Annotated in this window: 55 protein-coding genes (1 of these 55 running past the window's edge); 45 read left to right on the top strand and 10 right to left on the bottom strand. The window is 28.6% G+C overall.

Annotation, left to right across the window (positions count from 1 at the left end):
* A protein-coding gene (locus FNZ64_RS14290) for an EAL domain-containing protein (RefSeq protein ID WP_142415685.1) crosses the window boundary here: on the top strand, positions 1–2744 show its 3' portion. 103 nt of this gene lie to the left of the window's left edge; the window shows 2744 of its 2847 coding nt (coding positions 104–2847); its start codon lies off the left edge, out of view; its stop codon occupies positions 2742–2744.
* A 139-nt stretch (positions 2745–2883) separates the two neighbouring features.
* Here the strand turns inward: FNZ64_RS14290 and FNZ64_RS14285 are convergent, their stop codons facing one another.
* The 3 genes from FNZ64_RS14285 to FNZ64_RS14275 are packed head-to-tail and all read right to left on the bottom strand — an operon-like array spanning position 2884 to position 6422.
* Entirely contained in the window at positions 2884–4002 is a 1119-nt protein-coding gene (locus tag FNZ64_RS14285; RefSeq protein WP_142415684.1) for a DegT/DnrJ/EryC1/StrS family aminotransferase, read from the bottom strand.
* A gap of 25 nt (positions 4003–4027) precedes the next feature.
* Positions 4028–5209, bottom strand: coding sequence for a DegT/DnrJ/EryC1/StrS family aminotransferase (locus FNZ64_RS14280; protein ID WP_142415683.1), 1182 nt, complete (start codon positions 5207–5209; stop codon positions 4028–4030).
* Positions 5210–5225: 16 nt separating this feature from the next.
* Entirely contained in the window at positions 5226–6422 is a 1197-nt protein-coding gene (locus tag FNZ64_RS14275; protein ID WP_142415682.1) for a MerR family transcriptional regulator, read from the bottom strand.
* Between the two features lie 170 nt (positions 6423–6592).
* On the opposite strand from FNZ64_RS14275, the gene FNZ64_RS14270 reads away from it, so the two are divergent.
* The 4 genes from FNZ64_RS14270 (at position 6593) to FNZ64_RS14250 (ending at position 12594) form a co-directional block, all read left to right on the top strand.
* Positions 6593–7228: a response regulator transcription factor gene (locus FNZ64_RS14270; RefSeq protein ID WP_142415681.1), complete on the top strand. Its 636-nt coding sequence runs from the start codon at positions 6593–6595 to the stop codon at positions 7226–7228.
* A 720-nt stretch (positions 7229–7948) separates the two neighbouring features.
* The gene (locus FNZ64_RS14265; RefSeq protein WP_243129296.1) at positions 7949–9328 is read left to right on the top strand and encodes an RNA-guided endonuclease TnpB family protein; all 1380 of its coding nucleotides are present in this window, start codon (positions 7949–7951) and stop codon (positions 9326–9328) included.
* A gap of 325 nt (positions 9329–9653) precedes the next feature.
* On the top strand, positions 9654–11069 hold the full coding sequence (locus FNZ64_RS14255) for a HAMP domain-containing sensor histidine kinase (RefSeq protein ID WP_142415679.1): 1416 nt from the start codon (positions 9654–9656) through the stop codon (positions 11067–11069).
* A 22-nt stretch (positions 11070–11091) separates the two neighbouring features.
* Complete coding sequence (locus FNZ64_RS14250) at positions 11092–12594, top strand: hypothetical protein (protein ID WP_142415678.1); 1503 nt, start codon at positions 11092–11094, stop codon at positions 12592–12594.
* A gap of 30 nt (positions 12595–12624) precedes the next feature.
* Here FNZ64_RS14250 and FNZ64_RS14245 read toward each other — a convergent pair whose 3' ends face one another.
* Both FNZ64_RS14245 and FNZ64_RS14240 read right to left on the bottom strand, forming a co-directional pair.
* A complete protein-coding gene (locus FNZ64_RS14245) occupies positions 12625–13440 on the bottom strand; it encodes an N-acetylmuramoyl-L-alanine amidase family protein (RefSeq protein ID WP_142415677.1) in 816 nt (271 codons plus the stop codon).
* 86 nt (positions 13441–13526) lie between these two features.
* On the bottom strand, positions 13527–14270 hold the full coding sequence (locus tag FNZ64_RS14240) for a lytic transglycosylase domain-containing protein (RefSeq protein ID WP_142415676.1): 744 nt from the start codon (positions 14268–14270) through the stop codon (positions 13527–13529).
* 500 nt (positions 14271–14770) lie between these two features.
* Here FNZ64_RS14240 and pyrB point away from each other — a divergent pair, with 500 nt between their 5' ends.
* The 7 genes from pyrB to pyrE all read left to right on the top strand — a co-directional run bounded on the left by pyrB (position 14771) and on the right by pyrE (position 20574).
* Positions 14771–15697 carry an aspartate carbamoyltransferase gene (gene pyrB, locus FNZ64_RS14235; RefSeq protein WP_142415675.1) on the top strand — a complete coding sequence of 309 codons (927 nt, stop codon included), beginning with the start codon at positions 14771–14773 and terminating at the stop codon, positions 15695–15697.
* A complete protein-coding gene (locus FNZ64_RS14230; RefSeq protein ID WP_142415674.1) occupies positions 15697–16119 on the top strand; it encodes an aspartate carbamoyltransferase regulatory subunit in 423 nt (140 codons plus the stop codon). Before pyrB ends, FNZ64_RS14230 begins: the two co-directional genes overlap by 1 nt.
* Before the next feature lie 66 nt (positions 16120–16185).
* Positions 16186–17367: a dihydroorotase gene (locus FNZ64_RS14225; protein WP_142415673.1), complete on the top strand. Its 1182-nt coding sequence runs from the start codon at positions 16186–16188 to the stop codon at positions 17365–17367.
* A gap of 23 nt (positions 17368–17390) precedes the next feature.
* Positions 17391–18254 (top strand): orotidine-5'-phosphate decarboxylase, encoded by an 864-nt coding sequence (pyrF, locus tag FNZ64_RS14220; protein ID WP_142415672.1) that lies wholly within the window; start codon positions 17391–17393, stop codon positions 18252–18254.
* Between the two features lie 115 nt (positions 18255–18369).
* Positions 18370–19104 (top strand): dihydroorotate dehydrogenase electron transfer subunit, encoded by a 735-nt coding sequence (locus FNZ64_RS14215; RefSeq protein ID WP_142415671.1) that lies wholly within the window; start codon positions 18370–18372, stop codon positions 19102–19104.
* Positions 19097–19993 (top strand): dihydroorotate dehydrogenase, encoded by an 897-nt coding sequence (locus FNZ64_RS14210; protein ID WP_142415670.1) that lies wholly within the window; start codon positions 19097–19099, stop codon positions 19991–19993. The genes FNZ64_RS14215 and FNZ64_RS14210 overlap by 8 nt, the downstream gene beginning before the upstream one ends.
* Positions 19994–20004: 11 nt before the next feature.
* A complete protein-coding gene (pyrE, locus tag FNZ64_RS14205) occupies positions 20005–20574 on the top strand; it encodes an orotate phosphoribosyltransferase (RefSeq protein WP_279233287.1) in 570 nt (189 codons plus the stop codon).
* Between the two features lie 133 nt (positions 20575–20707).
* Here pyrE and pflA read toward each other — a convergent pair whose 3' ends face one another.
* Positions 20708–21436, bottom strand: coding sequence for a pyruvate formate-lyase-activating protein (gene pflA, locus FNZ64_RS14200; RefSeq protein ID WP_142415668.1), 729 nt, complete (start codon positions 21434–21436; stop codon positions 20708–20710).
* A 71-nt stretch (positions 21437–21507) separates the two neighbouring features.
* Positions 21508–23754, bottom strand: a complete 2247-nt coding sequence (gene pflB / locus FNZ64_RS14195; protein WP_142415667.1) for a formate C-acetyltransferase — start codon at positions 23752–23754, stop codon at positions 21508–21510.
* Between the two features lie 552 nt (positions 23755–24306).
* Here pflB and FNZ64_RS14190 point away from each other — a divergent pair.
* From FNZ64_RS14190 to FNZ64_RS14140, 11 genes are all read left to right on the top strand, one after another.
* Positions 24307–25140 carry a hypothetical protein gene (locus FNZ64_RS14190; RefSeq protein ID WP_142415666.1) on the top strand — a complete coding sequence of 278 codons (834 nt, stop codon included), beginning with the start codon at positions 24307–24309 and terminating at the stop codon, positions 25138–25140.
* 11 nt (positions 25141–25151) lie between these two features.
* Entirely contained in the window at positions 25152–25931 is a 780-nt protein-coding gene (locus tag FNZ64_RS14185; RefSeq protein WP_142415665.1) for a sugar phosphate isomerase/epimerase family protein, read from the top strand.
* A 191-nt stretch (positions 25932–26122) separates the two neighbouring features.
* Complete coding sequence (gene tig / locus FNZ64_RS14180; protein WP_142415664.1) at positions 26123–27415, top strand: trigger factor; 1293 nt, start codon at positions 26123–26125, stop codon at positions 27413–27415.
* 166 nt (positions 27416–27581) lie between these two features.
* Positions 27582–28166 (top strand): ATP-dependent Clp endopeptidase proteolytic subunit ClpP, encoded by a 585-nt coding sequence (clpP, locus tag FNZ64_RS14175; RefSeq protein WP_142415663.1) that lies wholly within the window; start codon positions 27582–27584, stop codon positions 28164–28166.
* 19 nt (positions 28167–28185) lie between these two features.
* Positions 28186–29478, top strand: a complete 1293-nt coding sequence (clpX, locus tag FNZ64_RS14170) for an ATP-dependent Clp protease ATP-binding subunit ClpX (protein WP_142415662.1) — start codon at positions 28186–28188, stop codon at positions 29476–29478.
* A gap of 647 nt (positions 29479–30125) precedes the next feature.
* Positions 30126–32459, top strand: a complete 2334-nt coding sequence (gene lon, locus FNZ64_RS14165) for an endopeptidase La (protein WP_142415733.1) — start codon at positions 30126–30128, stop codon at positions 32457–32459.
* Positions 32449–33042: a ribosome biogenesis GTP-binding protein YihA/YsxC gene (gene yihA / locus FNZ64_RS14160; protein WP_142415661.1), complete on the top strand. Its 594-nt coding sequence runs from the start codon at positions 32449–32451 to the stop codon at positions 33040–33042. Before lon ends, yihA begins: the two co-directional genes overlap by 11 nt.
* A 193-nt stretch (positions 33043–33235) precedes the next feature.
* Positions 33236–33898, top strand: coding sequence for a hypothetical protein (locus tag FNZ64_RS14155; RefSeq protein WP_142415660.1), 663 nt, complete (start codon positions 33236–33238; stop codon positions 33896–33898).
* Between the two features lie 26 nt (positions 33899–33924).
* Positions 33925–34269, top strand: a complete 345-nt coding sequence (locus FNZ64_RS14150) for a hypothetical protein (RefSeq protein ID WP_142415659.1) — start codon at positions 33925–33927, stop codon at positions 34267–34269.
* A gap of 69 nt (positions 34270–34338) precedes the next feature.
* Complete coding sequence (locus FNZ64_RS14145) at positions 34339–34611, top strand: hypothetical protein (protein ID WP_142415658.1); 273 nt, start codon at positions 34339–34341, stop codon at positions 34609–34611.
* Positions 34612–34677: 66 nt separating this feature from the next.
* Positions 34678–35667: a hypothetical protein gene (locus tag FNZ64_RS14140; protein WP_142415657.1), complete on the top strand. Its 990-nt coding sequence runs from the start codon at positions 34678–34680 to the stop codon at positions 35665–35667.
* A gap of 132 nt (positions 35668–35799) precedes the next feature.
* On the opposite strand, the gene FNZ64_RS14135 is transcribed toward FNZ64_RS14140, so the two are convergent.
* Positions 35800–36723, bottom strand: coding sequence for an FG-GAP repeat domain-containing protein (locus tag FNZ64_RS14135; RefSeq protein WP_142415656.1), 924 nt, complete (start codon positions 36721–36723; stop codon positions 35800–35802).
* A gap of 92 nt (positions 36724–36815) precedes the next feature.
* Here FNZ64_RS14135 and FNZ64_RS14130 point away from each other — a divergent pair, with 92 nt between their 5' ends.
* Entirely contained in the window at positions 36816–38042 is a 1227-nt protein-coding gene (locus FNZ64_RS14130; RefSeq protein WP_142415655.1) for an ABC transporter substrate-binding protein, read from the top strand.
* A gap of 204 nt (positions 38043–38246) precedes the next feature.
* On the opposite strand, the gene perR is transcribed toward FNZ64_RS14130, so the two are convergent.
* Positions 38247–38675 carry a transcriptional regulator PerR gene (gene perR, locus FNZ64_RS14125; RefSeq protein ID WP_142415654.1) on the bottom strand — a complete coding sequence of 143 codons (429 nt, stop codon included), beginning with the start codon at positions 38673–38675 and terminating at the stop codon, positions 38247–38249.
* 370 nt (positions 38676–39045) lie between these two features.
* Positions 39046–39537 carry a CarD family transcriptional regulator gene (locus FNZ64_RS14120; protein WP_423244958.1) on the bottom strand — a complete coding sequence of 164 codons (492 nt, stop codon included), beginning with the start codon at positions 39535–39537 and terminating at the stop codon, positions 39046–39048.
* Between the two features lie 332 nt (positions 39538–39869).
* Here FNZ64_RS14120 and FNZ64_RS14115 point away from each other — a divergent pair, with 332 nt between their 5' ends.
* From FNZ64_RS14115 to FNZ64_RS14025, 21 genes are all read left to right on the top strand, one after another.
* Positions 39870–40874, top strand: coding sequence for a phosphodiester glycosidase family protein (locus FNZ64_RS14115; RefSeq protein WP_142415652.1), 1005 nt, complete (start codon positions 39870–39872; stop codon positions 40872–40874).
* A 17-nt stretch (positions 40875–40891) separates the two neighbouring features.
* Positions 40892–41956, top strand: coding sequence for a hypothetical protein (locus FNZ64_RS14110; RefSeq protein ID WP_142415651.1), 1065 nt, complete (start codon positions 40892–40894; stop codon positions 41954–41956).
* 22 nt (positions 41957–41978) lie between these two features.
* On the top strand, positions 41979–42638 hold the full coding sequence (locus tag FNZ64_RS14105) for a site-2 protease family protein (protein WP_142415650.1): 660 nt from the start codon (positions 41979–41981) through the stop codon (positions 42636–42638).
* A 395-nt stretch (positions 42639–43033) separates the two neighbouring features.
* Entirely contained in the window at positions 43034–43771 is a 738-nt protein-coding gene (locus tag FNZ64_RS14100; RefSeq protein ID WP_185903806.1) for a sensor histidine kinase, read from the top strand.
* A gap of 36 nt (positions 43772–43807) precedes the next feature.
* Complete coding sequence (locus FNZ64_RS14095) at positions 43808–44458, top strand: response regulator transcription factor (protein ID WP_142415648.1); 651 nt, start codon at positions 43808–43810, stop codon at positions 44456–44458.
* A gap of 174 nt (positions 44459–44632) precedes the next feature.
* A complete protein-coding gene (locus FNZ64_RS14090) occupies positions 44633–45568 on the top strand; it encodes an ABC transporter ATP-binding protein (RefSeq protein WP_142415647.1) in 936 nt (311 codons plus the stop codon).
* 9 nt (positions 45569–45577) lie between these two features.
* The gene (locus FNZ64_RS14085) at positions 45578–46708 is read left to right on the top strand and encodes an ABC transporter permease (protein WP_142415646.1); all 1131 of its coding nucleotides are present in this window, start codon (positions 45578–45580) and stop codon (positions 46706–46708) included.
* A gap of 1 nt (position 46709) precedes the next feature.
* On the top strand, positions 46710–47855 hold the full coding sequence (locus FNZ64_RS14080) for an ABC transporter permease (protein WP_142415645.1): 1146 nt from the start codon (positions 46710–46712) through the stop codon (positions 47853–47855).
* 161 nt (positions 47856–48016) lie between these two features.
* The gene (gene trmB, locus FNZ64_RS14075) at positions 48017–48655 is read left to right on the top strand and encodes a tRNA (guanosine(46)-N7)-methyltransferase TrmB (RefSeq protein WP_142415644.1); all 639 of its coding nucleotides are present in this window, start codon (positions 48017–48019) and stop codon (positions 48653–48655) included.
* Positions 48656–48850: 195 nt separating this feature from the next.
* A complete protein-coding gene (locus FNZ64_RS14070) occupies positions 48851–49627 on the top strand; it encodes a helix-turn-helix domain-containing protein (protein ID WP_142415643.1) in 777 nt (258 codons plus the stop codon).
* A gap of 102 nt (positions 49628–49729) precedes the next feature.
* Complete coding sequence (locus FNZ64_RS14065; protein ID WP_142415642.1) at positions 49730–50893, top strand: alpha/beta hydrolase; 1164 nt, start codon at positions 49730–49732, stop codon at positions 50891–50893.
* A 213-nt stretch (positions 50894–51106) separates the two neighbouring features.
* Positions 51107–51754, top strand: coding sequence for a transposase (locus FNZ64_RS14060; RefSeq protein ID WP_142415641.1), 648 nt, complete (start codon positions 51107–51109; stop codon positions 51752–51754).
* 51 nt (positions 51755–51805) lie between these two features.
* Positions 51806–51967, top strand: a complete 162-nt coding sequence (locus FNZ64_RS14830) for a hypothetical protein (RefSeq protein WP_185903805.1) — start codon at positions 51806–51808, stop codon at positions 51965–51967.
* Positions 51968–52191: 224 nt separating this feature from the next.
* Positions 52192–53262 (top strand): hypothetical protein, encoded by a 1071-nt coding sequence (locus FNZ64_RS14055; protein WP_142415640.1) that lies wholly within the window; start codon positions 52192–52194, stop codon positions 53260–53262.
* 54 nt (positions 53263–53316) lie between these two features.
* Positions 53317–54437, top strand: a protein-coding gene (locus tag FNZ64_RS14050) for an IS3 family transposase (protein ID WP_423244938.1) whose coding sequence is annotated in 2 segments (ribosomal slippage) — positions 53317–53572 and positions 53572–54437 — 1122 coding nt in all. Because the reading frame shifts where the segments join, the coding sequence is not laid out codon by codon here.
* 15 nt (positions 54438–54452) lie between these two features.
* Positions 54453–54575 (top strand): IS3 family transposase, encoded by a 123-nt coding sequence (locus FNZ64_RS15180; protein WP_423244957.1) that lies wholly within the window; start codon positions 54453–54455, stop codon positions 54573–54575.
* A gap of 442 nt (positions 54576–55017) precedes the next feature.
* On the top strand, positions 55018–55176 hold the full coding sequence (locus tag FNZ64_RS14040) for a hypothetical protein (RefSeq protein ID WP_423244955.1): 159 nt from the start codon (positions 55018–55020) through the stop codon (positions 55174–55176).
* 128 nt (positions 55177–55304) lie between these two features.
* The gene (locus FNZ64_RS14035; RefSeq protein WP_185903803.1) at positions 55305–55799 is read left to right on the top strand and encodes a CAP domain-containing protein; all 495 of its coding nucleotides are present in this window, start codon (positions 55305–55307) and stop codon (positions 55797–55799) included.
* A gap of 91 nt (positions 55800–55890) precedes the next feature.
* Entirely contained in the window at positions 55891–56019 is a 129-nt protein-coding gene (locus FNZ64_RS15065; protein WP_279233286.1) for a hypothetical protein, read from the top strand.
* 67 nt (positions 56020–56086) lie between these two features.
* Entirely contained in the window at positions 56087–56359 is a 273-nt protein-coding gene (locus tag FNZ64_RS14980; protein WP_243129293.1) for a type I restriction endonuclease, read from the top strand.
* Between the two features lie 148 nt (positions 56360–56507).
* Positions 56508–57581: a PucR family transcriptional regulator gene (locus tag FNZ64_RS14025; protein ID WP_243129292.1), complete on the top strand. Its 1074-nt coding sequence runs from the start codon at positions 56508–56510 to the stop codon at positions 57579–57581.
* Positions 57582–57671: the final 90 nt, after the last annotated feature.

Raw genomic sequence — 57671 nt, 5'->3', positions numbered from 1 at the left:
TAAATCATAGTAAAAAAGATATAGGCACAGTAATTAGCATTGCTAGTAATCAAATAGAAGATTTAATAGTAAAACAGAAATCAGAAACTCAAAATTTGGCAACAAAAGATAGAATCATGAGTTTTTTTACCAATAAAAAAACTGATTCTAAAACTAGGCATATTTATTACTTCTTAAAAAATGCTAGATTGGTTTCTAATGATATTTCAAACACCTTAATTGTAGATAAATCAGGTAAAGTTGTAATTGATGCTAATAACAAAGAAAAGGCATTAAAAGAAAATTTAACCTTTAAATGGATAGATTCTAATAGGAAAAATTTAATGAAAAATGATAGTGTTATTACAGATAAAAGTATAACGGATAGTATACAAAAAAATTCATATATTATAACCTACCCCATTAAAAGTAAAAGTGGGGATTATTTAGGGCTCTTAATTAACGTGTATGGTTATAATAGTATAAATAGTAGATTAAAGGATATAAAATTGGGGGATAGTGGATATGTTTTCCTAGCTAATTCTAATAGAGAAATTTTAACTAAGTCAAATAAAGAAATAGAAGAAATAGTGAAACATAAAGAGATTGAAAATAGTGAAAATTCATTTGATATTCTTCAATTAGGTGGAAATTCTGGAGATTTATTAGCGTATAATCATATAAAAGAGTATGGGTGGATACTTTATTTAGGACAAAGCCTTAAGGAAATAAATATGCCAGCTCAAAATATACTTAAATATATATTTTTATTTTCTGGAATATTTTTAGGAATAGGTATTATTGCTGCTATAAGATTTTCAAAAACCATAACTAATCCTATAACAGATATTATGAATAATATGGAGAAGGCTACTAAAGGTGATTTAAATGTTCAGTGCCTTTGTAATTCCAAAGATGAATTTGGAAGACTTTCTAATAGTTTTAATATCATGATAAAGGAGTTAAATGGCAATTATGTGGAGCTTTCAGCAGTATATAGTCAGCTAGCTTCTACAGAAGAGGAACTTAGAATTAAATATACAGAACTTGAAAAAAGTGAGACTGAATTAAAAGATGTAGAAGAAAAATATAGACTAGCTGTTGATGGATCTAATGATGTTATTTGGGTATATGATATTTTTAATAAAGACTTTTTTTGCTCAAGTAAATGGAAAGATATAGTGGGATGTAATTCTAAAAAATATGGGAAGTTTTCAGAGATTTTTTATCATATTGTATATGATGAGGATTTACAAAAGGTTATTGGGGAATATAATCAGAATATTTTTGATAAAAATCCTAATTTTAAAACAGAATTTAGGGTTAAGAATAATAAGGATAAATGGTTATTTTTAAGGTCTACTATTGAGAGGGATGAAAATAATAATCCTAACAGAATTTCAGGGAGTATTTCCGATATTACATATAGGAAAAAAGATGAGGAAAGAATAAGATTTTTAGCTTATTATGATCCTTTAACACTGTTGCCAAATAAGGCATATCTTTTAGAAAACATGGATGAAGTAATAAAAGATATTTTAAATAATAATAATAAAGGTGCCATGCTTTTTATAGACATAGATAATTTTAAAAAGATAAATGATAATTTGGGGCATAACTTTGGTGATTTAATACTTAAAAGGACCGCTGATACATTAAAAGCAATTATAGATGAAGAGGGTGTAGTTATAAGATATGGTGGAGATGAATTTGTAATTATAATACACCATATTGAGAGCCATAAAGAGTTACGTAAAATTTCTAAGGAAATATTAAATACTTTAAACAATAAGTTTTTAATTGGGAATAGGTATGTATACTGCTCAGTTAGTATTGGTACTGCTATATTTCCTAAGGATGGTTTTGATCTTAGCAGCTTACTAAAAAATTCAGATACAGCTATGCACAAAGCAAAGGAACTTGGGAAAAATAGATATGAATTTTATGAAAGCGAAATGACTTTAGAAATAAATAGAAAAGCTACTATTGAATTAAAACTAAGAGAGGCCTTAAAAAATCATGGATTTACATTGTATTATCAGCCTAAGGTATATTTTAAAAGTGGAGATATACATGGATTTGAGGTGTTGCTAAGGCTTAATTTAGGAGAAGGCGAAACTTATATACCTCCATCGGAGTTTATACCTGTAGCTGAAGAAACTGGACTTATAGTACCTATAGGCTATTGGATTATAAATGAAATTTGTAACCAAAACAAGATTTGGAGAGAAAAAGGTCTTAAATATGAAAGAATCTCAATTAATGTATCTCCAAAGCAGTTAAAACATAAGGAATTTTTAAATAGTGTAAAAAAAATAATCAAAAACTCTGGCATAGATCCTAGAGATCTTGATTTTGAGATTACAGAGAGTATTTTAGTAGAGTCAGAGAAAAAGAACATAGACATATTAAAGCAATTACAGAGTATGGGTATTAGCATTTCCTTAGATGATTTTGGGACAGGATATTCTTCTCTAAACTATTTAAGAACTTTGCCAGTTGATAATATTAAAATTGATAAGTCTTTTGTAGATGACATAGGAACAAATAAGAATAAGGAATTTATAATAGATGGTCTTATGGTAGTTGCTAAGAATATGAAGTTAAGCATAATAGCAGAGGGTGTTGAAACAAAAGAGCAATATGAGATATTAAGGTCTAAGTCTTGCGATCTTGCTCAAGGATATTTATTTAGTAAACCAGTACCTTTAGATTTAGCAGAAGAATATCTGAAAGAGGGAATAAAACCTGATTTTCTAATATAATTTATACTATGACTATCTTATCTAACACTCTTATATTTTTCAAAGTGGGAGAAAGAAGAGCAGTTACGTCCAAGGATAAGATTTATAATTATAAATAAGCTTACAGTGATGAAAATAATCTACTGTAAGCTTATAATTTTTATTTATAGAATTCTCTAATTTTTTCACAAACAAAGTCTACTTCTTCTTCGGTTATTTCAGGGTATATTGGAAGAGCTAATACTTTTTCACAAGCTCTTTCAGCTACAGGGAAATCACCTTTTTTATAACCTAGGTATTCAAAACATTTTTGAAGATGTAGTGGTTTTGGATAGTATATGCTAAATTGAACTTCATTTTTCTTTAAGTATTCTGCTAAATCATCACGGTTTTCAGCTAGTATATTAAATACATAGTAAACAGGTTTTTGATCACCTTTAATTACAGGTAATTTAATTTGCTCAATATCTTTTAATCTATCCATATACCATGATGCTATAACTTCTCTTCTTTTTATGGATTCTTCCATATACTTTAACTTAATTAAAAGCACAGCAGCTTGAATTGTATCTAATCTAGAGTTATATCCTAAGTGCTCGTAGTGATATTTTTTGGTTGCTCCATGAACTCTATATGATCTTGCAAGTTCAGCTAGATTATCATCGTTAGTTACGATCATTCCACCATCACCATAGCCACCTAAAGTTTTAGTAGGGAAGAAGGAGAATATACCCATATCACCTATGGTTCCTGAATGTTTATAGTCACTTCCATTACCTTTCCATCTCATACCAAAGGCTTCGGCAGCATCTTCTAAAACTCTTAAATCATGTTTATTAGCAATATCCATTACCTTATCCATATCTGCCATTTGTGAGAAAAGATGAATAGGTAGTATACCTACAGTGTTTTCATTTATTTTTTCTTCTACTTGATTAACATCAAGATTAAATGTTTCTTCGTCTATATCAACAAAAACAGGTTTTCCTTTATGTCTTGCAATACAAGAAGTAGAAGCTAAAAATGTGAAAGGTGAAGTTATAACTTCCTTATTATCCTTAAAGCCCAAAATATCTGAGCATAGTACAAGAGCATCAGTACCTGATGCTACACCAATTGCGTGCTTAGCTCCAGTAAATTCTTGTATAGCTTTTTCAAAGTCCTTAACTTCAGGTCCAAGGGTTGATACACCTCTTTGAATTACATTAAATATAGCTTCATTAAATTCTTGCTTTTTGTCCTCATATTCTCTTAAAGAAGTATAAAAATTAACTTTCATTGTACACTATCCTTTCTTAATATAGTTATTTTAAAAGTTCCTCTACACAAGATACAAGTTCTTTAGCTACAGCTTCTGCATCCTCTAGTGAAAGATTTGGATAAACTGGTAGGGAAATTTCATTTGCATATTGGTTATAAGCATTAGGGTAATCTTTAATATCATATCCAAGGTTTTTATATAGCGTAAACATTGGAAGAGGTATAAAGTGAACATTTGTTGCAATACCCATTTCCGCAAGTTTTTGAATTACTAAGCTTCTTTTCTCTTCATCAAAGCCTTTAATTCTTAAAGGATATAGGTGATAAGATGTTTCCTTTTCTTCATCCTTCATAAATGGTATAATAGCCCAATCTTTCTTTTCTAAGATTCTATTGTAAACTTCAAATATTTCTCTTCTCTTATTTATAATTTCATCATATCTATCAAGTTGTACAAGACCTATAGCTGCTTGTATATCAGTCATATTGCATTTAAATCCATCGGTTACAATATCATATTTCCAAGCTCCAGCTTTCATTTTAGATAGAGCATCTTTTGTTTGACCATGTAAGGAAGTAACTTTAAATTCCTTATATAAGTCTTCTTTTCCTAGGAAATTATTATCGTTAAATGTTATACTTCCACCTTCTGAAGTGGTAAGATTTTTAACAGCATGATATGAGAAGGTATGGAAGTGGAATTGGCCACCTACATTTTTCCCTTTATATTTAGCTCCAAAAGAGTGAGCTGAATCAGATACTAAGATAATATCTTCTCTTCCCATTTCCTTTAACATATTTTTTATTTTATCAAAGTCTACAGGAACACCTGCAAAGTCTACAGTAAATATAGCTTTGGTTTTTTCAGTTATAGCTTTTTTAATTTCTTCTTCATCGATTAAGAAACTATCTTTTTTAGTGTCTACAAAAATAGGTTTTATACCTCTATGAACTGCTACACTAGAGGTAGCTGTATAAGTATATGGAGTTGTTATTATTTCATCTCCAGCCTTAATATTATATACTTTTAAAATAAGTTCCATAGCAGCAGTAGCACTGGATACAGCTACAGCACTAGTGGTATTGCAATATTTTGCAATTTCATCTTCAAAGGCTTTAACCTTTGGACCTGAAGTAATCCAACCAGATTTTAGAACCTCAACTACAGAATTAATTTCTCTCTCAGTAATATCTGGAGGGGAAAATGGAATGTTATATTTTTTCATAGATTTCATCCTTTCTTTATTTAATACATCTAAAATAACCAGTATCTTTGGTTATTACAATTTTACCTGCTTTATTTATTATGTCCTCAATATAAGTTACTAATTTTTTATAAAGTTTTTCATTAAAATTATCATGTACATTGTCTGGTACAGAAAATATATAATGTATAAGAGGAAGTGCATTATCAATAATAAGTGCATCTTCATATCTTTTCATTATAACATCTTTAAAATAATTTTTTAAAATATTTTCTCCATTTTTTAAAGTAAAACTTCTTGTATTTTTTAAACTATCAGAAGTAAGTTCATTTGAATTAAAATTATCAATTAAGACTTTTAATTCTTTCATGTGGTTTTCCCCCACAGTAGAGGAGAAAAAGTATCCACCGGGTTTTAAAACTCTTTTTATATGTTCTAAAGCCTTATCAATATAAGATAAATGGTATAAAAGGTGGTTTCCAATGACTATATGAAACTCTTCAGAAGGGTAAGGTATATTTTCAGCATTAATAAGTTTAAATTCAAACTTATCAGTATAATCTTTTAAGTTATCCTGAGCATCTTTAAGCATTCCCTCTGAAAAGTCAGATAAAGTTATTTTGAAATTTGAGGGGATTCTATCTATGTTTTTAACCCATAGGCTAGCATCTCCACAACCAAGCTCTAGTATTTTAACTTCACCATTTAAGTTTAAACTTAATACTTCATCGAAAAACCAAGGCATCCATCCCTTTTTATTCTTACTGTAATTTTCATGTATAAATATTCTAGATCTTAAATTAGTAGCATTTTTATATTGTTCTATCCATTTATTGTCTTTGTTTACTATATCAATAATGCCAATTATCTCATCCCATTTTGGGGTATCTGTATGAGATATGTTTTTTAAAACTTCATCAATGGCCTTAACTATGGTGTTAAAATGGGAAATCTTATTTTCTATAATTTTCTTTTGAAGACTTAGGGAATTTTTAAGATCTTCATTTTGACCATCAAACAGCATTATTTTGCTTATGTCTTCCAGAGAAAGTCCTATAAATTTTAAAGTAAGTATCTTTTGTAGCTTTATAAAGTCCTGCATACTATATAATCGATGACCATTTTCATTATAATTTGAGGGTTTTAAAAGATTAATTTTATCATAATATCTTAAGGTTCTAATTGTAACCCCAGCTTTATTTGAAAATTCGCCAGTGGTAAGATACTTATCCAAATAATATCACCTCACTCCTAACTATATATTAATACATGACGTAAGGTCACCGTCAAGAACTTTATTTATTAATTTTTATAAAACATAAATTTAAATATATTGTAACCCCATAAAACTCTCTAATAAGTTATAATAATAAATAGTAATTAAATTTAAAGGAGTATTTCAAAATGGCATATAAGATACTTTTGGTAGAAGATGAGAGAAGTATACGTAGTTTTATAAAAGTATTTTTAAAGAATAATGATTTTAATGTTGAAGAGGCTGAAAGTGCTGAGGAGGCATTAAAAAAAATAACAATAGTAAAACCTCATTTGGTACTTTTAGATGTTATGTTACCTGGAATAGATGGTTTTCAGCTCTGTGAAGTTTTAAGAAAAAAGCATAAAGATATGGGAATTATAATGTTAACAGCAAGAGGGCAAGATGATGATAGAATAGAGGGACTTGAAAGTGGAGCTGACGACTATGTAGTAAAACCATTTAATCCTAAGGAGTTATTACTTAGAATTAAATCTGTGTTAAGGCGTATGGAAAGTTTAGAAGAAGATAAGTTTATATTAAATGATCCCTTTAAATTAGATATGTATTCACAAAAGTTATATAAAAATGGGGCTGAAATTGATACTACCCCAAAAGAATTTTTGATTATGAAAACTTTTATGGAGAACCCTGGAAGAGCATTTGATAGGGAGATGCTCTTAAATGAAGTGTGGGGGTGGGATTTTTATGGAGAGTCTAAGATTGTAGATGTAAACATTAGAAGGCTTAGAACTAAAATAGAGGAGCAACAAATAGTTTCATAAAATATAAACACATATAGAGAATTATAGTTAAATGTATATATTTTATTAAAAAGCTCCCTACATTCGTAAAGAGTGTAGAGTGATGTTTAAAAAAGCATCCAAAACTCCTTTAACTGCTGGAAGTCCCTAAAGCTACATTAACCACAACGTAAGAATGAAATAAGTCTAAGCGTGAAGGTGACGAAAGTAGAAAAAATAATGTAGATAGTGCAAGGTTAAATCCTAAACACATTGACAATGGGTAATCAGCAACCAAGTTCCGAATAGGAAAAGGCTCAACGACTAGAGAGTAATCTCGTACCTTCAAGTGAGGGGAAATGGGGAGGACCCTAATTATTTAGGGTTGTGATATAGTCTGTGCTTATATGAAAGTATAAGAAGTTCATAAGAGAACTGCGTAAGAGTAACGACCTTATGTGAACACTCTAAAAATATTACAAATGTAAATTAGATGAATTGCAAAACAGCCGTATTTTAAAATTTTATAATTATTTATTTTTTAAAATCTTTAACAATTAAATTATAAACGTAATTAATTACAGAATATTACATTGTTGTTTATATGATAGAATTTTCAATTGCTCATTAGAAATTGCAACTTTTATATTATCTTTATTAATATCTATAAAATCACTTTATAAAGCTATATTAATATGAATAAAAAATATTGATATAGTAAAAAATTATAGTCAATAAGTGAGGTGAGAATTAGTGGATACTATGATTAAAACAGTAAAACAATATTCGTATAAATTAGATAATAATATATTGCAAGAATTATTGTTTATAGGTAATAAATATAAAAGTGTAAAGAATTATGTATACTCAAGATTTAGTGGTATAAATAGTATTCTACTAATTGATCGTCATAGGAAAATAAGAGACGAATGGGTAAAAACAAAGTTTGCAGAGCAATGGAAATTACCTGCGAGATATTGGAAATTAGCTTTGTCAGAAGCTATGGGTAATATAAAAACAGAGTGGACTAATATCAAGAAAAGAATTAAAGAACAATGTAAAGCAAATAATAATTTATCAAATGAAGATAAGCATTATATAAATTATATCCTTAAATTCAATGATGATTATTATGAAGTATTAACTAATAAATCTTTTGAAATTCCTAAAATATTTAAAGAGAAAAACTTAAATTATAAATATCTTAATAGCCTTATTAAAAGATATACAAGAAGATATAAAGGACAAATACCATATTCTAAAATAGGAAGAACATTTTCTATCGATACAGGTTTATATAGGTATAAGGATGGATATATAAATATTACATCTACTAAGAAAGGTAGACGATTATCTATTAAATTAACTGATAATAATAAGTATGATAGAACTATGATAGTTAAAAGAATAGATAATAAAATAGAAATTCATTGTCCTTTAAAAATTAAAACAAAGGTAAATCATAATAAAGAAAATATTATAGGAATAGATAAAGGATATAAATATTTATTTGCAGTATCAAGTGATGAATTTTATGGTGAAGGCTTAAACAATATATTATCCAAAGAAACTGAGAGATTAAATAAAATAAATTCTCAAAGGAATAGATTTTGGGCTTTATATAATCAATATTTAGAGCAAAACAATATTAAAAAAGCTAATGCTATAAAAGAGAATAATTTAGGTAAAGTAAAATATAATCACAATAAAAAGAAGCATGACCAAACTGTTAAATCTTATATAAATTGTTCACTAAATCAGTTAATAAATATAGAAAAACCTACTGAAATAGTTATGGAAAATCTAGATTTTGTTAATTGGAATGATAGGTATCCTAAATCAGTAAAACGTAAATTATCAAGGTGGATAAAGGGATATATAAGAGAAAGATTAGAATATAAGTGTAATTACAATAGTATCAAATATACTTATATTAATCCAGCTTATACAAGTAAAGTTTGTAATGTATGTGGAAGTTTCGGCAAACGAGATGGTGATTTGTTTACTTGTCCTAAATGTGGTGAAATTCATTCTGATACTAATGCAAGTAAAAATATATTAAAAAGAAAATATGATAAAGAAATTACCTTGTATACAAATTATAAAAAAGTTAAAGAGATTTTAGAAAATAGAATTAATTAATTTAAAGTGATATAAAAGAATATTTAATCACAAATATATGTACCCTATGAAAATAGAGCATATATTTTATCAGAAATGAGGGTTAAATAATTCTTTCATTGTAAAATTTTAAAATACGGTTGTAGGAGATTTATTTAATATAAACCACTTTGTATTAGATAAATGTACTGGTACATCCAAGACTTTAAGCCACCATAAGGTGTGATAAGTGCGAATTATCTAATTTGAGTACATTTGTACATATTTTTAGAACCAGGATCCATCAAATCCTAAATATATAGAAACAGTTTGGGGAGTTGGGTATAGATGGTCAAAAAAATAAATTATGAGAAAAGAATTTAATGTTTGTAGTAATAAGGGTATAAAAAGAAGGTTAACGAAAAGTTACATACAGGTTATATTTTTTAGTATTTTAATATTAGAAATAATTTTATTTAGATTTATTACTCTTTATTTTTATGGTAATTTAGAGCAAAATTTATTAAGTCAAATCAAAACCTCTGCAGAATTTTATAATAGATATTTTTCATCCTCTAGCTTAGAAGAAAATGTTATGTCTAATGTAGATGTTTTTTGGAAGCAAACACCGGCACAAGTACAGATAATAGATACTAAGGGTAAGATATTAATGGATTCTATAGGAGTAAAACACGAAGAACTTATAAAATATCCAGACTATAAAAAGGCCTTAAGCGGTGAATATGGGGTTTGGAGAGGGACTGTAAAATACGATAAAGATGGAGTTATGGCAATTTCTTATCCATTAAAAGCAGATGGTAAGATAGTAGGCGTATTAAGGTTTATAACTTCTTTAAAATTTGTAAATAGAGATATTAAAAATATCATTTTAATCTTTTTAATAATAGGAGCTATAGTTATTTTAATAGGTTCTATTGCAAGTTTGTTTTTAGGTCAATCTATAATTGTACCTATTAAGGAACTTACCTTTGTTGCTGAACAAATGGCAGCTGGAGACTTTAAGACCAGATATGAAAATAACAGGGAAGATGAAATTGGAAAGTTATCTTCTACTTTGAACTATATGGCAGAGGAAATAGAGAAAAAAGATGCCCTAAAAAATGATTTTATTTCTTCTGTATCACATGAACTTAGAACACCACTAACTGCTATTAAAGGATGGGCTGTAGTTTTAAACACCAATGATATAGATAAGGATACCTTAAATGAGGGGCTTAGCATTATAGAAAAAGAAAGTGATAGACTTAGCAACATGGTGGAGGAGCTTTTAGATTTTTCAAGATTTGTATCTGGAAAGGTTAAGTTAAAAAAAGAAGAGGTTCATTTAAGTGAACTATGTAAATATATAGAGACATACTTAAAACCTAGGGCTCAAAGGGATAGAATTGAGTTTAAAGTTTTTTATGAAGAAGACCTACCTAAAATAATTATGGATAAAAACAGGATTAAACAAGTTTGTATAAATATATTGGACAATGCTTTTAAATTTACATCTGAAGAAGGTAAAGTGTCTTTTCGTGTTTATAAAGAATTTGAACATGAAGTTATAGAAGTTCAGGATAATGGTGTAGGAATTAGCAAAGAGGAGCTTCCTAAAGTTAAAGAAAAGTTTTACAAAGGCAAGACTAGCAAATCTCAAAACGGAATAGGACTTTCAATTTGTGATGAGATAATAAAATTGCATGAAGGAAAATTTATAATAGAAAGTGAGGAAGGAAAGGGGACTAAGGTTATAATAAAACTTCCAATTTACATAGAATAAAAGGAGTTTAGGGGCGAATTTAATGAAGATGAAAATAAGGGCGTTTATAAGTATTTTTATTATGATATTTTTCTTAAATGGTTGTGTAAATTTAAATATGGACACAAGAGAAAAAATATCTAAACCTAACAATAAAAGTATTCCCATAAGTGGAGTTTGGTCGGTGATATCTTATATTGGGCAAAACAGTGAGATTAAAAAAGGTTTAGGAGAAAAGAAAATTCACAAGATAGAGTTTTCCCCTGACTTTGTAAGAATAGGGAAAGATGTGTGCTATAACCCTATATTTAAAATAAAAACAGTAAAAACAAATCAATATCTAATATATGCCTATAATAAAACTAAAGAAGAACTTGGCATAGATAAGGATGAAATAAATATAATATCCATAACTTCTGGGGAAAAACATTTTTACGATGTAATATATATTGATAGTAATAATGCTATAATACATGCTTTTAATTCTTTTATAAATATAAAAAAAGAAAGCTCTGAAGTTGAAGAAAATATAAAAGATGCTTCTAATGAAAAATCTAAAGTTTTTAAAGAAGAGAAAAAAAACAATAAAAAACCTTTAAAAAGTACAGTGTATATAGGACTTAGAGGTGAAGGCAGTACTGAACTAGGTAGGAATACTAGTAATATTAAAAAAGTCACTACGAGTAAATATAAAACCATAGCTATAAATACAAAAGATAAAGAAGTTAAGGAAATTATTGAAGTGCAGGACCTTGTAATTCCAAGAATGACTGGGTTTTGGAGCTTATCTCTTGATAGGCGTGTAATTAATGATGCTTTTATTGAAGGTTTTAGTCCATATATAATAGAAGATAGGAGACATATAGATAAAGATTTAAATGTTAATCCAGAAAATTTAATTCCAATTTTAAAAGATCAAAGCATGGTTTGTAATATAAATTTTATAAGTAATGACTATGTAGGAATAGAATATGGTATGGGAAAAGATCCATCTAATATTAATAAGAACAGATTTGCAGTACTTCCCTTAGATAATTTAAAAAAAGGACCCTTAAAAGTTTATGATATTTTTAAAGAACAAGAACCAGAAGATTTTAGTAATATTGAAGATGAATTTTTAAGTAAAGAAATGATAGCAAGAGAAGAGAATTTTTCTTTACTTAGAAAAAATGGTCATTGGATTGCAGTAGGAAGAGCTGAAGATAAAAAAAATGAACATAAATATGAAGATTATATATTAAATCTTGTTCCAACCAATGGCATAATGAATTATGATGAATTATGCGTATCTTGGAATGATATAAAAAGTAAGGTACCAGATGCTGTAGATGCCTTTACATCACCTAATAAGGATATATTAATTATTATTAATAAAAAAAGTTTGATGGTATATTCTTTAACTAACGAAGATATATCCAAAAAACCTATAGAAGTTATATCCATGGAGGACAATGAAAAAGTTGTAATGATTGAATGGGCAGTAGGTGAGTATGCAGAAAAGTGGAGGAAAATGAGTGAATATATGGGGACTAAGGTATCCAATTAGATAAAGAAGCCGAAATAACTTAAAGAGAAGTTATTTCGGCTCATTTTGTAGGTATTTAATTATTCCAATTCCTATTCTTGCACTTAAGTCTTGAAGATAAAAATCATCTTGAAGTTTTTTCTTATCTCCTTCATTAGTTATAAAACCACATTCTATAAGGGTTGAAGGCATATCTGAGTGTTTTAAAATATATAGCTTGTCTTCTAAAACATCCCCAGTTTTCCAATAACCGGAGTCAGATAAGGATTTTAAAATTTCTTTAGATAGTTCAGTTCTCTCTTTTCTTTGATATCCTGAAGGAGAATTAATATATGCATTAACTCCACTAATTGTAGGATCTTCAGAAAAGTTAATATGTATAGAAACCATTAAGTCACCCTTAGAATTATTAATAATCTCCGTTCTTTTAGCTAAATCTTCATTTTCATTAGTAGCACCTTCCATAGCAACATCAGAGGTTCTAGTCATTACAATTTTGCACCCAGATTCTTTTAAATAAGATTCTAAATACTGAGATATTTTAAGGTTAAGATCCTTTTCTTTAAGTTTATTGTCTTTTGAAGAAGTTCCCGCATCAAAGCCTCCATGTCCTGGGTCTATGACAATGGTCTTATTAGAAAGTTTCTTTAGTTCTTCTTTATTTAAATAGGAAGGTTTGAAACTCTTATTTCCTCTAGATAATTCATAGTTTTTCATATTTTCTTTATGATTTTTGTCTAGGTTTTTTATTTCTTTTATGGTGTTAAGAGAAATTATAAATATAATCCCCATAAACAAGAAGAAAAGGTTACTTAAAATAGGTCTTGTCCAAATTTTCTTTCGGACATTTGTTTTTTTTCTTGACATAAAAACTCCTCACTTTTAATATATGGTATTTAATAGGTCTATAAATAAATTCTACAATAGAATCTAAGAAGTAACAAGAAGTTTTTTTAACCTTTATAGTATTTCATTACTTTTTTTACATAGTTACGAGTTTCACTTGGAAGTTTTGAAATTCCTTCTACAGTTGTGACACCTCTTCTTCTTAAAGTTCCAGGTCCTGCATTATAAGAAGCAAGGCCTAACAGTAGGTTACCTTTTTGAATATTAATCATATCTTTTAAATGTCTAATTCCAGCATCAATATTTTGTTCAACGTTATAAGGATTTGAAACTCCATATTCAGTACAGTTTTCAGGCATTAATTGCATAAGACCCATGGCACCAGCATGAGATACACAATTAGGATTAAAATCTGACTCTTGCTTTATAACTGCAATAATTAAATCCTTGTCCATGTTATATTTTTTAGAGTATTTTTCTATGGCATCTAGGATTCTTTGATCCTTAACAATTACTTTTCCATTAGAATATGGTGTTCCTGAAGCTTTATAAGAATAAGTAGGGGGAGTTTTGTCTATATAACTATTATTTAAGTTTCTAAACTCTATACCGCCTGTTAAATCTTTTAGCCCGCTTTCTAGAGAGCCTAAATTTACTCCAGGAATATTAGAATTTAAGCTATCTAGGTTATTAGAGCTATTTCCAAGGGCACCTAACAAAGATTCTAATACAATGGAGAAGCTTCCATTTTTTCCTAAACTACTACTACTAAGAACTTCTTTTGCAATAGAAGATTTAAAAAATTCTTCTATAATTTTATTGTTATCAAGAGAGTTATTATCTATTTTCATTATTGCACACTCCTTTTACTATCTTTAGTGAGAGAGTTTATACTAAGTATTAAACTCCCACTAAAACTTATCTATTTTTTTATAATATTTTACTATATGAATTATGATGGTGTATAATGTAACTTAAGTATTCTTAGTACATTTTTTGCCTATATATAAAGTTTACAGGACTATATTATTATCGTAAATTTAAAGTGAAACTTAAAATTACAATAAATAAATTTTTACCTTGACTTAACAAAAAAACTAGTGTATATTGGTTTAGAAGAAAAAAATAATACCTTTAATATAGATCCAGAGAGGTCTATAAGGAAGAAGAATTAAGTTTTTTAAGTTATAAGTAATAAAATAACATAAAATTTATGTATAACTAAATTATAACTTAAAAAATGAAAATATCCAATACATAAAGTAGATAAATTCAGTCTTCCTTAAATAAGGGAGACTTTTTTTATTACCTTTAAACCTAGTCCCGAGAGACTAAAAAGGAGGAGTTTTATATGTTAAAAGGAAGACACTTAATTGATCCAATGGATTTCACTACAGAAGAATTAGATGAAATCTTAGATTTTGCAGAAAGAATAATAGAAAATCCAGAGGAGTATGCCCACATTTGTGATGGGAAAATACTTGCCACTCTTTTCTATGAGCCAAGTACAAGAACAAGACTAAGTTTTGAGGCTGCTATGTTAAGGCTTGGTGGAAAAGTACTTGGGTTTTCAGAAGCTAAATCAAGTTCAGCTGCTAAAGGTGAAAGTGTTGCAGATACCATAAGAACTGTTGAGTGTTATGCAGATATTGCTGCTATGAGACATCCAAAAGAAGGCTCAGCTAAAATTGCATCCATGTACTCTACAATGCCAGTTATCAATGCAGGAGATGGAGGACATCAGCATCCAACACAAACACTAACTGACTTACTTACTATTCGCTCATTAAAGGGAGGACTTTCAAATTTAACCATAGGATTATGTGGAGATTTAAAGTTTGGAAGGACCGTTCACTCATTAATTAAAGCCATGTCAAGATATGAAAACAATAAGTTTATACTTATATCTCCAAAAGAACTAAAAGTTCCAGATTACATTAGAGAAGAAATTTTAATAAAAAACTCCATAGAATTTAAAGAAGTTGAAAGAATTGAAGATGTTATAGAAGAGGTTGATATACTCTATATGACAAGAGTTCAGAGAGAAAGATTTTTCAATGAAGAGGAATATATAAGATTAAAAGATAGTTATATATTAAATGAAGATAAAATGAAGTTTGCAAAGAAAAATATGATAGTAATGCACCCATTACCAAGGGTAAATGAAATTTCAATACAGATTGATACGGATCCAAGAGCAGCTTATTTTAAACAAGCAAAGTTTGGTATGTTTGTTAGAATGGCATTAATTGCAAAACTTTTGGGGGTGGACAAGTAATGTTAGCTATAAATCCAATTAAAAAAGGAATTGTAATAGATCATATAAAAGCGGGACTTGGAATGAAGATTTTTTACTATCTAGGCTTAGATAAGGTAGATTTTCCTGTAGCCTTAATTATGAATGTTCATAGTGGAAAAAATGAGAAAAAAGATATTATAAAAATAGAAAATCAGTTGGATGTAGATCTTACTGCCTTAGGTTTTATAGATCCAGGCATAACAATTGATATTATAGAAGAAGAAAAGGTTGTACGTAAGGTAAAACCTAGATTGCCAGAAAGAATAGAAAATGTTGTAAAATGCAATAACCCAAGGTGTATAACCTCTGTAGAACAGGAGATAAGTCATAATTTTTACCTAGTTGATAGAGAAAAAGGAACTTATAGATGTGAATATTGTGATGAAGTTTATAGGCTTTAAAAAATTAATGACCATGAGTATTATTGTTTGCTCATGGTCAAATTTTAGAGTTGAAGAGGTGGTTATATGAAATTATTAATTAAAAATATAGATATGGTAAGTGCAGAGGGGAATTTTAGAGGAGATATTTATGTAGAAAATGGAATTATAAAAGAAATTGGAATAAATCTAGAAAAACACTGTGAAATAATAGATGGTCATGGAAATACTTTAATGCCTTCCTTTGTAGATATGCATTGTCACTTTAGAGATCCAGGGTATACATTTAAAGAAAACTTAGAAACAGGCTCTAAGGCAGCAGTTAAAGGGGGATATACCGCTGTTAATTTAATGGCTAATACAAATCCAATTTGTAGTGATATGAATACCTTTAACTATGTAATGAACAAAGGAAAAGAACTTAATATTACAGAGATAAATCAAATAGTTTCTGCTACAAAGGATATGAAGGGAGACTCCATAGAACATTTAAATCATTTAACAGAGGAAGTAAGATTTATATCCGATGATGGAGTTGGAGTAAATTCAGATAAGATTATGTATGAGGCAATGATGAAAGCTAAGGAAAAAAACCTTATACTAATATCTCATGCGGAAACTAGTGTATTTTCTAAAATAGATATGCGCCTTGCAGAAAATATGATGACTTTTAGAGATATAGCTCTATGTGAACATACAAAGGCAAAGGTTCATATAGCTCATGTAAGCACAAAAGAAAGCATAGAAGCTATAATTAATGCAAAAAACAGAGGGACTAATTTAACTTGTGAAGTAACTCCACATCATCTAGCACTAAGTAATAGTGATTATAGAGTTAACCCACCAATAAGAGAGGAAGAAGATGTGGAAGCTTTAATCAAAGCTATAAAGGAAAATTATGTAGACTGTATAGCAACAGACCATGCACCTCATAGGGAAGAAGATAAGAAAAAAGGAGCACCAGGTATATCAGGCATAGAAACTTCCTTTTCTCTCTGTTATACAAAGTTAGTTAGGGAAGGGCATATAAGTTTAAATAAGTTATCAGAGATTATGAGTAAAAACCCTTCAAAGCTTATGAATATAAATTCTGGGGAAATAAAACCAGGATTAAGAGCAAACTTAGTTTTAGTTGATCTAAATAAGAAATATATAATAGATTCAACAGAATTTCAATCAAAGGGTAAGAATACACCTTTTAATGGAAGAGAAGTTTATGGAGAAGTTTTAATAACCATAAAGGACGGAGAGATTAAATATAGAAAATAACTTTATGTCTAAGGAGATTAAAGATGATAATAGATAGATTGTTTCAAAAAGTAGAGAAAAATGGACATGTTTGCTTAGGCTTAGATACTGATATAAGCTATATACCAGAAAGTTATTTAAAAAAGTTTAATTCAAAGGGAGAAGCCTTATTTAACTTTAATAGAGAGATTATAGATAGCACTTTGGATGTGGTGGCTTGCTATAAGGTACAAATAGCCTATTATGAAGCTTTAGGATTAGAAGGACTTATAGCTTATAGTAAAACCTTAAAATATATAAAGGGAAAAGGAGCCCTGTCCATAGCAGATATAAAAAGAGGGGATATTTCAAAAACTGCAGAGATGTATGCAAAGGCTCATTTTACTGGAGATTTTGAAAGTGATTTTATAACCTTAAATCCTTATATGGGTATGGATAGCATAGAACCATATTTAGATTATGTAAAAAATAAAGAAAAAGGTATATTTGCTCTTATTAGAACTTCGAATAAGGGAGCAGAGGATATAGAGTATATAGAGACCAAGGGAAATAGAAGAGTATACAACGTAGTAGGAGAGAAAATTCAAGATCTAGGTAAAGAGTATTTAGGGTCTTTTGGTTATAGCTCCATAGGGGGAGTTATAGGCTGTACTCATCAAGAAGAAGGAAGAAAAATTAGGGAAGATTTAAATAAAACATATTTTTTAATACCAGGTTATGGAGCTCAAGGTGGAGGAGCTAAGGATGTAGTACCTTACTTAAAAAATGGTAACGGAGGAGTTGTAAACTCTTCAAGAGGAATAATTCTAGCCTATAAAAAAGTACCAGGTAAGGAATTAGAATTTGCAACTTATGCAAGAGAAGCAGCTATAAAAATGAGAGATGAAATATTAGGAGAATTAAAATAAACTAGCATAAGAAAGATAAATAAAAAAAGTTAGATTAAAATAGAGGAGATAAACTAAGATAAGAAAATAACCAATAGAAGTGAAATAAACTGAAAAAATAAAGGGGTGTATATGCTTGATATGTTCTTTAGAAAATGTGCTTTTTAATAGAAAAGTTGCTGAGGGAATCTATGAAATTGCTATTAAAGGTAGTTTTGAAGGAATTCCTGGACAATTTTATATGTTAAGACCTGAAGGAGATTCCATATTGCTTCCAAGACCAATTAGTATTTATGATTTAAATAATGAATATATAAGTTTTTTATATGCAGTGGTAGGTAAGGGAACAGAACTTATTAAGGATTTAAAAGAGGATTCTAAAATTCAAATTATGGGTCCCCTAGGAAATGGATTTAATATGGATGATATAAAGGGAAAAGTGGCTATGGTATCTGGAGGCATAGGGATTGCACCTTTAGTATATCTAAGTAAGAATTTAAAAAATTCTTCCATTGATTTTTATGCAGGTTTTAGGGATGAGGATTACTCCATGGAGTGTGTAGAAAAATATGTAGATAATAGATACGTATCTACAGAAAATGGAGCTAAAGGACATAAGGGATATATAACTGAGATATTAGATCCAAAGAAGTATGACATTATTATAACCTGTGGACCTCTAATTATGATGAAAAAGGTTATAAATATGGCTAAAAAAGAAAATAAAAAGTGTATAGTCTCTATGGAAAATAGAATGGCTTGTGGACTTGGTGCTTGCCTTGGCTGTACCTGTAAGACTAGAGAAGGAAATAAGACAACTTGTAATGATGGCCCAGTATTCTACGGAGAGGATTTGATATTTAATGAATAAGGTAAATATATGTGGAATAGAATTTAAAAATCCCGTAATTGCGGCTTCAGGAACCTTTGGTTTTGGGGAAGAGTTTTCTAAAATATATGATGTTTCAAGACTTGGAGGGATTTCTACAAAGGGGCTTACCTTAAATAAAAAAGAAGGAAATTCTGGATATAGAGTTCTTGAGACAAAAAGCGGAATGATGAATAGTGTAGGACTTCAAAATCCAGGAGTGGATGGTTTCATTAAAAATTACTTACCTAAAATGGAGAAATATAATACAGTTATAATAGCTAATTTAGGTGGGGCAACTATTGAAGATTATGTAGAAGGAGTAAAAAAATTAAATAATACTTCAGTAGATATGATTGAGTTAAATATATCTTGTCCCAATGTAAAAAGTGGAGGAATGGCCTTTGGAATAAAATCAAAGGTTGCCTATGATATAGTTAGAGAAGTTAAGAGGAATTGTTCTAAACCCCTAATTGTAAAATTATCCCCTAATGCAGAAGATATTGTAGACATGGCTGCAAGTTGTGTTGAAGCAGGGGCTGATGCCTTATCACTAGTAAATACCTTTAAAGCCTTAGCCATAGATATAAACAAGAGAAGACCAGTGTTTAACAATGTATGTGCTGGACTTTCAGGGCCTGCTATAAAGCCCATAGCCTTAAGAATGGTTTATGAAGTATGTAAAGCTGTCAAGGTACCGGTTATAGGTTTAGGGGGTATAATGACCTTTGAAGATGCCATAGAGTTTATAATGGCAGGTGCTACAGCAGTGCAAGTAGGTACTGCAAACTTTGTACATCCTACAGCTTCATTAGATATAATAGAAGGAATTGAAAAATTTATGAAAAGAGAAAATATAAAAAGTTTAGAAGAAATAAGGGGCATAATATAAGGAGGAATATAATTATGGATATTAATGTTATAGAAATACTTAAAGAAAGTGAAGCACTATTAGAGGGGCATTTTTTATTATCATCAGGAAGACATAGTGATAAGTACTGTCAATGTGCAAAATTACTTCAATATGCAGATAAAGCTGAAAAAGTATTAAGTGTAGTTTGTGAAAAAGTAAGAGAACTAGATTTTGATATGGTAGTTGGACCTGCTATGGGAGGAGTAATAGTATCCTATGAAATGGGAAGACAACTAGGAAAACCTTCAATTTTTACTGAAAGAGTAGAAGGGGAAATGCAACTTAGAAGAGGTTTTCATATAGAAAAAGGCCAAAAAGTCCTAATCACAGAAGATGTAGTAACCACAGGAAAATCCTCTATGGAAACAGCAAGGCTTTTAGAGAGCTTAGGAGCAGAAGTTATAGGAATTGCTTGTATAGTAAACAGAGGTGTATCAAACCTAGAGTTACCAGTATATAGCTGTGTAGAATTAGAAATTGAAAGCTATGATAAAGAAGAATGTCCACTTTGCAAAAAAGGACTAGAATACATAAAACCTGGCAGTAGAAATATAAAATAAAAAACTTTTATGTAACATAAAAAATATCAGGGAAAAATAGATGCATAAAAGTTAGGGCTGTGTTAGAAAACAATGTCGATATGAAAGCCACTTCATATCAACAAAAATGTCTAACACAGCCATTTTAAAAGTATTATTTTTTTAGGTTTATAAGTTTAGATTCCAGATATTTTTGAAGTTCCTTTGTTTTTTCCTTGTCCATAGGGTGTAGATCTTTTAATTTATAAGGTATGTTTAACTGCTCGTATTTATGAGCGCCTATGGTATGATAAGGTAGCAATTCAACTCTCTCTACATTATCTATTGTATTAATTAATTCAGCTAATCTATCTAAGTGTTCCTCTGAGTCTGTAATTCCAGGAACTATAACATGTCTTACCCAAACTTTATTTTTAACTTTTTTCAAGGTCTTTAGAAATTTATTAAGCTCTTCCATACTATGGCCGGTTAGGTTTTTGAATCCTTCCTCATCTACATGCTTTAAATCAAGGAGTACCAGATCAGTATAGGTTAATATTTCTTCATAGTAATCAGAGATACCAATACCAGAAGTGTCTATTGTACTATGTATTCCTTTTTCTCTACATAATTTCAAGCACTGGATTAAAAATTCTGGTTGCATTAAAGGATCTCCACCAGAGAAGGTGACTCCACCGGAATTTTTAAAGTAAGGCCTAAATCTTTCTACTACCTTTATTAAGCTAGTAGGAGTATACTCCTTACCAGTAGATAATTTCCAAGTATCTGGATTGTGGCAGTATGAACAGCGTAAAGCACAACCTTGAAAAAATGCTATGGTTCTTATGCCAGGACCATCTAAAAGCCCCATACTTTCTATAGAATGAATAAATCCTTTTACCATAGAAGGCCCTCCTAAGTTTATATTAGGCTGTGTTAGATGAAAGTGTCTAGCACAGCCCTATATTAAATAAATTACATACAGTCATGGAATGTTCTGCTTATAACTTCTAATTGTTGCTCACGAGTTAATCTATTGAAGTGAACAGCATACCCAGATATCCTTATTGTTAAAGTTGGGTATTTTTCTGGATTTTCCATAGCATCTAAAAGAGTGTCTCTATTTAATACATTTACATTTAGGTGGAAAGCACTTTGTGCAAAATATCCATCAAGTACAGAAACTAAGTTATTTACTCTAGTTTTATCATCTTTTCCTAAAGCATCAGGTACTATAGAGAAAGTATTGGAGATTCCATCTTGACAGAAATCTTTGTATGGTATTTTAGCTACAGAGTTTAATGAAGCTAAAGCACCATTTTCATCTCTTCCGTGCATTGGATTTGCACCAGGTGCTAGAGGTTCACCAAGTTTTCTACCATCTGGAGTAGAACCTGTTTTCTTACCATAAACAACATTTGATGTAATAGTAAGAGCTGATAGTGAATGATCCGCATTTCTATAAGTTTCATGCTTTTTAAGTTCCTCAGAGAACTTTTTAACAACATATACAGCTATATCATCAACTCTATCATCATCATTTCCATACTTAGGGAAATCTCCTTCTATTTCAAAGTCAGTAGTTATACCTTCTTCATTTCTAATTGGCTTAACTTTAGCATATTTTATAGCACTTAAGGAGTCCGTAACCACAGATAAACCGGCTATACCAAAAGCCATAAATCTCTTAACATCAGTATCATGAAGAGCCATTTGGCCAGCTTCATATGCGTATTTATCATGCATATAGTGAATTGTATTCATGGTATCCACATATAATCCTGCTACATATTCCATAACCTTTTTAAAGTTGCACATAACTTTATTAAAATCTAAAACTTCATCTTCAATTTTTTCAATGCCTGGTACCACAAGTTCTAAGCTACCATCTTTAGCCTTTTTAACTTCATCATATCCACCATTAATTGCATATAACAATGATTTTGCAAGATTAGCTCTAGCACCAAAGAATTGCATCCTCTTACCAATTTCCATAGCAGAAACGCAACATGCAATACCATAGTCATCACCATATACTGGTCTCATAATATCATCATTTTCATATTGAATTGAATCAGTTTCAATAGACATCTTAGCACAATATTTTTTAAATCCTTCAGGTAACTTTTCAGACCAAAGTACAGTTATATTTGGTTCTGGTGCTGGTCCTAAAGTAGTTAAAGTGTGAATGAATCTAAAAGAAGTTTTAGTAACTAATGGTTTTCCATTCATTCCAACTCCTGCAATTGATTCAGTAATCCAAGTTGGGTCCCCTGCAAATAAATCGTTGTATTCAGGAGTTCTAAGGTGTCTTACAAGTCTTAATTTAATTACAAATTGATCTATAAGCTCTTGAGCTTCAGCTTCTGTTATTTTTCCTTCTCTTAAGTCTTTTTCAATAAAACAATCTAAGAAAGTAGTAGTTCTTCCTAGGGAAGTTGCAGCACCATTATTTTCTTTTACAGCTGCTAAATATCCAAAATATAAGAATTGAACTGCTTCTTTAGCATTCTTAGCAGGTTCAGATATATCTATACCATAAGACATAGTCATGTCTTTCATAGCTTTCATAGCTCTTATTTGCTCTGAAACTTCTTCCCTTTTTCTAATTAATTCTTCTAGAGCAAGCCCTTTAAGATTTTTTAAATCATTTTTCTTTTGTTCTATTAAAAAGTCCATACCATATAGTGCTATTCTTCTATAGTCACCTATAATTCTTCCTCTTCCATAGGCATCAGGAAGTCCAGTTAAAAGACCTACATGTCTTGCAACTCTAGCTCCTTCAGTGTAAGCATCAAATACACCTTGATTGTGAGTTTTTCTATATTTATTAAAATATTTACTAATATCTTCATTTAATTCATATCCGTAGGCTTTAAGAGATTGTTCAACCATTCTCATGCCACCATAAGGATTTACTATTCTCTTTAGAGGGGCATCAGTTTGAAGTCCAACTATAACCTCATTTTCCCTATCTATATAACCTGGAGCAAAGTTATTTATACCTGAAACTTCATTTGTTTCAATATCAATAACACCTTTTTTTATTTCTTCTATAATTAATTGATGTGACTTTTCCCAAATCCTTTTAGTCTTTTCAGTTGCATCCACTAAAAAACTTTCATTACCTTCGTATAGATTATAGTTTTTTTCGATAAAATCCTTAACATTTACTTCGTTTTTCCAAAGATCACCATTGAAACCTTCCCATTGCTTAAACATGAAAAAACCCTCCTAATTTTTATTGGAACGGATACATATACTAAAAATAAAACTATATATAATAGGTTAATAAGTTTTAAGAATATATTTTTAAAACTTTAATTAAACTAACAATGCCAGTAAAAATATAGAATAAAAGTCGTATAATAGTTAATGAAACTCCATTCCATAATACAATATGATTATACAACATTTTAAAACTTTTGTTAATAATAAATTAGTTAATTATATAAATAAACTTTCATCTATGGACTATTTAATGTATTTAAGACCTTACTAATTTTATTAGATGCTACCAATTGTAATATTCACATCTTTTCAAAGTCTTAGTCTTACATTACTTTATAAGCATTCCTAAATTTAAAGAGAGAAAAAATTCTTTGTGAGGTTTAGAAAGTTTTTTTGTTGTAATTTTATGAGGATTATTAGAAAATAAAGAAAAATTATGGCGAATATTTAAATAAAAACTTTTGGGATAATACAACTGCTATTTTTAATTATTTGAGTTATAATATTATAGTACAGAAAATATGTTAACAGGAGGGAGTGTAGTTGAAAAAACCTAGTATATTTAGTAAGGATTATGAAAAAAAGTTAAGAAAGATTAGGCGAAGAAAAATTATATTTTGGGTTGTGGTAATAGTTGTCATAATTATATTAGGAGTACTAATTATAAAACCTTCATATATAAAGGATAATGGGAACTTACTTAAAAATGTATTTAAAGGTCACAATAGTACTGAAGAAAAAATCTCTAAGAATATAGAGGGTAATAACAAAAATAAAATAGAAGCAAAAAATGATGTAATTAAGGAAAAGGAGATTAAGAAGGAACCTAAAGTTGAAGAAAAAAAGATTCATAATATAGAATTTAAATTAAAAGATGATTTAAAAATTAGGAGTAAGGTAGAAGAAATAAAAGGAGAAAAAACATTTAAAGAAATTGAAAAAATAGATGAATTAGAATATATACTAAGTAAAGATAAAAAATCATCTTTAATTTTTAATAATAAGCTTAAAGATATGTATTTGATTTATGTAGATGGAAAGTCTACAGAGATTACAAGAAAAATTCATTACACAAATAAAGGAGCCAAAATAGATAAAGATAAGTGGATGACCTCAGATCCTAATTTTATATGGGTTGAAAAACCAAGGCTTTTTAATGAAAAGGTATTCTATTTAAGTAAACTTCCTAACTTATCTAATAAATACCGTTATTTTATTTGGGTGTATGACATTAAAAGTAACTCTCATTATTATTTAAAAGATGGTAGATTAAGAGGATATGAAGCTAACTTTGGAAATATTAAAGATAATAAATTAGAAGTGAATTTAGATGGTAAGAAATATCTTTTAAGTGAAGATGGGAGTATTTCAAATTAAGGGGAGATTATATGGATATAGGTTTATCTTCTGCTAATTTTTATCCTGAAGTAAATACAGAGGATAGCATAGGTATTATGAAAAGCTTAGGTTTTAACTTTGGTGAAATTTTTATAAATACCCCTTCAGAATATAGTGAAGAATTTTTATATAAATTAAATAGTGAAAAAGAAGAGCATGATTTTGAAATACTATCCCTTCACGCCTTTTGTGCTACCTTTGAATTTTATCTTTTCGATTCATACGAAAGAAGAAGAAAGGATATGATAGAATATTTTAAAAGGCATTGTGAATTTGCAAGGAGGGTTGGGGCTAAGTACTACACTTTTCATGGTATGAAATCTACTGCTTTAAATAGTAAAAAGCTAAAATTAATAGGGGAAGTTTACGAAGAATTATCTTATATAGCTCTTGAAAATAATATAAAACTTGCACAGGAGAATGTAGCTTGGTGTCAGTCAGGGGATTTAGAGTTTCTAAAGTTTTTAAAAGAGGAGATAAAAAATCCAGTATATTTTACTTTAGATATAAAACAAGCTTATAAAGCTAATTTATCACCTTATAAATATCTTAAGGTTATGGGGGATAGGCTAGTTAATATCCACATAAATGATAAAGATAAAAATAACACTTGCTTATTACCTGGTACAGGAGAGGTTGACTTTAAACTCTTCTTAGACAGGTTAAAGAAAATGGGGTATAATGGTAGAGCAATCATAGAAGTTTATAGAGAAAATTTTTCTTCTTATGAGGAACTTTTAAAAGCTAAGGAATACCTAGAGCATATTTAGAAAGTTTAAATTATATATTAAAAATATTAAATAAGAACAATTTTTAATTGTAAAAACCTTAGTAAATAGTATATAATTAAAGAAGTGCTTAATATTAGGAAGAATATATGTATATAGTTGTATGAATTCTATACCTATGTTATAATAACTTAGTTAGAATATGGATTCATATTAGTAGGAGGAGTATAAGGATGAACGTTAAAGTTGAAAAGAAAGAAAAAAATATTATAGAGCTTGAAATTACAGTTGGAGCTGAAAAATTTAATGAAGCAATGAAAAAAGCTTACGCTAAAAATGTAAAGAAATTCAACATACCAGGATTTAGAAAAGGAAAAGCTCCTATGCAAATCATAAAAAAATTCTATGGCGAAGGTGTTTTTTATGAAGATGCTATAAATTACTGTTGTGATGATACATATCCAAAAGCAATATCTGAAAATAACATAAAGCCAGTAGACTACCCACAAATCGACATAGTTCAAATTGGAGAAGGAAAAGACTTCATATATAAAGCAGAAGTTTCTACTTATCCAGAGGTTGAACTTGCAGAGTACAAGGGTGTTGAGGTAAAAGAAATTTCTTATGAGGTAACTGAAGAAGAAGTACAAGAAAGATTAAAATCTGTTCAAGACAGCAATGCAAGAATAGAAGAAAAGAAAGATGGCGCTGTTGAAAAGGGAGACATAGCTGTAATAGATTTTAAAGGATATGTGGATGGAGCTGCTTTTGAAGGTGGAGAAGCTAAGGATTATGAGCTTGAAATAGGTTCTGGTTCTTTCATAGATAATTTTGAAGATCAATTAGTTGGTTTAAAAATAGGAGAAGAAAAAGAAGTAGTAGTTAATTTCCCAGAAGAATATGGTAGAGAAGATTTAAATGGTAAAGAAGCTAAATTTGAAGTTAAAATAAATAACATTAAGTTTAAAGAATTACCAGCTTTAGATGATGAATTTGCAAAGGAAGTTTCTGAATTTGAAACTTTAGAAGCATATAAAGAAGATTTAGTAAAACAAATGAAGGAAATCAACGATTTTAGAGCTAAAAAAGAATTAGAAGAAGCTGTTATAGATAAAGTATGTGAAAATGCAAAAATGGAAATCCCAGAAGTTATGATAGAAAAAGAAATAGATATGATGCTAAAAGATCTTGAAATGAGATTAAAGTATCAAGGATTAGACTTAGAAGCATATTATGAATATACAAACAACACAGAAGAAAAAGTAAGAGAATTCATGAGAGAAAATGCTGAAAAGAGAGTTAAAACTGAACTTGTAATAAGTAAAATAGCTGAAATTGAGAAAATAGAAGCTACTGAAGAAGAAATAAATGAAAAAGCTAAAGAAATGGCTAAGCAATATGGAGAAGAAAATATTGAAAAGACAGCAGAATTAATAGCTAAGTCACAAGGAAATCTATTAAAAATAGATATCGTTAATGAAAAAGTTATTGATATGTTAGTTAAAGATAGTAAGACAATTGCTTAGTAAATATTAATCAAGTTAATTAGGGTTGCCAGAAAAATATTCTGGCAACTTTTAAAAAATAAAGAAATTTTGTTAAAAATGATAAAATTTTAATAAAACTTAAATTATTGGTCAATAATTTAATTATTAGTGAATTTTGCTATATAATTAAAGGAGGGGAATAAAAATGAGTTTAGTACCAGTTGTAGTAGAGCAAACAAGCAGAGGAGAAAGATCTTACGATATTTTTTCAAGATTATTAAAGGATAGGATAATCTTTTTAGGAGAACAAGTAACTGATGTTTCAGCTAATTTAATTGTAGCTCAATTATTATTCTTAGAATCAGAAGACCCAGATAAAGATATTTATCTTTATATAAATAGTCCAGGAGGTTCCATAACAGCAGGTATGGCTATTTATGATACAATGCAATATATAAAACCTGATGTATCAACAATTTGTATTGGTATGGCAGCATCAATGGGATCATTCCTTCTTACAGCAGGAGCTAAAGGAAAGAGATTTGCACTGCCAAATAGTGAGATAATGATTCACCAACCATTAGGTGGATTCCAAGGGCAAGCAACAGATATCGATATACATGCAAAACGTATATTAAAGATAAAAGATACTTTAAATCAAATCTTAAGTGAAAGAACAGGTCAGCCCTTAGAGAAGATTAAACAAGATGTTGAAAGAGATTATTTTATGACTGCACAAGAAGCAAAAGAATATGGGTTAATTGATGATGTTATAATAGATAAGAAATAAGCCTTAGTGAGGTGTAGAGATGGCGAAATTTGATGACAAGAAACAGCTAAAGTGCTCCTTTTGTGGTAAGGGTCAGGAAGAAGTAAAAAGATTAATAGCAGGTCCTGGTGTCTATATTTGTGATGAATGTATAGAGTTATGTTCAGAAATAATCGCAGATGAGTTAGATGAAGGAGTAGATATTGATCTTGAAAATCTTCCAAAGCCTTCTCAAATAAAAGAGTATTTAGACCAATATGTAGTAGGGCAAGAAGGGGCAAAGAAATCTCTTGCTGTTGCTGTATACAATCATTACAAAAGAATTAGTTCCAATGTAAGCATGGAGGATGTAGAGCTTCAAAAGAGTAATATATTATTACTAGGACCTACAGGTTCAGGAAAAACTCTACTTGCACAAACTCTTGCAAAACTTTTAAATGTACCTTTTGCTATTGCAGATGCTACAACATTAACTGAGGCTGGTTATGTTGGAGAAGATGTTGAAAACATCTTGCTTAAATTAATTCAAAATGCAGATTACGATATTGAAAGAGCAGAAAAAGGTATAATTTATATTGATGAAATTGATAAAATTGCTAGAAAGTCTGAAAATCCATCTATTACTAGAGACGTATCTGGAGAAGGGGTTCAACAGGCTTTGCTTAAGATATTAGAAGGAACTGTTGCAGCTGTTCCACCACAAGGTGGTAGAAAGCATCCTCATCAAGAATTTATTCAAATAAATACATCAAATATATTATTTATATGTGGTGGTGCTTTTGCTGGAGTAGATAAGATTATAGAAAAGAGAACTAGAAAGACTTCTATAGGTTTTGGATCTGAAGTTAAATCAAAGTCTGAAAAAGATGTTGGAGAATTATTAAAGGATATTATGCCTGGAGATCTTTTGAAATTTGGTTTAATACCTGAATTTGTAGGAAGGCTTCCAATTATAGTTACTTTAGAATCTCTAAAGGAAGAGGCACTTGTTAGAATATTAAAAGAGCCTAAGAATTCACTTGTAAAACAATATACAAAGTTATTTGAAATGGATAATGTAATGCTAGAGTTTAAAGAAGAAGCACTTATATCCATTGCAAAGGAAGCTATAGATAGGAATACAGGTGCAAGAGGACTTAGAGCTATAATAGAAGAAACTATGAAAGATATAATGTTTGAGATTCCTTCAGATGAAAGCATTGAAAAGGTAATTATTACTGAGGATACAATTAAAGATAAAAAACCTAAGTTAGAAATTGCTGAAGGTGGAATTAGAACACCTATAGTAAAACCTAGGAAAAAGAAAGAGCTAAAAGGACCAGAAACAGCTTAGTCTGATGACTAGCTGCTCTAAACTCTCATATTATTTAAATTGGGAGTAAAGAGTTCCTCTGAAACTAAGAACTCTGTTTACAATAGATTTAGTGGGTGAGAAAATATTCTCACCCTTTTTATTTAATATTTTTACCCTATGACTAGTGGCTCTAATACTTCCATTTTATTCAAAGTGGCATCGAAGGGCGGCTATGCACCTGAATAAGGATTTCTAAGTATATGAAATTTAAAACTTGGAAAGAATACAGAATAGTTAAGAATATAGAATAAAAATATATTATTATTGGGAAAGTTCTAGAAGTAGACTAAAATTATAATAACGAGGTATAAATTTTAAAGATAATATTGAAAGTTAATTGAAAAAGTATACTTTTATAGGTATAATGTATTAGTCAAAGTGTTTAGTTTTAATTTAAAATAGAAATTATATTTCAAGTTATCTTAGGACTATCTGCTCTAAAATGCTATTATCTTATTTAAAGTGTAATTAGAGGCAGTAAGGTCTATGGATAAGGAGTTATAAGCTTCATGATGGGCAAAATTCACTCTAAAGTGGAAAACTCTGTTTATATAAATTGATTATTTACTTAGGTGTAGTTAGGGGGAGAAGAATTGGAAAAAAAATCAGAAAAAAACACAGTAGAAATAGAGAATACAAATAAAGTTATGGCCATGATACCATTAAGAGGAATTACAGTATTCCCTAATATGGTTATACATTTTGATGTTGGAAGAGAAAAGTCAATTAAAGCTTTAGAAGAGGCTATGGTAAAAGACCAAGAAATATTTCTTGTAAGTCAAAGGGCAGCAAAGACAGAAGAACCTGATGAAGAGGATGTATATAAGGTTGGTTCTGTTTGTATAATTAAGCAATTATTAAAACTACCTGGTGATACTGTTAGGGTATTGGTAGAAGGTAAATATAAAGCTAAAATACTTAACTATGAACAAAAAGAACCTTTCTTTAAAGTTAATATAAAGGAAATAGAAGATGTGTATTCAAAGGAAGAAGTAGAAATGGAAGCTATGATACGATTAGTAGAAACTTCTTTTGAAGAATATGTTAAGTTATCTGGAAGTGTATCTACTGAATCTGTACTTACTCTTGAGGAAATGGAGGAAGAGGGCAGATTTGCAGATAGTATAGCTTCATATTTAATATTAAAAAATGAAGATAAACAAGAGCTTCTACAAATTGAAGATGTATACGATAGATTAGAAAAGCTTTTAAAATTAATACTAAATGAAAATGAAGTTTTAAAGGTTGAGAAGAAAATAGGTCTTAAGGTTAAAAGTAAAATTGAAAAATCTCAAAAAGAATATTTTTTAAGAGAACAGCTTAAAGCAATACAGGAAGAATTAGGAGAAGAGGACGAAGAAACTAAAGAGATAGAGGAATATGAGAAAAAAATTAGAAAAGCAAAACTTCCTACAGATGTAAAAGAAAAAGCTCTTTACGAACTTAATAGATTAAAATTATCTGGAGGTTATTCCTCAGAAGCTTCTATTATAAGAACTTATTTAGATTGGGTACTAGATCTTCCATGGAACAAAGTAACTAAGGATACTTTAGATATTAAAAAGGCTAGAGAAATCTTAGACCAAGATCATCATGGACTTGAAGATGTTAAGGAGAGGGTTATAGAGTACTTAGCAGTTAGAAAAAGAAGTCCTAAGTTAAATGCACCAATTTTATGTTTTGTAGGGCCACCAGGGGTTGGTAAAACTTCTATTGCAAAGTCCATAGCAAAATCAGTAAACAGAAGTTTTGTTAGGATGTCTTTAGGTGGAGTTAGGGATGAGGCTGAAATTAGAGGCCATAGAAGAACCTATGTAGGAGCAATTCCGGGAAGAGTTATATATGGAATGAAACAGGCTAAGTCTAAAAATCCACTATTTTTATTAGATGAAATAGATAAAATGAGCAATGATTTCAGAGGAAATCCTGCAGATGCTCTATTAGAGGTTTTAGATGCAGAACAAAATTCAACTTTTAGAGATCACTATTTAGAATTAGATTTTGACCTTTCAAAGGTAATGTTTGTAACTACTGCAAACACATTGGACACTATACCAAGACCATTATTAGATAGAATGGAGATTATAGAAGTTTCAGGGTACACCTTTGATGAAAAGTTAAATATTGCAACTAAATATTTAATTCCAAAATCTCTAAAGGAACACAATGTAGATAATGGAGTTATAAATATTTCCGATGCTTCAATAAAGGTTATTATTGAAAATTATACAAGAGAATCAGGAGTTAGAAATCTAGAGAGAACATTATCTTCTGTAATTAGAAAAGCTATAACTGAATTAGAGGATAAAAAGAAGGAAAACCTAAATATTACAGTAAATCATGTTAGAAAATATTTAGGACCAGAAATATTTACTTATGATGCTATAGATAAGGAAGATAAGGTTGGAGTGGTTACAGGACTTGCTTGGACAGCATATGGTGGAGACACACTACCTGTTGAAGTAACCACAATGAAGGGAAATGGAAAGTTGCAGCTTACAGGTAAGCTTGGCGAGGTAATGCAAGAGTCTGCAAAAACTGCCTATAGTTATGTAAGAGGAAATGCTTTAGAATTTGGAATTAGGGAAGATTTTTATAAGGATACGGATATCCATATTCATGTACCTGAAGGGGCAGTGCCTAAAGATGGACCTTCTGCTGGAATAACCATGGTAACAGCATTAGTATCAGCTTTAAGTGGAAGGAAAGTTAAACATAACGTGGCAATGACAGGAGAGGTCACCTTAGTTGGTAGAGTACTTCCAATAGGTGGACTTAAAGAAAAAGCCTTATCTGCTTATAGAGCAGGCATAGATACAATTATAATACCAAAGGAAAATGAGAAGCATATTAATAAGATTCCCGCAGCAATAAAAAATAGAATTGATTTTATAACTGTAAGCAATGCTAAGGAAGTAATTAATAATGCTTTAATTGGAGAGAATAAATATGAGAATTAAACAAGCTGAGTTTATGTCTTCTGCAGTAACATCAAAACAATACCCTGAGGGGAATACATTTGAGGTTGCTTTTGTTGGAAGATCTAATGTAGGAAAATCTTCTTTAATAAATACCTTAACTAATAGAAGAAAATTAGTTAAAGTTAGTGGAGTTCCAGGAAAGACTAGACTAATAAATTTCTTTTTAATAAATAACAAATATCACTTTGTTGATTTACCAGGGTACGGCTATGCCAAGGTATCTAAGACAGAAAAACAAAAGTGGGGCAAAATCATGGAAGAGTATCTTGTAAATAGGAAAAACCTAAAAAAGATAATTCTTCTAGTAGATTCAAGACATAAACCTACGGAAGATGATGTCCTAATGTATGAGTGGATAAATCACTTTAACATAGAACCTATTATAGTTGCAACTAAAATAGATAAACTTAAAAGAAATGAAATAAGTAAAAATCTTAAAATTATAAGGGAAACCTTAAACTTACCGCAGGAACAAAATATATTTCAATTTTCATCCTTAAAGAAACTTGGAGTAGATGAAGTTATAGAGGAAATTTTTAAGGGTGTTGAAGTAGATGAGTAAATTAATTAAGCATAGAGCCATAGGGTATTAGAATATCCTATGGCTCTTATTATTTTTTTTTTTTATTAATTTTTTTATTATCTTTTGTGTCAAAAGTTTATGTAGAGAATAGTATGTAGTATAAGGCTTAAGAAAAGCCTAGAACAAAAGAAAAAAATTTAAGGAATAAAATCTTCTGAAAGGGGGAAAGTCCATGGATCTAAACAGTATGTTAAATCAATTTATGTGTGATGGGAATATAGACGAAGATGCAGTAAACAGAATGATGAATGGTTTTTCAGGTGGCGGCTTTGGAAGTATAGGTTTAATTATACTCTTTATTATACTACTATGTTGCTGTTGTAGTGGAGGTTACGGACAAGGCTTAGGCTCACCATTTGGAAACTTGTTTGGATTTGGAGGTCGTAATCAAGGACCATATCCACAACCTTATCCAAACTACGGATATAACAATGAAAATTGTTATACAGAATGTTGTTGCAAATGTGAACCATGTAACAAATTTAATCCTTGTGATGATAGTGGATGTGATTGTTGTTGTTCTAGGAAAAAACGGAAAAAATGCAGAAAAGCTTGGAGAAAATATAAAAAATATCGCTGTGAATGTCAATGTGATTGTGAGCCAGAGTTTGATTGCTGTGACTCATGCTGCGAATGCTGTAATGATTGCTTAAATCAAGAACAACCTCAATATTTACCACCGCCTTACAACCCTTATGGTTGCGGTATAGGTGGCTTTGGAGGAATATGGTGCATTATTATAATCCTAATAATATTTTGTTGCTGTAGTGGAGGAGGATTTGGAAGTTTTCTAGGAGACGGTCTATTTAGACGAGGAAAAGAGTGTTGTAATTAAATTTTAAATTAAAAGGGGGAAATTTTATGTCAAGATGTCATTGTAAGTGTAAAAAAGTTTGTAAACATTCATGTGAACCAATGTATATGCAACCAACTTATGTAGAACCAGCTTATACAGCTCCAAACTATGTATCACCAGCTTATGCAGGACCAGGGTGTGGAAATCAAGGGATTTTAGGAGCTAGTAAAGGATGTTGTAGTTTTTCATGCTTTATAATTCTAATATTAATATTACTTCAATTTAATGGTGAGAGAAGAGGACATTGTGATGATGACTGTTCATTAGGAGGACGCGAAAGAGGTATAGATAAAGGTATAATCTTTATTATAGCACTTTACTATCTATCTTGCTGCAGTCCATGTGCTTAATATAATTTAAAAGAATAAGAGTTTTATGAAAATATAGAGTAAATTTTAAAATAGAGAGGAGTGTTTTATATGTCAAGATGTTGCTGTAAACGCAGAATGGATAGCAATCCTTATGTTATGCCAGTTATGGGCACAGGAGTAGCACCAGCAGGTGTAGGGAATAGTTGCTGTAATTTTCCATGCTTTATAATATTAATATTAATATTATTGCAATTTGGAAAAAAAGATCGTTTATTCGGCGAAGGATCCGATGATGATTGCAATAGATCATTTGGGATAGATAAAGGTATATTGTTTATCATAGCACTTTACTATTTATCATGCTGTAATCCTTGTGCTTAATTAAGAAATTTTAAATAAGGGGGGCTTACAGCCCTCCTTATTTAATAAATTTAGAGAGGTGATATAATGTCAAAGCGAAAAAAGCATAAAAAGTATGAAAAGTATGAAAAAGAAAGAAGGTATATGGAGAACCAAAATCCTAATAGTATGCAAGACCAAAATATTAACGGATATAATATGATGAATAATATGATGCAAAATCAAAACAACCAACATAATATAAATAATGAAAGTTACAATAATAGTTCAGAAAATATGGGCAACTTTGGCGGTCCTAATAACAATCCTAATAATGATATTAATAATATGAATAATAATATGAATAATAATATGAATAATAGAAACATGATGAATAATATGATGAATAACATGATGCCCAATATGATGCCAAATATAATGGGTAATATGGTAAATGGAATAATGAATGGAAACGGACCTGTACAGGGCAATGGAAACATAACAAACAATCCTTTAGGTTGGTTTATGCAAAATTTAACACAGAATCCCTTACTTCAAGTTTTGACAAACTTAGATTTTAATATATTATCGAAGTTATTAGGTGGAAATAAAAAAGAAAAAGTTTCAATGCAAGGTCAGAAAGTTGAAGATAGTTTTACAGAAATACTAAAGAATTTAAATGAAAGTGATATAGGTGATTTAGTTAAAAATGTAGACCAAGAACAGGTTAAGGATATATTAAGCCAATTAAATCTTCATACACCAAGAAAGGCAAATGAGGATAAAGATAAAAAAGAAGATAATAAAGTAGTTAACTTTGAACATATTTATAAGGATAATAATAATATAAAAATTGGAGAAAAAGTATATCCATCTTCAAAAATTTTAAATATAGTAAGCTCGCTTTTAAGTGGAGAAGATATGGAATTTTTAGAGGAAATAGTGAAAGTTTATGACAGACACTATGAAGAGTATTATGAAGAAGAACAAGAACCTGAGAGGATTAAGGAAGTAGAGGTAGTAAAAGAAAATATGGAAATGAAAGAAGCAGAGGACTTAATACAAGATGTATATGTAGAAGAAGTAAAGGTAAATTAAAATTTTAAAATAGGCCTTAGATTTTAAGTTAATAGAAAGTTAATCTATAAAAACCTTATGAGTGTTTTGTAAAGATTGTATAAAAACTCCAAGAGGAAACATAAAAGGATATAAAAGGACCCTATGGTCCTTTTATATTTTCTTTTGAAAGTAATATGCCTTATATTTGTGTTCCTTATCATTGGAATCTTTTTCACGTCTCAAGTTTACTTGAAAAGTTATTTGAGTATCCTTTCCTTCCATGGTACCTTTAAAGTTTAATATCCATTTTAAATTAAGTAAATTTCCATCTTTATCACATTCTACATCTTCAAAAGAAGCATCTTGGAATTTAAACTTATAGCCACTATTTTTTTCTTTAAATATAGGTGTAATTAAACTTTCATTTATGTTTGATACTACCCTTTCTTTTATATTATCATCATCATCTTCTTTAATAAATAAAGTAATAATATCACGTATAAGTTCAGAACCTAAAAAGTTTTTTGGATTATTATAATTAAATTCTAAGAGTTTCCCATTAACTAGCATATAGTTTTTTAAAAAGATTTCTTCGTTATAGTAGTTTCCACATAAAAACTTTGGGGTCTGGTTACTTTTAGTATCAATAAAACCCAAGATGTTGTTTTTGGAACTAAATATGTTTTCAAAATTTCCTTTATCAAAAGAAAATATGTGTGATATAGGTGCTTCTTTTTCGTTACCTTGAATAATTATTTCAGGAACATTATCCCTGTTAATGTCTTTTAAAGTTACATTCATGGGCCAGAAGTCATAATGTGTTCCTAAAGTATTTAAATTTTTGCTAGGATCTAATTGATATGTTTTATCCTTGGTGTTTACTTGTAGATAATACTTATCTTTATTTCTTTTGATATATAATATATCTTTTTTACCATCTCCTGTTAGATCCTTTTGAATAATTTCATTCTTGTCTACCATACTAAAAGTAGTCCTAGTATTATTTCTAAATAAGGTATACAAAATAAAAACTGCGCTTAAAACAAAAATTATGGAAAATAAGGTTTTAAAATTTAAAGAATTCCTTAATTTCATGTAAATCACCTCCAATTAATTATATGTATGACCTATATATTTAATTAATAGAGGTACAATAAAACTAAGCAATATTTTAAGGTGGTGATAAGTTGAAGAAGATAAATAGGATTTTTATTACAATATTATTAATCACTATTTCATTTACATTAGTTTCATGTAAAAAAGAGGATAAGAAAAAAGAAGCTTTAAACTTAGACATATATGTAGATCTTAAAGATAAATACTCTTTAAAATTAGTAGATTTATTAGTAAAAGAGTATGAGGAAAAGAATAAAAATATAAAAGTAAAAGTTGTAAACGGTATGGAAGAGAAAGATGGAGTTTTAAAGGAGTTTGAAAGTGGAAAAAACATAGATATAATAATTGGTAATAGAGATACAGCTATTTCACTAAACAAAAAAGGATTCTTAGGAGAAATTCAAGAATTGTATAATAGTGAAGAGTTAAATAAAAAATTTTATGAGGTATATAATAGTTATGGAAGAATATTAGATAAATATTATGCTGTAGAAATTATTCCATATACTGTAGAGTTCGTATACAATAAAGAAGCTCTAACTAAGCTGGGAGTACAAGAACCAAAGGATTTCATGGATTATATTAAGCTTTTAAAGCTATGTAGCGATAAAAACATAGAAGTTCCATATATTTTAAATGAGGATCTTAGTATATATGAGATTTTATTTTCTATATTCTTAGATGAAAGCATAAGCGGAGAGGATTTAGTTAGAAATTATACAGATAAAAAGGAAGAATATGTGAACTATAAAGGCTTGGAAGATACATTAAAAGAAATCGAAAAGTATAAAAAAGAAGGATATATGAAAGAAGAAATCTTTAAAAAGATAGATGAAAAGGAAATAGATTATTTCTTAAAGGGAGATCATCCGATTATGATAACCACCTCGTTTTTTGCTGATAAAGTAAATAGGGGCAAAGTAGATATAATAAAAAGTATGGGGCAAATAGGTGATAAAAAAATCATAAGACCAGTTTATAGCAATACTTTAATTTCTTCAACAGTAAATGGAATAAATAAAGAAAGAAAAGAAGATTTTTTAAAGTTTGTAGTTAGTGAGGATTTTCAAAATAAATTAAAAGATTTAGGATATATAACAGGAAATAAAGAAAGTAATAAAAGCTATTCAGGTTTAAAGGGAGAAATGGTAGAAAATTTGTTTGAAAGTAATTCTTCTAATATTATATACAAAGACAACTTGCCAAAAGATATTGGAAAAGCTATAGAAAATTCCATAAGAGATATATTAAAGGGAAATTATAAAGAAAATTACTTAAAAGAAGAAATAAAAAAATAAGCTCTTTTCTCTCACTTTAAAGAAAAACAGAGGTCTCCAATGTTAGATTTTGTAGGAATCACTTTTACAGAGTGCCATGGAAGTATTAGGGCGGATAATCATGGAATAAATAAAGCCATGGATAAAAGGGAATTTTATATCTCGTTTATCCACGGCTTTTGTGTTGCTTAGGTCTAATATACATTATGAAACAACATTTTTGCATTAAAGCTCAGAATCCTTAATACTTAAACAATGTTTACATACACCATAAAAATATAATTTGTTAGATAAAACATTATAATCTGTATAAGGTGCTATTTCTTCATTCAAAGTAGAAAAAGTAATACCTTCGATATCATCTACTCTACCACAATTCACACACTGTATATGAGGATGTTCCTTCATGCTACCATCATATCTAAAGTTACCTTCGCCTACATTTAATTCCTTTATTAAGTTAACTTCTACAAGAGTTTTTAATGCCTTATATACAGTGGCTAAACTCATAGTTGGATAGTCTTCTTGTAGGGCTTTATATATGGTTTCGGCAGAAGGGTGTTCTGTAGTAGATTTTAGATATTTATAAACAGCGATTCTTTGAGGAGTAAGTTTTAAATTTTTTTCTTTAAAAATCGTTGCTATATTGTTCATTTTCATCATCCTTACTATAATAGATTATTATATAATTAATTATAGTATATGATAAAAATTATTTATTGTCAAAAAAAATTAACAATTAAATTTAAATTATTATATGAGATTCAATTATTTTACAACATTTCTTTTTAAAATTCAATATATAAAAAAAGAATCGCCTATTTTATAAGACTTGGTAAAATCTTAGTTAGAATTTCTAAGTTTCACCTAGATATTTTAAGTCTCACAAAACTTGGCAATCCCATTTGAATATAAGTTAAGTATTCTATATTTTTATATGTAAACTATTTCATTAAGTTGTAGAAGTAAGGTAAGAAGTTTGAATAGATTACTTGGTATGTTTGTACCAGCTATAATATGTGAATTAACTAATTAATTTACTTAAGAGATTATCAGCTTCTCTCTCAGAAATTTTTTTAACTAAGATTATTTCATCAATTAAAAATTTCTTAGCACAGTTAAGCATTTGTTTTTCACTTGAATTTAAAGTCTTATCTTTACTAATTAGGACTAAATCATGAATAACCTCTGCACAATCACTTAAAGAACCAGACTTAATTTTTTCTTTATTTATATTATATCTTTGCTTGGAAGAAAGCTCATTTTCCTCCGTTGACTCTTCAGTACTAAAATCAGATAATATTTTATCTAATGTGGATATATCACTAACAGGACGTAAATTTGAATCTGATATCTTCTCTAAGGGTATCATTATGTCCATATTATTAGATAACATTTTTATAATATAATATTTTTGAGTCTGCCCTAAAAATTCTTTATCCTCAATACTTTTAATTATACCTGCGCCTTGCATTGGATAAACAACTCTATCGCCAATTTTAAACAATATCTTCACCTCCATAGATGATTTATATCTATTATAACATATTATCTCAGTATAATCAAATCTATAATTTTAACATAAATAATACAAGCATGTCAATATTTTTTAATATGCTTTTTAAACTATATTAAATAGTGTATTAATGCTAATTTAATATAGTTTTTATCCCCTGACTATGGGCTCTAATACTCATTTCTATATTTATTCTTACATTATTATTAAAAAACTTTTAAAACTAAAATAAGTTATAAAATAAATCTTAAACTTGTGGTATAATCTTTTCTGTTGTATTCTAATATTACATAGGTAAAAATTACAAAAATAACTAAGTGAGGGTGGTACACTTGGAAAAGAAAAAACATAAAAAAATGAGGATAATTAGCAAAGCATCTATATTTATATTTTTTCAAATTATATTTATATTATTTACAGGACCTACTTTAATATTTTGTGGACCCTTTGCTAATTTAAAGAGTATAGTAGCTCAAAGTGCATATACATCATCTAGTTTTACTTGGCTTACTAAAATGTATATGTCAGATAAGAGTATTGCAAAGATGATGTCTTCAGGTGATGCTAAAAATTCTTATATAAATAATGATAAAAATATAGTTAAGATAAAAAAGAATAAGAGCAATACAATTGATTTATTTGAAGTTAAGGCAAGAAAGTTTCAAGGTCTAGCTATGGTAGTTGATGATCCAACTAGGGTAAAAGTTGGATATACAGACAAATTAAAAAAAGAAGGACAAAGCACTAGTGAAATTGCAAAATTAAATGATGCAGAAGCGGCTATTAATGGTGGAGGCTTTTTTACTAAGGATACCACAGAGGTAGTTTGGACTGGTGCAGGAGGAGCTCCAAAGGGAATGATAGTTTCAAAAGGAGAACTTATATTTAGTGATACTAGAGACTTAGATTATAAACAAGATGTAACTGCCTTCACAGATAAAGGAGAACTTTTAGTTGGATATTACAGTTATAATGAGTTAGTGAAAAAGAATGTAAAGGAAGCCATATGTTTTGGACCAGCTCTTATTATAAATGGTAAGAAAACAGCCTTAGGTGATCATGGAGGTTGGGGAATAGCCCCTAGAAGTGCTGTAGGTCAAAAAAAGGATGGCTCTATGGTTATGCTAGTTTTAGAGGGAAGAAAGTTAGATAGTGTTGGAGCTACTCTAGAAGATGTTCAAGATATTATGTTAAAACTAGGAGTGGTTAATGCTACAAATCTTGATGGGGGATATTCAACTACAATGTATTACAAAGGGCAAGTTATAAATAAACCATATAATATTTTAGGGGAAAGGGCAGTACCCTCTATATTATACGTGGAGAAGAAAAAATAAAAAAATAAGGTGATAAGATGAAAATAGCAAAAAAAATAATGGTTTGGATATTTTTAGCCTTAGTAATTCAGCTTCCTATATATTATTTAGCAGATAGATATATAATGAAGAAAGAAAACATAAGAATATATAGAAAAGACCTTGCTATTGTAGAAGATAATAAGATTAGAAGTATTAATGTTCCTATAAACGGTAACTGGAAGAATATAAACACCTCATACAATGGCAAATATATAAGTTATACTGAAAACAATATACTTAAAATTCAAAATATGGATAATAATGAAAAAGTAGAATTGCCTTTTAATAAGGGAGTTGAACTTGCTTATTGTAATTGGGTTCCGGCAAGGGACAGAATGATAATTATTGAAAAGACCGTTAAAGATAAAGAAGCAGTATTTACCATAAACTATTATGATGCAGTAAATAAAGAAAAAATAAGAGTAAAGGATATTTCTTATGAAGAAAATCCTGCATATGTAAATGATGTGCAAGTATCTCTGCTAACTGGTATAATATATATAAATATTGTACATAAAGGTGATAGAAGTAGTATTTATAGAATAGATATATCTGAAAACATATATGCCTTAGATACAAAGCAATATTTCATAGATAAGATTAGTTTAATCCCAAGTAAAGATAGGCTTTTATACGAAGATAGAGTTTATAATAAAATATACTACTTAGATTTTCCAGCTAATTCAGGAAAAGAAATAAAAATAAAAGGTGAAGACCAATTAGTCCTTCTTGGATGTAATGAAGAGGGAGTTGTCTATGTGGGTGGAATTAAAAATGGTAAGGTTTATAAAATCTATTATTCACAGGGAGATGACAATATAGAAGGTTGGTCAACTATAGATTTAAAGAACTCTGTAGAAGAACAAAATATAAAGGTTAGCAGTCATGGAGGGGTATATATTATAGATAAATTCCAAAATTCTATAACCCTAACCAATGGTCGTACAGAATCTATAACCTATATGGAAGGAGATTTCATAACTTTTTATAATCAAGGATATTTATATAAAAAAGGAAATGCTATTAAAAATGAATTTTTAGGACAATATGGACACTATTAAAGAGTTTTAAGGAGGAATACTATTGTTTAATTTAGCTAGCTTATTACCTAAGATATTATCTATACCAGGTATCTTACTTGCTTTTACCGTACATGAATTTGCCCATGCTATAACTGCATATAAGTTAGGGGATGACACTCCAAAATACCAAGGGAGACTTACTCTAAACCCCTTTGCACACACAGATCCACTAGGATTTTTATTGATTCTTTTGGTTGGATTTGGGTGGGCAAAGCCAGTACAAACTAACCCTACAGCATATAAAAATTATAGAAAAGATGACTTAAAAGTATCCTTAGCAGGTCCACTAGGAAATCTAGTAGGAGCTTTAGGATGTGCCATAATATTATCTATATTAACTAACTTTGTAAATATTAGCGGAGATATATATGGAATGTTTATAGTAATTCTTTATTTAGGATTAAGTATAAATGTACTTTTATGCTTTTTAAATTTAATCCCAATACCAGGTTTTGATGGCTTCCATATATTAGATGACTTATTCCCATCCTTTACAGCAAAATTGCCAAGAGGAATAGAAGGATACGGTCTTATAATATTTATAATTTGTACTCTTCCAATTTTACCAGGAGGAGCCTCAATATTTACTTATTTAGTTCATATACCAAGTGCTTATGTTTCAGATTTAATTATTTCACTATTTAAAATTAGAGGATTTTAAAATAAAGTAAAAACACAAGGAATGTTAAAATGAATTTAGAAATAGTATTAGTGGATTTTATAATAACCTTATATGCTATATTTGTTAAATTTAAAAGTGGAACTTATAATTCCACTTTATTCTTATGTGCATTAATTTTATATGTGATTTTAAAACTTCTTTACTATGTGAATAATAAAGGGATCAATAAAAAAATCCTAATTTTAATAACCTTAATTTATGTTTTAATATTAGGATTTAAAAATAGTATATTTTTTCTGTTTCTCCCATCTACACTTTTCCTAATTTTAGAATTTTATAACCATAAATTTATTATAACCCTCTCATTAATTCTTTTTATTTATATAGAGTACACAGAGCTTAGGGAAGATTTCCTTTTAATATTTTTTATAAGTATGATTTTGAACTCTTTTTACTTTAAAAGAAAAGAGAACATAGAGAGATTAATTCTTGATAAAGAGGATTTAAGACAAAGAAATCATAATCTAAATGAAAAGCTTAGAAAAAAAGAAGAATATATAGATCATATGGAATACTTAAATATATTAAATGAAAGAAACAAAATTTCTCAATCCATTCATGATAATATTGGACATACTCTTGCAGGATCTATAATGCAACTTGAAGCTCAAAGGGTTTTATTAAATATAGAGGAAATAGAAAAGGCTAAAGGAATTAATGAAAAAGTAATAGAAGTTTTAAAAGAGGGTATGGAAAAAATACGGGAAACTTTAAAACTTGTAAAACCTAAGAGAGAAGAAATAGGAATTAATAATTTAAAATTAATAATAAAAGAAGCAGAACTAAAAAATAAGGTTAATATTTCATTAAGTTCTTACGGAGATTTAGAAAAAATTAATTATATTCAATGGAGTAATATTATACCTACAGTAAAGGAGAGCATAACAAATTCTATAAAATATTCAAAATGCAGCAGAATAAATATAGAAATATCTGTACTAAATAAAATTATAAGGTTAAATATAAAGGATAATGGTATAGGAAGCAAGGAAATTAAAAAGGGCATGGGACTTTTAGGCATAGAAGAAAGGGCAGTAGATTTAAAGGGGCAAGCCTTATTTTATGGGGATCAAGGCTTTTCTGTAGTAATGCTAATTCCTATAGAACAGTGACATATATAGGGTTAAAATAGGGAGGGGATTGCGACTATGAATATTTTAATAGCAGATGACGATGCTCTAATTACAGAGGGACTTAAGATAATTCTTAATATAGAACCAGATTTTAAAAAGGTTTTTACAGCATGTAATGGAATTGAGGCAATAGATATATGTAAAAGGGAAAACATAGACGTAGCCTTAATAGATATTAGGATGCCAAAAGTAGATGGAGTTGAAGCTACCTTTGAAATTTGCAAAAATACAAAAACCAAGGTTCTTATTCTAACCACCTTTGAAGAAGAAGAATATATAAGAAATGCTATATTAAACGGAGCTAGTGGATATATATTAAAAAATAATTCCCCAGAAGAGATAAAAGAAACTATAAAAAGGGTTCATAGTGGTAAATTTATAGTTGAAAAAGATATAATGAACATAATTAAAGAGGAACTTAAAGAAAAAACCTATATTTCTAAGGAGAATGAAGAGGCTCTTTATGGAAAAGAAAGTTTTACAGAGAGGGAAAGTGATATTATAAAGCTTATATCAAAAGGACTATCTAATAGAGAGATAAGCAAAACCCTCTATATTTCTGAAGGTACAGTTAAGAATTATATATCTTCTATACTTAATAAAACCTCCTTAGAACACAGAACTCAAATAGCTATATCCTACTTAAAAGGAGAAATATTACTTTAGTCATATAGATTAAGTGACTTTTTATACTAAATAAAAAGTCACTTTTTTTATATAATAAAATTATAAACTAAGTCTTTTAAAATAGAAATTAAGGGTGGGATGTTTTTAGTATGAATATAGTTAGTAGGGAGAATGTGGAGTATAATAAATTCGAAGAAGGTGGTGTGTTTTAGTATGGATATAGTTAGGCTTCAGAATTTAAGTAAAAGCTTTGGAGATAACTTAGCATTAGACAATATAAGTCTTCAAGTTGAAGAAGGGGAAATATATGGACTTCTAGGTCCCAATGGAGCAGGGAAAAGTACACTAATAAACATTTTAAGTTCACTTTTAAAAAAGAGCAGTGGAACAATTGAAATTTTCAATAGGAATTTAGCTAAAGAAGTAAGTTATATAAGAGAAAATATAGGGGTAGTACCTCAAGATATAGCAATATATGAGGATTTAACGGCTTATGAAAATGTAACTTTTTTCGGAAGTCTGTATGGATTAAAGGGTACAGAACTTAAAAACAATGCAAAGGAAGCATTAGAATTTGTAGGACTAGAAGGGAAATATAAAAACTTTCCTAATACCTTTTCTGGAGGAATGAAGAGGAGACTTAATATAGCTTGTGCTATTGTTCATAAACCAAAACTTATTATAATGGATGAACCTACTGTGGGCATAGACCCACAATCAAGAAATCATATTTTAAATTCCGTAAGAGAATTAAACAAAAATGGTTCTACCTTAATATACACAACTCATTATATGGAAGAGGTAGAGGCTATATGCACGAGAATAGGTATAATTGATAGGGGAAAATTAATTGCAGAAGGCAATTTAGAGGAACTTAAAGAAATTATAACGGATGAAGAATGTTTAATACTAAGGTTAAGTGATGCTGAGGACTTAAATAAAGAAGCCATAGAAAAGGTTCAAGACGTTTTAAGGGTGGAAACTAAGGGTGAAACCATTGCCGTATATAGTAAGAAAAATAGTAAAAACTTAAACCTAATTATATCTAATATTTCAGACTTAGGTCACAGTATAAAATATATAAAGAGCGAAAAACCAGACCTTGAAAAAGTATTTTTAACCTTAACCGGTAGAAAGCTTAGAGATTAGGTGAGAATTATGAAGTTATTAAGCATAATAATAAAAGAATTTAAGCAAAAGTTAAGAAATAAGGCAGATATGGCAGTGATGATATTAATACCTATAGTATGTATGTCCATATTAGGATTAACCTTTGGAAATCTTGAAAATAAAATTTCTCTTAAAGAAGGCAAGGTAGCTTATTATGAAAAGAATAAGGGAAATTTTTCTAAAGCCTTTGAACTCCTTAAAGACTCAATGAAGAAAGAGAATATAAATTTTGAAGAAGTGAGTTCAGTAAAATTAGGAGAAGAGGGAATAAAAAATAATAAATATATATGTTTTATAGAAATTCATGAAGTGGAAAATAAAATTATTTTAAAGGAAAATAATAGATATAACCTATCTAGTAATGTTATAAATGGAGTGTTAAAAGGATTTGTAGATAGATACAATTTAACCTATGAAATTATGAAAATTAATCCTACAGCCCTTAAAAATGAAAATAAAGAAGAAGCATTTAAGAAAAATGAAAATTTAATAATTAAAAATTTAGATAAAGAAGAAAAACCCAATGGAACAAATTATTATGGAATAACCATGATAACTCTAATAATTATGTACTCCATATTTACAGGGCTTGACTCTATACAAAATGAAGTTAGTAGGAATACTAATAATAGACTTATTATTAGTAGAGCAAGTAGAGGAGAAATATTTCTTGGTAAACTTATAGGTTGTTTTGTAGTTACACTACTTCAGGTGGCTAGTGCAATTTTATTTAGTATGTTTATTTTAAAAGTAAATTTTGGACAAGAACCTTATTTAGTCTTCTTACTACTATGTTCCCAAATACTTCTTATGGTCTCTTTAGGGATTTTCATAGGATTTTTATTTAAAAAGTCAGGGATTACTGGAGGCATTCACACCATAATTCCCATACTAATATTTCTAGGAGGAGGATATATGCCTATAAATTCTACGGAGGGGTCTATACTTCAAATACTAACAAATATGTCCCCAGTAAAATGGATGAATACGGCTATATTTTCCTTGATATATGCAAAGGACTACGGTCCTATGTTGAAAACCCTTGGCTTAAATATGGTAATCTTTTTTATGATACTTCTAATAGTAATTGCAAAATTAAAAAAAGAGGAGGCACTGTAATATGAGAGAGCTATTAGTATTTATAAAATATAATTTTAAAAGATTTTTTAGAAAAAAAAGCAATATCCTAAGTTACTTAGTAGTTCCTATAGCTATTAGTGTCTTCTTAGTATCTCAGGGTAATGGAGCAGGAAGTGGGCGCCTAAAAATAGGCATAGAAAATAAGGATGGGGGAAAACTTTCTCAAAATTTAATAGATAATTTAAAAACAGAGGAAAAAATATCAGTAATTACAGTAAAGGCTGAAGATATAAAAAAAGATATAATTAAAGAAAATATAGATTTAGCCATTACAATACCAGAGGATTTTACAGAAGCTATGTATAAAGGTGAGGATAGTAAAATAGAACTTATAACTTTAAAGGGAGAAGAAACCACAGCTTTTATAGGTAGTTCTATAAATCTTTATATAAATAATTTAAAAGATATATATAAGGCTTCCAAAGGAAATAGAGAAGTCTTTAATAAGATTTATAGCAACTATAAAGCAAATGGTTTTAAATTTGAAAAAGAAATACTAAAAGATGAATCCAATGCTAAAAAAGCAAGTGCTACATTACTAGGATTTTTTCTAATGTTTATGTTTATATGTTCCTCAGCTACCTCAAGATTTATTTTAAAAGATAAAATAGATAAAACCTACCATAGAATATGTATGACAAAAGTAGATAGAAAGAAATATATCCTAGGAAATATTTTAAGTAATTTTTTTATATTAATGATACAAAGCACCCTAGGCTTTCTTATAATACAAAAGGGATTAAAGTTTAATACACAAGCTTACTTTATAGATATACTAATAGTTTTATGGTCCTTTGCACTATGCTCAGTATCCCTTAGTATGGTTATAATAACCTTTGCTAAAAGTACAAATAGTGTAACGGTTTTAAACTCCCTAATTGTGACACCAACCTGTATGTTAGGGGGATGTTTCTGGCCACGAGAACTCATGGGAGATACCCTAAAGAAAATATCTAATTTTATCCCACAAACCTGGGCAGTGGATGCCTTAAATAAAGCCGTTGAAGGAGAGAGCATAAAAACTTTTTATATAAACATTCTAATTTTAATAGGATTTTCAGCAATATTTTTTCTACTTGCCCTATATAAAAGCAATTTAGAAAATAACACAAAAAACTTTATTTAAATTCCTTGTTTACAAAGAGTAATACCTATAGCATAATATTATTAAATAAGTAATGTAAAAAACTATGCAATAAACTATGTAATAAGAAGGAGTTGTATTACTCCCTCTATAAGGTATACCAGGTTTTATTATTAAACAAGTTATGTAACAAGGAGGAGAAGATGCGTCTTAGAAAGAACTGGTCAGCAAGACCTCAGATGAAAGAAAGCAGATTTTGTATATACAATCCTAATGAACTTAAGGGGAAATGGAATGAAGTTTTTGAAAACAAGAATGAAATACATCTTGAATTAGGTTGTGGAAGAGGCACCTATATATGTGAGATGGCAAAAAGACATCCAGAAGTAAACTTTATAGCAGTTGACCTTAAGGATGAAGTATTAATATACGTTCTAAGAAAAATAGAAGAAGAAGGCTTAGAAAATGTAAGAATAATGCCAATTAATATAATGCTTATGGATGGTGTTTTTGAAAAAAACGAAATAAGCAGAATATATCTAAACTTTTCAACACCTTGGCCAAAACCAAGACATAACAAAAGAAGACTTACCTATACAAAGTTCTTACAAATGTATAAGAAGTTCTTAAAACCAAGAGGTGAAATTTGGTTTAAAACAGATAACAGAGAATTTTTCATGGATTCAACAACTTATTTTAAAGAAGAAGGATTTAAACTATCCTACCTAACCTTTGACCTTCATAGAAGTATATATAAAGAAGAAAATATAAAAACAGAGTATGAAGAAAAATTCTCTAGTATGGGAATGAATATAATGTTTTTAATAGCAGAACTAATGTAAGAAATATAGTTCAGAATAAAATATAAAATTTTTTCAGTCCACTTCCAATGGTGCAAAAAAATGGGGGTGGACTTTTTTATAATGGCATAAAGTATAAGTTATGTAGTATTATGATTGTAATATGGTAATGATCTAAAGATTATGAACTTGAACATAATAAAAATACCGTTAATTAGTTATAACAGAGGTGAGTATATGACTGAAATTTTTTGTGCTATGGATCATGTACTTTTATTAGTTGACTATAATGATCCAGATAGACATAAGCATTGGGCAAAGCATTTATTAATTACTCTAGGTACAGAAATTAATTGTTTTATTGATGATAGCAAAGTAACTTGTCATGGGATTATTATTAATTCTAATATAATCCATACTATTGAAAGTAGTGAGAATAATGTTTTAGTATATTTATTTGATGAAACTACAGATATAGCTAAAGAAATAGAGAAGAAATATTTAAAAGGTGTATCTTATTATACTTTAAAATTAGATGTTGTACAGGAAATTAAAGAAATATGGCATAAGAATATGAGAAATACCGAAAATAATATGGACATACAAAAGAATTATTTTAATACATATGAACAAATATTAAGAATATGTAATTTAGATATAAAGAAGCCCTATATTAAAGATGATAGAATTAAGAAAATTTTATGCCTGCTTAAAAATAAGGAAGAGATTACAGAGGGTATTATAGATGAACTAGCTGAAAGTGTATTTTTATCTAAAAGTAGACTCTCTCATTTGTTTAAAGAAGAAACTAAGATATCATTAAATAGTTTTTTGGTTATTAAGAAAATAGCAAAGACTTATGAATATATATTAGCAGGGAAAAATATTACAGAGGCAGCTATAAAAGCAGGTTTTTATAGTGCTTCGCATTTTGCTACAACTAATAAGAATATGTTTGGAATATCGGCAAATGAATTTCGAAAAGATGTAAAAGTAATCTCCTTTGAATTTTAGCGATTATTTAGAAGTTTTATTTTCTACTCTTAATTATAATAAAGTATAGTTAAATTTACAGGAAAAGATAGCTCTAAAGTCAAGGGAAGGGGAGAAAATACAATGAAGAAAGATAAGATCACTTTTTCAAAAGGAATATATAATTTAAACGAAGAACCTAATTTCAATTTTCAACTTAATCGTGTAATAATGTGGGATGAGGGTAGACTGGAAGATGTTAAGAAAATTTCTCATAAAATTAAGGGTAGTACAACTTGGAAAAAGGAGTTAATTGGTATAGGTGATGAAGCTATAGAGGAAGGAAGAATTAAAGATGCTATTGCATATTATAGAATGAGTGAATTTTTTATGTATGACGGTGATCCAGATAAGATAAAATATTATAATCTAGCTACAGATATGTTTTATGATTATTATAAAGAATATTTTGAGGATGGAACTGTAATTAGATATGAAGTGCCTTATGAAGATGTAAAACTTCCAGTATTATATACAAAAGCAGTAGGGAAAAAGAAAGCTACCATTTTAATTCATGGGGGGAATGACTCTTATATGGAAGAATTGTTTTTTGCAATGCTTTATTTTGCTGAAAATGGTTTTGAAGTTTATCTTTTTGAGGGGCCAGGACAAGGTGGGGTTGTGAGAAATCAAGGAAAACATTTTACTTATAAGTGGGAGAAGCCTGTAACAGCAGTTCTTGATTATTTTAATATTAATGATATTACAATTATAGGAGCATCATTAGGTGGCATGTTAGCACCTAGAGCAGCTGCTTATGAAAAAAGAATTAAGAGAGTTATAGCATGGTCTATTTTCCTAGATTTTTTATCAGTTGTATTAAGTACAATGACAGATTGTGAGCAAAAGATAGTAAGATTACTAGTGAAACTTCATGCATCAGCTATAATTAATTTTATTACTAATTTAAGTTGTAAAAAAGATGCTACAGCAGATTGGGGGGTTAAACATGGGATGTATGCATATAATGCAAAATCTCCTTATGACTATCTAGTAAAATTAAGTGAATTTAAAATAACAGATATAGGGCATTTAATAGATCAAGATGTATTAGTAATAGGAGCAAATAAGGATCATTTTATTAATTATAAGCTTTTCAAAGAAGAATTAGATTGTCTAAGTAATGTGCGTTCCTTAACTTTTCGTCTTTTTACAGAGAAGGAAAGTGCTTGTAATCATTGTAATATTGGAAATACAAAACTTACTTTAGATACTATGATGAATTGGATGGAAAAGGTTTTAGTTTAAATGAGAATTTTAAAATATATAAATAATTTTTAAAAATGAACAAAAGTTTATTATAAATATAATAGTATAATCATTAGTGTTTAATCAATGGATTATAATGTCTACATTCCAATATTAAATGAACTAATTGCTACTGCTTTAAAACAATTACCTGTAAATGAGAAACTTAAAAAGTTTGGAACCATAAAACTAATAGATTCTTAAACTATAAGTATGGTCAAGACTTATTTTCAGTGGGCAGAATTCCGCTCTCAAAAATCAGGTATAAAACTTCATACAAAATTCAATCTAAATAAGGGTATTCCAGAGCTTATGGTTCTATCTAATGCTAAACCACATGACAGAACTAAAATGAAAGAACTTATTACAGAAAATAATTGTATATATCCTAAATCCGTAGGATTCTTGATTATAGATGATACTGTAAATTCCAAAGAATCAGCGAAGAAAATACAAGGACTATCTTATAATTATTCTCATACAGAAGGCAAAAATATTTGGTCACATTATGTGGTTACTTTAAATTTTGTTGTAAATGACAAATCTATTCCTTTACAATATAAACCTTACTATAAAAAGGAATTTTGCGAAGATTTAAAGAAAAACTTTAAATCTAAGGTTGATATTGCAAAAGATTTTATAACTTCTTTTAAAACTCCATCTAAGTGTGAAAAAATATATTGTCTTATGGATTCATGGTACACAAATAACAAATTAATAGAAGCTTCTTTAGCAAAGGGCTACCACCTAATAGGAGCAATTAAATCTAACAGAAAAATATCTCCATTAGGAATTTTGCTACAATTATCAGAATTTGAAAAATTTATTAGTCCTAACACCTTAGACTTCGTTACAGTTTAAGGTACGGACTATAGGGTATATACCTATGAGGTAATATTGCTAAATCCCCTTATGCTAAAGTACTTATTTGCTATGAAGTTACCGATGATGGATTCAAGAACCCAGAAGTATCTAAGCAGCCTCATGGCAAAAGCACTTGTGTGCTTTATATATAAAAAATTAAAACAAAATACTAAACTAGAAGATATTTTATCAAAACTAAAAATTGCTTAAGAATTTTTTAAAAAAGCATAAATTTAAAGTGGATAAGTGTTATTATTTAGTTTAGATAGTATATACTAATGAGGATATTTTATCTATAGTAGGTAATTTAAATTTTAAAATTGCCTAACTAAAGTAAATAAAGAGTTTTAGTCCATATTCAATATTGAAAAAATTATTGAGTATGGACTTTTTATTATTATCATGTAAATTATAATTAGAAGGGGAGATTATAGATGAGAAAATTATACACTATGGTTAATGATACTTTAAATAGTATAAACTTTGATGAAATCTGGAGTGGATTTCATAGAATAGATTTTGCCTTATATAATAAAGAAAAAGTATATCTAAATAAACATATGATTCCTTGGGATAATAGGTTCTTAGCTAATACAGTAATAGATTATGAGGGAAATAATTTAGCAATATGGAATGTAGAGAATGTTAAAGAGATACATTATAAAGAACTTGCAGCTAATATGGTACATGAGATGTTTCATGCTTACCAATTTTCCAAAAATGAAACTAGATTCCCTGATGATATAAAAGCATTATCATATCCTAATGATTTAGGAAATTATGAACTTAAACATAATGAAAATAATCTATTAATTGAAGGATTAAATTCTACAGGTAGAAATAAAAAATTAGAATTACTTAAGCAAATAATTGCATCAAGAAAAATAAGGGTAGAAAAGTTTGGAGAACTAATAAGATATGAATTTATGATTGAAACTATTGAAGGTAGTGCTGAATATTGTGCAATAAAAGCTTTAGAATCTATATCAGAGGATTTATATAGAAAACGTATTGAAGATTATAAAAGAATACTTCAATTAGATAAAAGAATTTTATTTGATATTCGCAGATGCTGTTATTATACAGGAGCCTTATTTTTGTTGTTTTTAGATGAACTAGGAATAAAATTTTCTAAAGAAATAGAAAATGAAGAAATCACGATATTTGAAGAGATTGAAAAGGCCATAGATACAAATGATGTGATTATAAGTAAGACTAATTATTCTATAATTAAATTGAATTTTGAAAAAGAACAACTTAAAAAAGAAAAATCGTTTAATAATTTTTTTCAGAGTAACTTAGTTACTAATGAAGGAAACTTTCATATTTGTGGTTATGATCCAATGAATATGATTAAATTGGATAATAGAATTCTATGTAGTAATTTTATTATATTAAAAGATATTAAAATGAAAAATAATGTTTTTATAAAGGGACCAACTGTGGTTGAATTTGAAGAAGGTTTAGAGAGTGTGAGGAGATATTATATAGTGGATAGGTTATAATAAATTGTACAAAAAACATTCGGTCATGGTATAATAAAATAAAATATTGAGAGGATGAATATCATGGCAGGAAAAACAAAAAATTATACAGAGGATTTTAAAAAGCAAATAGTAGCTCTTAAACAGAATGGCAAATCAACATCCGATATTGCAAGGGAGTATCAAATAGCCAAGTCTACAATAGTTAAGTGGGTAAATGATTATGGCAAATCAGGGTCTTTCAAGGCTAAAGATAATCGTACCGAAGAAGAAAATGAGCTAATACGTCTCCGTAAGGAAAATAAACAATTACTGATGGAAAATGATATTTTAAAGCAAGCAGCGCTGATAATGGCACGAAAATAGAAATAATTTTAGCAAATAGGGAAAAGTACAGTATCAGTGCAATGAGTAGAATACTAAATATTCCAAGGAGCCTAGTGTATTATAAGAAAAAAACTAGAGTATATAACACTGAACTTGAAAATGCAGTTATATCAATATTTAGAGATAGCAAGAATAATTATGGTTCAAGAAAGATAAAAATAGAATTGAAAAAGCAAAATATATTAGCATCAAGAAGAAAAATAAGGCAAATTATGGACAAGTACAGATTGGTTTCTAATTATACTGTAAAACAATATAAGGTGCATAAAATCAAGTGTAACGAGGAAAAGATAGATAATATAGTAAATAGAGAATTTGATAATAGAAGTGATTTAGAAATAGTAGTAAGTGATCTTACATATGTTAATGTGGCTGGTAAATGGCATTATATATGTTTATTAATCAACCTTTTTAATAGAGAAATAGTAGGCTATTCAGCAGGTTCTAAAAAAAATGCTGATCTAGTTTATGAAGCATTTATGAGTTCTAATATAAATTTAACTAAAGTAAAAATATTCCATACTGATAGGGGAAATGAATTTAAAAATAAGATAATAGATGAAGTTTTAGAAGCTTTTAAGATAAAGCGTTCCTTAAGTAAAAAAGGATGCCCTTATGATAATGCAGTTGCTGAAGCTGGATATAAAATTATAAAAACAGAATTTGCATTTAACAGAGTTTTTAAAAATTTAGAAGAGTTGAAAAAGGAATTGCAAGGTTATGTGTTATGGTATAACAATAAACGTATTCATAGTGCTCTGAATTATATGACACCAGTAGAATATAGGCTAGCAAAAATGACCGAATAAAAGTTGTATGAAAAAGTGTTGACAATCCAANAAAAGGAATTGCAAGGTTATGTGTTATGGTATAACAATAAACGTATTCATAGTGCTCTGAATTATATGACACCAGTAGAATATAGGCTAGCAAAAATGACCGAATAAAAGTTGTATGAAAAAGTGTTGACAATCCAACCTATGAGGAATTGAAACACATTCTTTTATATTCAATTTCATATTCTTTTCTTTGTTTATAGAATACCTATGAGGAATTGAAACTGAAATATGGTCAATCAGTAGCTTAATCACTTTAAAGTTTATAGAATACCTATGAGGAATTGAAACTTTTATATCGCTGCAAATATCAATATCAAAACAACCTTTGGTTTATAGAATACCTATGAGGAATTGAAACTCAACTATACAAATCTCCAATTGAAACAGTACATATAGTTTATAGAATACCTATGAGGAATTGAAACTACGTTACTATATCATCATATTCAATTCTAATTGTGTGGTTATAGAATACCTATGAGGAATTGAAACCTTGCCATGAAACTATTTCCACACGTACTGGGATTAAGATTTTCTAAAACAATATAAGGTGCATAAGACCAAGTGTAACGAGGAAAAGATAGATAATATAGTAAATAGAGAAACAGTAGGCTATTCAGCAGGTTCTAAAAAAGATGCAGAATTAGTATATGAAGCATTTATGAGTTTTAACATAATAGAATATCGCCTAGCAAAAATGACTGAATAAAAGTTGTATGAAAAAGTGTTGACAATCCAGAGATTGAATCCTAAGGGATTTTAAGGGAAATCTAATATAGTAAGTGGGGACTGACTATGTTAGGTTTTAGAATGTTACGGCTAAAAGGGGTGATTAAATTGAAAAAATATATTATTTATTTATTAATAATATCTAATTTATTATTTGTAGGATGTAATACAAATTTAAATGAAAATTATAAAGAACATGACTATTTAAATATAACTAACTATGAAAAACAAAGTGTTGATTTAATAAATTCCATAAGAAAACAAAATAATCTTAATCTTTTAGAGTTATCAGAAGAAGCTCAAAAATTAGCATATCTTAAAACAAAAGATATGATAGATAAAAATTATTTTGAACATAAATCAATAGATAACTTATATATAAATGATTTAGCTGATGAAAACAACATACAATATGATTATATTTGCGAAAATCTATATAGATCTAATTTAAACAATGTAAATATAAACACTATTGTAGAGAAATTCATGAATTCAGAATCTCATAAAAAAAATATATTGGATAAAAATATTCAATTTGTAGGGATTTATATAATTAAATATAAAGATATTATATTTTGCACTCAGGTATTCATAAAAAAATAAGTATATTTTACTAATATTTTTAATGTATATTATCCTGTATTTTTTATAAAATACCATTGTATTTAAAACACAATAAGAGAAGAGGGTAAAAATGAGTAGTTTTAACATAATAGCGGAAACAAATGAAGCTACTGTTATAGCAAAGTATACTCCAGAAAAAAGAAAAAGCAGTGATTATGAAGGTGAAGATGAATTAGAAAAGATTTTATTTATAGGTTAACGCAGCAAGGTTATGAATATATAAAAATTAAAAATGAAGAAGAGTTGATTCTAAATCTATGTACCAATTGGAAAAACTGAACAACTTCAACTTTTCTGATAAAGAGTGGGAGCAGTTTTATTCTAAAATTATAGCAAATGGCAACGAGGGGATTTTAGAAAGAACACGTAAAATTCAAGATGATAATGTGCAAATTCTCACTTGTGATAATGGTTCAACAAAAAATATAAAACTCATTGATAAAAAGAGCATTCATAATAACTTTTTACAGGTTATAAACCATTATGAGGAATATGGCGGAATTCACGAAAACCTTAACATGTATATAATAGTTTTTTAAAGATTTTATTTAAATTCACAATTGAGTTATAAATCACTAGAGTATTTGTAAAAATAATGCTAGAATATAGAAGGTGAAATTGGAGCATATAGAGAAAATAAAAATATAGCATTAAAATGTAATTCTAGAAGTAAAAAGGAGTGATTTTATGACTCTTTGTTGTAGAGATTTATTTAATTTTAAATATTTTTCAAAGGCAAAGTTATTAGCGGGGGATGGTGGATTAAACCGTCAAATTTCTTGGCCTTATGCTAGAATGACAGAATCTATTTCTGAGTGGCTTTATGGAGGGGAATTATTATTTGTTACATATAATGGATTAGAGGATAATGAGAATTTGTTATCTTTGCTAGAAGAATGTATTTATAAAAAACTTTCTGGTATTGTACTTTTAATTGATGATAAAAATATAGATAAAATAGAAATGAAAGTTATAAATAGGGCTAATGAAGAGAAGTTACCCTTGTTTGTAATGCCTTGGGATGTTAAATTAATAGATATTATTCAAGAAATTTTTCTTGAAATGGAACAAAAAAGAGAGAAATCTAAAAATGCAAAACATTTTTTAGAGGCACTTCTTTTTTCTCAAAAGCAATCACATCAAGATATACAGTCTTTGTCGGAATTTTATAATATAAAAATAAGACCTTTCTATTATATCTGTATATTCAAAATGGAAAATATATCTGATAAATATCATGATATGGAGGAAGTTAATAAGTATATAATTAGCTCCTTAGAAGATAGTTTAAATAATGAAAATTGCAATTTAATTTGTATGGAGTATGGAAATCAGTTAACTTGTCTAATTTTTGCTAATGAGTTTGAAGAGGCTAAAAAATCATCTTTAGCAGTAGAGGCTGTATTTAATCTTATAATTTCACGATATTCTCATGTAGAATTTAATCTAGGCTTTAGCCGTATTAGGAAAACTGATTCTGAGATGAAAGTAAGTTATAAAGAGGCTTTAAAAGCTTTATCTATGATTAATATATATAATAAAAATTCAAAAGTTATTAGATATAATGAACTAGGAATTGTTAGATTATTGGTTGAATTAGCAGATATTAAGGATATAGATCAATATTGCTATGAAAATTTAGGAACAATTTTAGAACATGATAAAAAACACAGGACTGATTTATTAGGAACTTTAAAGTGTTATTTTCAAAACAATAGACATCTCAGAAGTTTAGCACTTAAAAAATTTTTAGGACGATAGTCCGTTGATTTATAATGTTTTATGAGTGAGTATTAATAAATGTGTTAATTCCGATTTTTACTGGAAATTATATAGAAAAAATTTGCATAA

Source organism: Hathewaya massiliensis (assembly GCF_902143515.1).
Taxonomy (GTDB): Bacteria; Bacillota; Clostridia; order Clostridiales; family Clostridiaceae; genus Hathewaya; species Hathewaya massiliensis.
Note: the sequence above shows the minus strand (reverse complement) of the source record. Positions and strands in the feature narration are given on the sequence as shown.

Excerpts from the sequence above, each read along its gene's own strand:
- FNZ64_RS14830 (WP_185903805.1), top strand. The coding sequence starts at position 51,806 with ATGCTAAAGTACTTATTTGCTATGAAGTTACCGATGATGGATTCAAGA.
- FNZ64_RS14060 (WP_142415641.1), top strand. The coding sequence starts at position 51,107 with ATGGTCAAGACTTATTTTCAGTGGGCAGAATTCCGCTCTCAAAAATCA.
- FNZ64_RS15065 (WP_279233286.1), top strand. The coding sequence starts at position 55,891 with ATGAGTAGTTTTAACATAATAGCGGAAACAAATGAAGCTACTGTTATA.
- FNZ64_RS14140 (WP_142415657.1), top strand. The coding sequence starts at position 34,678 with ATGTCAAAGCGAAAAAAGCATAAAAAGTATGAAAAGTATGAAAAAGAA.
- FNZ64_RS14225 (WP_142415673.1), top strand. The coding sequence starts at position 16,186 with ATGAAATTATTAATTAAAAATATAGATATGGTAAGTGCAGAGGGGAAT.
- FNZ64_RS14185 (WP_142415665.1), top strand. The coding sequence starts at position 25,152 with ATGGATATAGGTTTATCTTCTGCTAATTTTTATCCTGAAGTAAATACA.
- FNZ64_RS14080 (WP_142415645.1), top strand. The coding sequence starts at position 46,710 with ATGAGAGAGCTATTAGTATTTATAAAATATAATTTTAAAAGATTTTTT.
- pyrF (WP_142415672.1), top strand. The coding sequence starts at position 17,391 with ATGATAATAGATAGATTGTTTCAAAAAGTAGAGAAAAATGGACATGTT.
- FNZ64_RS14150 (WP_142415659.1), top strand. The coding sequence starts at position 33,925 with ATGTCAAGATGTCATTGTAAGTGTAAAAAAGTTTGTAAACATTCATGT.
- FNZ64_RS14110 (WP_142415651.1), top strand. The coding sequence starts at position 40,892 with ATGAAAATAGCAAAAAAAATAATGGTTTGGATATTTTTAGCCTTAGTA.
- FNZ64_RS14245 (WP_142415677.1), bottom strand. The coding sequence starts at position 13,440 with ATGTCAAGAAAAAAAACAAATGTCCGAAAGAAAATTTGGACAAGACCT.
- pflA (WP_142415668.1), bottom strand. The coding sequence starts at position 21,436 with ATGGTAAAAGGATTTATTCATTCTATAGAAAGTATGGGGCTTTTAGAT.
- perR (WP_142415654.1), bottom strand. The coding sequence starts at position 38,675 with ATGAACAATATAGCAACGATTTTTAAAGAAAAAAATTTAAAACTTACT.
- FNZ64_RS14155 (WP_142415660.1), top strand. The coding sequence starts at position 33,236 with ATGGATCTAAACAGTATGTTAAATCAATTTATGTGTGATGGGAATATA.
- FNZ64_RS14280 (WP_142415683.1), bottom strand. The coding sequence starts at position 5,209 with ATGAAAAAATATAACATTCCATTTTCCCCTCCAGATATTACTGAGAGA.
- FNZ64_RS14055 (WP_142415640.1), top strand. The coding sequence starts at position 52,192 with ATGAGAAAATTATACACTATGGTTAATGATACTTTAAATAGTATAAAC.
- FNZ64_RS14255 (WP_142415679.1), top strand. The coding sequence starts at position 9,654 with ATGAGAAAAGAATTTAATGTTTGTAGTAATAAGGGTATAAAAAGAAGG.
- FNZ64_RS14270 (WP_142415681.1), top strand. The coding sequence starts at position 6,593 with ATGGCATATAAGATACTTTTGGTAGAAGATGAGAGAAGTATACGTAGT.
- FNZ64_RS14285 (WP_142415684.1), bottom strand. The coding sequence starts at position 4,002 with ATGAAAGTTAATTTTTATACTTCTTTAAGAGAATATGAGGACAAAAAG.
- FNZ64_RS14230 (WP_142415674.1), top strand. The coding sequence starts at position 15,697 with ATGTTAGCTATAAATCCAATTAAAAAAGGAATTGTAATAGATCATATA.
- FNZ64_RS14265 (WP_243129296.1), top strand. The coding sequence starts at position 7,949 with ATGATTAAAACAGTAAAACAATATTCGTATAAATTAGATAATAATATA.
- FNZ64_RS14240 (WP_142415676.1), bottom strand. The coding sequence starts at position 14,270 with ATGAAAATAGATAATAACTCTCTTGATAACAATAAAATTATAGAAGAA.
- FNZ64_RS14095 (WP_142415648.1), top strand. The coding sequence starts at position 43,808 with ATGAATATTTTAATAGCAGATGACGATGCTCTAATTACAGAGGGACTT.
- FNZ64_RS14135 (WP_142415656.1), bottom strand. The coding sequence starts at position 36,723 with ATGAAATTAAGGAATTCTTTAAATTTTAAAACCTTATTTTCCATAATT.
- pyrB (WP_142415675.1), top strand. The coding sequence starts at position 14,771 with ATGTTAAAAGGAAGACACTTAATTGATCCAATGGATTTCACTACAGAA.
- trmB (WP_142415644.1), top strand. The coding sequence starts at position 48,017 with ATGCGTCTTAGAAAGAACTGGTCAGCAAGACCTCAGATGAAAGAAAGC.
- clpP (WP_142415663.1), top strand. The coding sequence starts at position 27,582 with ATGAGTTTAGTACCAGTTGTAGTAGAGCAAACAAGCAGAGGAGAAAGA.
- tig (WP_142415664.1), top strand. The coding sequence starts at position 26,123 with ATGAACGTTAAAGTTGAAAAGAAAGAAAAAAATATTATAGAGCTTGAA.
- FNZ64_RS14250 (WP_142415678.1), top strand. The coding sequence starts at position 11,092 with ATGAAGATGAAAATAAGGGCGTTTATAAGTATTTTTATTATGATATTT.
- FNZ64_RS14025 (WP_243129292.1), top strand. The coding sequence starts at position 56,508 with ATGACTCTTTGTTGTAGAGATTTATTTAATTTTAAATATTTTTCAAAG.
- FNZ64_RS14100 (WP_185903806.1), top strand. The coding sequence starts at position 43,034 with ATGATTTTGAACTCTTTTTACTTTAAAAGAAAAGAGAACATAGAGAGA.
- yihA (WP_142415661.1), top strand. The coding sequence starts at position 32,449 with ATGAGAATTAAACAAGCTGAGTTTATGTCTTCTGCAGTAACATCAAAA.
- FNZ64_RS14210 (WP_142415670.1), top strand. The coding sequence starts at position 19,097 with ATGAATAAGGTAAATATATGTGGAATAGAATTTAAAAATCCCGTAATT.
- FNZ64_RS14085 (WP_142415646.1), top strand. The coding sequence starts at position 45,578 with ATGAAGTTATTAAGCATAATAATAAAAGAATTTAAGCAAAAGTTAAGA.
- FNZ64_RS14145 (WP_142415658.1), top strand. The coding sequence starts at position 34,339 with ATGTCAAGATGTTGCTGTAAACGCAGAATGGATAGCAATCCTTATGTT.
- clpX (WP_142415662.1), top strand. The coding sequence starts at position 28,186 with ATGGCGAAATTTGATGACAAGAAACAGCTAAAGTGCTCCTTTTGTGGT.
- FNZ64_RS14065 (WP_142415642.1), top strand. The coding sequence starts at position 49,730 with ATGAAGAAAGATAAGATCACTTTTTCAAAAGGAATATATAATTTAAAC.
- FNZ64_RS14070 (WP_142415643.1), top strand. The coding sequence starts at position 48,851 with ATGACTGAAATTTTTTGTGCTATGGATCATGTACTTTTATTAGTTGAC.
- FNZ64_RS14090 (WP_142415647.1), top strand. The coding sequence starts at position 44,633 with ATGGATATAGTTAGGCTTCAGAATTTAAGTAAAAGCTTTGGAGATAAC.
- pflB (WP_142415667.1), bottom strand. The coding sequence starts at position 23,754 with ATGTTTAAGCAATGGGAAGGTTTCAATGGTGATCTTTGGAAAAACGAA.